The sequence below is a fragment of the Microcoleus sp. PH2017_05_CCC_O_A genome, assembly GCF_020738785.1.
GTDB lineage: Bacteria > Cyanobacteriota > Cyanobacteriia > Cyanobacteriales > Microcoleaceae > Microcoleus.
The window spans coordinates 1-41,873 of the sequence record NZ_JAEQCB010000021.1 but is presented as its reverse complement, the minus strand read 5'-3'; the positions used below and the strand labels follow the sequence as shown (position 1 = coordinate 41,873).

Here is a 41,873-nt window from a genome sequence, read left to right as displayed (position 1 = left end):
GCCACCGAGTTGGAACCAGCGGGTGAAGTCCCACTGTGCTTCGGGGCCCCACAGGAACAGCAGGGAGTGTCCGAGGCTGTTGGCTGGGGTGGAGACTGCTACGGTGAGGAAGTTGGCTCCTTCGAGGTAGGAACTTGCCAAACCGTGGGTGTACCAAGAGGTAACGAAGGTGGTGCCGGTTAACCAGCCACCGATTGCCATGTAAGCGCAGGGGAATAGCAGGATGCCAGACCAGCCTACGAAGACGAAACGATCGCGCTTGAGCCAGTCGTCGAGTACATCAAAGATGCCTCTTTCGTTCTCGGCGCGTCCGACTGCGATTGTCATTACGCTAATCTCCAAATAGATATAATTACGACGGATTTGTCTCTAGTCATTATTGCCCAAATGTTGATCTGCTTAACAGAAAATGGGTTGAATTATGAACAGAGTTTACTTTTCTTTACCGTATTTAAGATTATAGGGGTAATTCTTTACAATGGCAAGCATTTCTTCAAGAAGTTCGGGATCTTGACTGGTTCGGGAAGTCCTCTAAGTTCTCGAATAAACCCGGAATCCTTGCCGGCACGGGGACAGCGCCCTTACAGCAAGCGATGTTTTTTACCGCAATACTTTGTTACAGCCCGTCGGAAAAGTAAAAAACCGGGTTTTTTGAGTCTTGATGCGTAAGTCCTGTCCTAAGTCCTGTCCTATATATATACTGAGGGTAGAGTTCCAAACTTAGGTTTTTAAGACTATATGTTCAGCATTGACATGATTGTGAAGAACACGCCCGTCTCGCTGTCGGTGCAGCGGAAATCGGTGGAGGACGCTGAGGCTGTTTACCAGCAGGTTTTAGAGGCAATGCGTAACTCCCAACCGCAAATTTTGGAACTTACTTGTGAGAAAAATACTGAGAAAAAGGTAGCTGTTCTCAGCAGCGAGATTTCTGGGGTGGTGATTTCTCAGAAATCGGGAAGTGCTTCTACGGGAAGAGCACCGGGTTTTGTTTCGATGACTTTGGCAGAATGAGGGCTGGGGGTGTGGGCGCCGATATGAGCCAGTCAGCGGTTGCTGTGCGGGATTTGGGTTTTTGCTGGCCGTCGGGCGATCGAGTTTTGCAAGGTTGCTCTCTGGATGTACCCAAGGGTGAGTTTTGGATGCTTTTGGGTACTAACGGTAGCGGCAAATCTACGCTGCTGAGGCTGATGGCTGGGCTGCTGCACCCCCAATCGGGCGAAATTGATCTGGGCGGGCGCGTGGGTTTTGTGTTCCAAAATCCCGATCACCAGTTGGTAATGCCGACGGTGGGTGCGGATGTGGCTTTTGGTTTGGTTGAGGAAAGGCTTTCTAATCTTCAGGTGCGCCAGAGGGTGGCTGAGGCTCTGGAGGCGGTGAATTTGCTGGATTTACAACGGCGGCCGATTTATGCTTTGAGTGGGGGCCAGAAGCAGCGGATTGCTTTGGCTGGGGCGATCGCCCGTCATTGCGAAATTTTGCTGTTGGATGAACCTACGGCTTTGTTAGATCCTGATTCTCAGTTGGATTTGGTGGCGGCGGTGCAGCGGTTGGTGAAAAATCGCGGGATTACGGCTTTGTGGGTGACTCACCGTTTGGATGAGTTGAATTATTGTGATGGGGCTTTTTTGTTGGAAAAAGGCCAGGTTGTCGATCGGGGAGATCCGGCGCGTTTGAAGCAGCGGTTGATGCAAAGCCAAGATGTTTAGCGATCGAGCAATTTTAGAATATGGTGTCATTAGAATATGGTGTCATTGTTCTTGAAAATATGTTGTCATTGCGAGCGTCTTAGCGAAGCAATCTTTGGGCTCTGCGATTGCTTCGCTAAGAGCTCGCAATGACATTCAAGGACTCGCAATGATATTCAAGGACTCGCAATGACATTCATCGCAATCCTCGATCGCGCAACCAAGCGTCAGCCCAAATTGTATCAGCCTCTGACAGCGCTGGTATGACTTCCCAGTTACGATAATCTATCTTGAGATCGTAACTTGCTACGTCGTAAATTTCAGTGAATAACTCCTGTAAATTGATTACAGGTTCCGTATCACCCGATCGCAGTGGCAAAGGAAAAGCTGGCATCGGGTTCTGCACGTTAAAAGCGTACAAATCTGCTCTGGGGCGGCGATTTCCCCGACACACCAAAACGCTATAGTGACTTTCAATGTCATTACCAATAACTGGCATTTTTTCACCGCGCCGCAATAAATCTATTTCAATTAAATGAGTGCGGCTACCTAAAATCTCTTCTCGCTTTTTTTCGTACATTTGTCGTCCTTTTCCTGTGCGTTTATTGCTAGGCGAGAGAATTTCAATGAGGGTGATTAATTCTTGGTTTCCCCTTTCTCTAATTTCTAAATAGCCTTCCCGAACCTGGTATGGCATGGGAATATTCACTGTTAATGGTTGTGTTGGTGGATCTGCAACGGCTACGTTTGATGTTATTAATTCGGTTGTGGTTCTTGGCTGAATTACGTTTACATCAGGAATGCCAATTGATAAATTGTCGTCAGCGGTTTCATACATTCTCACTTCTACAGACACTAAATACTTAGGACGTAGTTGTGGAGATAACAATCTGGCAATTTCAATAATTAGCCAGTGGTGTAGGGCAGGCCAGAGTTCTGGATGCTCTAAATACGGATCCATACCGGGAAAGGGAGATGGCATTGATTTGACTCCTTGACTTAAGTCTATTTATAGTTTAGCAAGCTTTTTTGGAACAATTAGGGCGATCGCACATTTTGCATTTATTGCCACAGTCCGCCTGGGGTTTGAATCTGACAGAAGTCTCCAAAAGAACAGGTATTCCCTATACCACGATCGTCACCTATGCCAATTCTCCAGGTATGGCAATTGTAGACTATACAGCCTTGGATAAGATGGCTCGGGTGTTCGATATTGCGATCGAGGATTTGGTTGAGATATTAGAACAGTAAACTAATTTTTAGGTGGCAACCTGGAATTAATTCCGTTGCCAGTTATATAATTTGCTCAAGATAACTGTTCAATCTGCGATTCTTCAACTAAATTGATATTGTTTTATTCAGAATCAACACATTTTCCCTCTTCCCTCTGGGTGCATCTCAATGCAAGCGAATATATCCGTAGGGGCGAAGCATGACCGCAGTCAATATGGGATTATAACTAATAACTTATATGCGGTCATGCTTCTTCAGGCTTCAAAAACCAGATGCACCCTTCCCTCTCTTTAACCAAAACTTTTTCGGTTAACTATTTAATTTTTAATTTTTCTCTATCTCATTCAGCTTTTGGGCGACTAGCTTCCTGACTTATGTAAATATTTTCTGCAATTGGCATAGCATCTCTAGTCCATAGAGGTTGCATGATTTTTTATTGCAGACTAGGATAATGCAATAATGCGCGAATAGCTTCCAGTAGCACTTACGCACCATAGCCAGGTGTAAGTCAACGACAGCGGATTGCCCCTTATTTCACCCTATATGTAGGGGCTGTGCCTAAGTCCTGTTCAAGGAGATATTTAATGAATCGTAATAATTGGCGACTACCTGTAACTGGGCTGCGGTTTTTACTTTTTGTGCTGTTGGTGATGGGCATATTTTTTAGAGTTGTCAATATCGATCGCAAATTCTACTGGTTTGATGAAACTTACACTTCCTTGCGAGTGTCTGGCTACTCAGGGAAATCTGTTCAGGAGCAAGTATTCAATGGGCCAGCAGTCACTAGCCAAGATTTACTGAAATATCAGAGCATTAATAATAAAAATAACGAAATCGATACTATTAAGGGTTTAGCAGCAGAAGAAGGTCAACTGCCACCACTCTATTTTCTGATAGCGCGATTTTGGGCTAAATTGTTTGGAACTAGCGTTACAGCCATGAGAAGCTTGCCTGCTGCGATCAGTTTACTACAGTTTCCCTGCGCTTATTGGCTCTGCCTGGAATTGTTTGAGTCTCCGATGGTGGGATGGGTAGCAATGGCATTGATATCGGTTTCGCCCATCCACGTGCTGTACGCTCAGGAAGCACGACCCTATTCTTTGTTGACTGTGTTAACTTTACTATCCAGTGCGGTTTTGCTGCGGGCTATGCGACTTAAAACTAACCTGCAATGGGGAATTTATACAGCAATTACAGTAGTCAGCATTTACACTCATCTTTATGGTTTACTTGTTTTGATAGCACATGGAATCTATCTACTTATAATTGAAAAAGTGAGATTGAGTAAAACCACTTTTTCTTATGCTATCGCCTTTGCAGTCACGCTAATCGCAGGTTTAATCTGGTATTTGACAATCATTTATTGCCGACCTCTGCACGCTAATCCAAGCCTGCTGCAACCAGAACCTAAAATAGCGTTGACATCTTTAATGGCAAGGTGGATCGGGAATAGTAGCAGGATTTTTTTTGATATAAATATTGATGCGATGAGCTCATTCAAAAAGATGCTCCCTGCGATTCCTGTGATTTTATTTTTATTACTTTTAGTGGGATATTCGATTTATTTTGTCTGCCGCCACACTTCCCAACCGATTTACGCTTTCATCTTGGCTTTGATTATTTTTACATCCGTGCCTCTGATGATGGGAGATTTAATTTTAGGTGGACGGCGGCTCTCAGGCTACGCTCGATATCTAATTCCTACTTATCTGGGTTTGCAGTTGGCTGTGGCTTATTTGCTGACTGCGAAAATTACTTCTTCTACTGTTAATACCTGGCGGCAGAAGTTTTGGCAGTTGGTTGCAATAGGAGTGTTTTCGGCTGGAGTCCTGTCTTGCACCCTGAGTTCTCAAGCAGAAGTTTGGTGGAATAAAGGTCTGGATCAAGGCAAATTCACTATTCCTATAGCCCGCATCGTAAATCAAGCCAATTCTCCGCTGTTGATTACTGATACTCCGATCGGTGAACTCATTCCTTTGAGCCGTCGGCTGGATCCGAAAGTGAAAATTCTGTGGGGAGATCGACTTAAGCTTGCTCAGCGTCCTAAAAATTACAGCAATTTGTTTGCATTTCTTCCTAGTAAGGAACTCCAAGAGAGGCTTAAAAAAGAATACAAATACAAGTTAAAGCCTGTTTTTCTTAATTCTGAGGTGACTTACGATACGCGGCTTTGGGAACTTATTGATAAGTGAGTGGCTATGGCGCGTCTAAGTGCAGTAATTTCAAATGCTGACTTTTTTCCTGGGAATTCTCAGGGTATGGCAACTGTAGATTATACGGCTTTGGACAAGATGGCTCGTGGGTTTGAATTTGCGATCGACAATTTAGTCGAAATTCTGGAACAGTAAACTAATTTGTCGATCGCACATTTTGCACTTATTTCAACAGTCCGTCGGGGGTTTAAACCCCCACCGGAATCTGGCAACAAATGCAAGATATCAGTTCGATCGCATTAAACTTCGATCGGCAATTGCATCGGAATTGGCACGCTGTTTTCATCTAACACAGACACCGCATTCACGAAAACAATTGTATGCGGGACTGCGGGCATTAAGCGGCGCAGTGCGTTTAGGTAAGATTCGGCATCGCGGCGACGGGCGAAGCGGGCGACTGTTAACCGCTGACACTTGGGGAGGTGGCGAATTAGATGCCAAGGTTGAAGTCGATCGCGATATGTCGGTTGTTTTGGTATCATAGGAGTATCCTTCCCACTTTTGTGGGTGGTGAATGAAAGGCGATCGCTCTTGATTTATCAGGTCTGAGGGCGATCGCTATTGACTGTATATTCATACAATTACGACTACTCGTAATTGTCAAGGGCCAAATGGGACGAATTAGACTGCGAGTTCGAGAACTTGCTCAAGAAAGGGGTTGGACTCTCAGGGAAGTCTCCAACAGAACAGGCATTCCATATACTACGATCGCCACCTATGCCAGTTCTCCGGGTATGGCAACTGTAGACTACACGGCATTGGACAAATTAGTCCGTGTATTTGAGATTCCGATCGAGGATTTAGTAGAAATTTTGGAATATTAAACTGATTTGTTAGCGGGAAAATGGGGTTAATTCGGTTGCGGGTTCGAGAACTAGCCCAAGAGAAGGGTTGGACGCTTAAAGAGGTTTCTGAGCGATCGGGCATTCCTTACAGTACCGTTAGAAGTTATGCCCATTCTCCCAAGTTGGCAACTGTCGATTATACGGCTTTGAACAAATTGGCCCGTGCGTTCGATATTGCGATCGAAGATTTGGTTGAGATTTTGGAGGAATAAACTGATTTGTCAGCGGGAATATGGGACGAATTAGGCTGCGAGTTCGGGAATTTGCTCAAGAAAAGGGTTGGAATCTGACAGAAGTCTCCAAAAGAACAGGTATTCCCTATAAAAACTTGCTATGGGAAGACCGTAACTTGCAATATAATTCAATCAACAGACTGAACAGAATTTTCTTCCAACCACTTCGCTAACGTATCCTGGGTTTCCCCATCAGATGCTAAGCGTTCCATTATACCCACAACTTCCATCTCAGGAACCTCAAGAGAATATCCATTTACTTCCAGGAAAGTTGCCATCACAGCAAACGCTGTTCTTTTATTTCCGTCAATAAAGGGGTGATTCTTTGTCAAGCCATAGCCATAGGCTGCTGCTAAATCAAACAAAGTCGGTTCACCATAGCCAAATAGATGCCTCGGTCTGGCTAAACTAGCTGAGAGAAGATTGTCATCTCTAATTCCCGGACTACCCCCATGCTGAGCAATTTGATCTGCATGAATGATTGTTGCTATTTCTTCTCCCATCCAAAATGGTTCGCTCATTTAGCAAGTTCCCGCAGCGCATTTTTATACTTTTCGCTGACTTTCCTATAAGCTTTCATTGCTTTATCGATTTGAGGATTGCAGGTAGTGAGTTGAATTCCATCAGGAGTTTCTGTGAGGAAAAGATTATCTCCCTCACCGATTTTGAGTTGTTGCAATACTTCTTCAGGCAGAGTTATGACTAAAGACTCTCCAACTTTTTGAATTTTGACCGCGTACATAGCATTACCTAAAAAGATTACTTACCTAATATAAACCTATTCGATCGCCCTCATTCCCAGAAACCGGGTTTTTTCCAGCATATTCGCCGCAGTGCAAAGACTCAGAAAAAACCCGGTTTCTCTGCCGCAACGCGTAAGTGTCGATCGCACTTAATTCCGCAAATCCTCAAAATCTCCAAAATCCTCAATTCCGGCACGAATTGCCAAAAGTGCGTGAAGCGTAGCTATCCCGCAGGGAATCGACCCTGCCAATCTTGATGAAAACCCGCTAGTTGATGCTAAAAATTGGGCGATCGCACTTATCAGAGCCTCAATTTCTTTTTCTAAGTTTTCCTGCAACTTCTGTTCCACTTCTAATTCAATTTGCGATCGAAGTTTAGCCTCAATTTCCCGTTCTAATGTTTGGCGTAATCGATATTCCTGTGCTTTTTCCCGTTGTTGTTGTTTTTCGCGATCGATTTCAACTCTTTGCTTAATTGCTTCCTCAGCGATGCGAATATTTTCTTCAATGGGTAAACCTTCAGGAGTAGTCATCGGCCCGTACCATGTCGCTTTTGAATCTGGGGGATTGCGACGACCAAAAAATATCCGAATCGCTTCATCATCATCCCGATGCGATAGGACATAAGCTTTTAATTCGGATCTGCTCATTTCATCAAAGTTCGGTTTCATCCAAAAACCTCCAAAATCCATTACTAGATACGATTACTTGCAGCTCATCACTTACGAAAATATATACTTCTCTGGTTCGAGCATTAAAACGGAATAGTTGAATATCTCGGTAGTAGCTAGAGAACATCTGGCAGACGCGCAGACAGGCTTGGGCTTGTTCGTCAGTAGGATTAATCGATCGTTCCTCAATTGTGACACAAACTTTAGAATATAATATAACTTACGCATAGGAACCCAGAAACCGGGTTTTTACGAGACTAATTCGCGACAGTGCAAAGACTCGGTAAAAACCCGGTTTCTTTGTCGGAGTGCATAAGTCCATGTGAAATAGTAGGTTACGCAACCTCTTCTAACTCAGGAATATGTTCAGCTTCATAGTTTTCAATTAAGACACTAATAACGTCCATCATCGAAGCAAGGGGATGGCTTTCATCCTCGCCGATTCGATCGATTAGACTATCTAGAAGCTCGACTAAATGCTCGTATTCTTCTTCCGTGCAAGGGACAAAAACCGTTTTAGCAATAGATGACCAAGCAGCAATTGTTCGATCGATATCAAGATTTTGCATCATTCTTTCCACCTCTCTTCATCATATTCTGCATGAGTTAATACAGCCCGAATGTAGACTTTGTTCCGATTGTAATGAATAGCAGCAATGAGTCGAACTTTATTTCCTCCTAGGTTGAATACAGTTAATTTCCCTACTCGATCGGCAGACGGAAATAGTTCGCGGAGTTCAACGAAGGTCGCAAATTCATTTTGTTTGACAAGTTTGTACCACTGAACCAAGGCATTTTGTGTATCTGGATGAAGTTTAGCAAACTCATTAAGCCGTTTGCGGGTAATTACGTGCATATTAATTTGCTCATGCCTCCTCCTCTTTAATTCTTGGCGTTTTACTCAGCATGACATATACGCTTTGTGTAATTCCAGTTTATCAAATTCCAGAAAAAAAGGGAGAAATTCTCACTCTCCCCTTCTCCCCGCGCCGGATACGGCATTGCCGTTTCCCTACTTCATCTCATATCCAAACAAATTCGGATCGACTTCACCCAAATTCAAATCAGCCAAACCATACTCAGCCCAACGCCGCTGAACCATCGCCGCCATATCCGGATCGGATTCCAAAGGTTTACCCCATTCGTGCTCGGTTTCTGGCGGCATCTTCGTAGTAGCATCAATCCCCATTCTGCCTCCCAAACCAAGTTTTTCACTAGCAAAATCTAACGTGTCAAAAGGCGTATTCGGCAAGATAAATACATCTCGAACTGGATCGACTTTAGAACTAATTGCCCATACTACTTGACGCGGGTCGCGAATGTTGATACTTTTATCGACAACAATCACAAACTTGGTGTAAGTAAACTGCGGCAATGCACTCCAAAATGCTAAAGCAGCTCTTCGCGCTTGACCGGGATAAGCTTTATCGATCGAGATAATTGCAGCTTTATAACTCAGCGCTTCCATTGGTAGGAAGAAATCGACAATTTCCGATACTTGTTGCCGCAAAATAGGAGTGTAAATGCGATTCAGCGCGATCGCCATCATAGCCTCTTCTTTCGGTGGCCGCCCGCTAAATGTCGTTAAATAAATCGGATCTTTGCGGTGCGTCATGCAGTTAAAGCGAACCAGCGGCGAATCTTCCACACCGCCGTAATAACCCATGTGGTCGCCAAAAGGCCCGTCGGGTAACACTTCCCCCGGTGTAATCGTTCCTTCTAACACGATTTCCGAGTCTGCGGGTACTTCCAAATCTACGGTTTTGCACTTCGCTAAACTTACGCCGGAACCGCCGTAAAGTCCGGCAAATAACCATTCGGATAAATCTACAGGAATCGGTGTTGCTGCTGCGAGGATGATTAAAGGATCGACTCCCAGGGCGATCGCAACTTCCAACTTTTTACCAGCTTGTGCAGCTTTCCGCAAGTGCCGCGCCCCGCCACGGACAGATAACCAGTGTACAGTCATCGTGTTTTTTGACTGCAACTGCAACCGATAAACGCCCACATTCGGCGTACCGGTTTCGCAATCCTTGGTAATTACCAAACCGAGGGTGATAATTTTGCCCGCATCTCCCGGATAGGGGCGAATCATCGGGATTTTGTTCAAATCGACGCCTTCTCCCTCAAATACCACTTGCTGACAAGCTGGGAAGAAGTCGCGGCCTGGTTTGGCTTTCACTACGTCGAACAGCACTTTGCCAAATTCGATCGCCTGGGAAATCTTTTTCGGCGGTTTGGGCTGTTGTAGCATACCTAATTTTTTGCCGAGTTCTTCAAGTTCGATCGGCTTTTCCATGTTCATCGCCCAGCAAACCCGTTCTTCCGTGCCCAACAGGTTAATGGCGACGGGGAATTCTGCCCCTTTGACGTTCTCAAACAGCAATCCGGGGCCGCCTTTGACTAGCATTTGGTTGGAAATTTCGGCAATTTCGAGGTCGGAATCGACTAAAGCGCTGATCCGGCGCAGTTGTCCTCTGTCTTCTAGCAGTTTGAGGAAGCCTCGCAAGTCTCTAGCCATTTTTTTTAAGATTTGTTAACGTTATTTATTTATTATGATGGCCGTCGGGCTGTTTGGGATCGAGTCGCAAATGCGCGGAAAGTACGCACGGTGTCCCCAAACGGTAGCTATCCCGTCAGGAATTGTCCAAAGGTATGTAGTTGCGCTTCAGCGCTCTTTGATATAGAAAAGAGCGCCCAAGCGCAACAACGTACCTCAAAATTAACCCGTATCAGAATGCCAGTTGCGTCCAGGATGGTCGAAATTTCAAATTTTGTGACATTGAACTGCGATCGACACCTAAGGTTAAGAAAATAATAAGGGCGATCGAAGAGGGATCCTCTTCCATGGCTTCGCTAACGCTACTTCCTAATCTTTTTAATCTAATGTTAACCAGAGATTAAGGAAAGATTATTGTTATTGCTCTCATTTTTGAATCATAAAAAGCTTAACCTAACTTTAATCATAATTTAAAACAAGCTTATTATAGTAGCTGTTTTTACTGGGAAATTCAGTCTATCCTAGGTCATAGATTTGCAAAGTCTGCTATCTAATTATTTAAGGACGAGGAGTTATGGTTTTCTTCACTAAAGGCTGGCGACGTGGCTTTATCGTTACCCTAGCAGTAGCAACATTTTCCCTAAGTTTGATTACTTCCGCTGTAGCTGCGGTAACATTAAACGGTTCGGGAGCAACTTTCCCTAAACCTTTGTACGATCGCTACTTCTCTCAGATGAGAAGCGCAAATCAAATTACTGTAAACTACGAAGGTACAGGATCCGGCGCTGGTATCAAAGCATTAATTGCAGGTACTGTGGATTTCGCAGGCAGCGACGCGCTGATGACTTCTGCACAAATCTCTCAGGTAAGCCGTGGCGTCATGGCAATTCCGACAGCCGGCGGCGCGGTTGCAGTTGTCTATAACTTGCCCGGAGTTAACAATGTCAGGCTGAGTGCCGATGCCATGAAAGGCATCTTTGAAGGCAAAATTACCCGCTGGAATGATGCGAAAATCGCAGGGATTTCTGGACAAGCTAAAAATTTGCCAAATACTGCCATTCGAGTAGTTGTGCGGGCAGACAGCAGCGGTACTAGCTTTATTTTTAGCAACCACTTGCAGGCTATTGGCAGCAGCATCAAGGGTGCCGCTCAACCGAGTTGGCCCGGTGGCCCCCTCAGCGGCCAAGGAAACCCCGGCGTAGCAGGTTTGGTGAAACAAACACCCGGTGCAATTGGCTACGTTCAAGATACTTTTGCTCGACAAAACAAGCTGCAAACAGCGTTTATTCAAAATAAAGCTGGCAGATTTGTAGATGCTAACTTGGCAGAAGCCGAAAAAGCTTTAGCAGGGGAAACATACCCGGCAGACTTCCGCTTGGTTGAAGGAAATCCTAATGATGGATATCCGATTGTTGGCTTGACTTGGTTGTTAATCTACAAACAGTATCCTGCTGCGAAAGCAGATGCTATTAAAAAGATGGTTAATTGGGTGATGACTACAGGTCAAGGTTTGAACAAACAATTAGAGTTTACCTCGATTCCGCAAGCTACAGCTCAAAAGGTGATTCAAGCAGTGAATCAGAGTGTGGTTGCTAAAGGTTAATTAAAATATTTTCAGGGAGTTATGAGTTTTGAGTTAATTGTATGGCTCAAAACTCATACGTTGCATTTATTAAGGTGCAGGCACTATGCTATCTATTTCATCAATCAAAGATTTCGCTGTTTACGCCATAACTTGGGTATGACCAATTCTTCAAAGAAACCGAAAAAATCGACTCGGAAGTCTGCTGGAATCACCACCCATGTAGACTTGACTGATACGAAGGGTGAAGGTTTGTGGCTGGAATCGGGATTTACAGGATTTGTATGGGCTTTTGCTATAGCCACAGCGGGTACGCTCTTCTGGATGAGCGAGATAATTTTTAAGGATGCTTGGCCGGCGATTAGCAAGTTTGGACTGGAGTTTTTGTGGAATCCCAAATGGGATATCGGTGAGTTGCAGTTTGGGGCTCTGCCGTTTATTTACGGTACGGTAGTTAGTTCTGCGATCGCCATTATCATAGCAATTCCTCTAGGACTTGCAGTCGCGATCGTTACCAGCGAGAACTTTTTACCGGCTTGGGTGCGATCGCCCTTAGGATTCATGGTTGAATTAATCTCAGCCATTCCCAGCGTTATCGTTGGCCTGTGGGGCATCTTCGTCTTAATTCCCTTCCTGCTGCCTTTACAGCAGTCGCTGTTCAACAATTTTAGCTGGTTTCCCCTATTCAGCAGCGAACCTTTTGGGCCGGGAATGCTGCCCGCCGGCATACTTTTATCGATTATGATTTTGCCGACAGTCGCCGCCATCAGCCGCGATGTCTTGCTGTCGGTTCCCGTAGATTTGCGAAGTGCTTCAATGTCACTGGGCGCTACCCGCTGGGAAACCATATTTAAGCTGTTATTACCAGCAGCAAGTTCAGGAATTATCGGAGCTACTATCTTGGCATTGGGACGCGCATTAGGCGAAACAATGGCAGTCACAATGGTAATCGGCAACTCGATTCAAATCAACCAATCTATATTAGCTCCCGGCTACTCAATCCCCGCTGTTTTAGCAAGTCAATTTCGGGAAGCTCAAGAAGAACTGCACATCGGCTCTTTAATGTATTTAGCCCTAATTCTATTTGTGATTACCCTATTGGTGAACGCAGTCGCAGTATTGCTGGTGCAGCTAATCGGCGTTAAGGGAGCTAAGAATTAACCATGACTCAAACACAAAAGTCCCACAATATTCTAGATGTAGAAATCAACAATTCGCTGTCGCTGAGCCGAAATTTGTTCAGCCGGGGAATGACAGTTATAGCATTCTCTCTCACAGGTCTGGCTCTGCTGCCTTTGTTCGCTATTTTGTACAAAATCTTGGGCGAGGGACTGACACATTTGAGTTGGGAAGTGCTAGTGTCTCTACCCGCACCCGTCGGAGTTGAAGACCAGCCCAACGGCTTTGCCAATGCGATTCTCGGCACAGCATTAATGGTAGGAATTGCCACATTATTGAGCGTGCCAATCGGCGTAATGACCGGAATATTTCTGTCAGAGTTTGGCAGAGACAATAAAGCTATAGCAAATACTATCCGCTTTATCACCGTCATTCTAAGTAGCGTTCCGTCAATTGTTGTCGGCGTGTTTGCTTACGCTTTAATTGTTGTGACAACTAAGTCATTCTCAGGATTGGCCGGCGGTTTCGCGCTGGGGATTATCATGCTGCCGGTTGTAGCGCTGACAACAGAACAAGCATTAAAATTAGTGCCTGCTTCTTACCGCCTCGCTTCTGCTGGTTTGGGAGGCGGACGCTTTCAAACAATGTTTCGGATTATTATTCCCTCAGCACTTCCAACTATTACCACAGGCATTTTACTCGCAGCTTCCCGCGCCGCCGGCGAAACTGCACCGCTAATCGTAACTGCCTTGTCCAGCCAATTTTGGCCTCCTTTAGTTGAGAAATTGGGCGAGATAGTTCAGTCTCCCGTCGGCGCAGAAACCATGGCAAAAATCCAAGAAATTCCCCAAACATTGCTAACTCCGACTCCTTCTATGTCTGTATTAATATACAGTTACGCCAGCTCTCCTTACAAGGAGCAGAACGAATTGGCGTGGACTGCTGCTTCTGTCCTTTTGGGTATGGTTTTGCTCACCAGCTTAGCTTCTCGTGCCGTCACTCGCAAACGCTTGCAAAATCGGTAAATTGCTTGAGAAGGAAGTTCGGCAACCGTATGGGATGTAATGTATTTAACGGATTAATGTTAGACAAGATTGCATTCATTCTCTTTCCTCTCTTCAAAATATCTGCGTTTATCTCTGTTTATCTGCCTTAAATCTGCGGTTTATGTATCAATATATCCGTGATTTACGAAACAAGTGCATAGATAGAACACCTAACTAAATAAAGCCATCAGGCCATATTCTGCATCTACTAAAAATCTACTGCTCACACTAGAAAAACTCCAAATAATGAAATCCAAAAGTAACTTAAAAGCTGAAAAATATAGCGACCAATTCCTCGAAGATGCGACTCCTGAAATTGACCCCAATGCCATGCCAGCATTGCGGGTTCAGGACTTGAGTTTTTACTACGGGACTCATAAAGTTCTCGAAAATCTATCGATGAATATCCCTCACCCGCAAGTGACGGCGATTATCGGCCCTTCAGGTTGTGGAAAATCAACTTTTTTGAAGGCTCTCAACCGCATCGGCGAATTGGAGGGAAAAGTTCAAATCAAAGGCAGGGTTGAGTTTTTTGGACAGGATATTTACAGTCCGAAAGTCAATATTAATAGTTTGCGCCGCCAAATTGGGATGGTGTTTCAAAGACCGAATCCTTTTCCGCTGAGCATTTACGATAATATTGCTTACGGAGTCCGCATTTTTGGTCGAAAAAGTAAAGCAGAATTAGATGAAATTGTGGAATCTGCGCTGAAAAGTGCGGCGCTTTGGGATGAGGTGAAAGATAATTTGAAGAAGTCGGCTCAGGGAATTTCGGGCGGACAGCAACAGCGACTTTGTATTGCTCGCGCTTTGGCTGTTAAACCAAAAATTTTGCTGATGGATGAGCCTTGTTCTGCTCTCGATCCGATTTCTACTATGAAGATTGAGGAGTTGTTTCAAACTCTGCGGGAACAGTTAACTGTGGTGATTGTAACGCACAATATGCAGCAGGCGGCTCGGGTTTCTGATTATACGGCTTTCTTTAATACTGATGAAAGTCGCATCGGCCGCTTGGTGGAATTTGGGCCGACAAGCCGGATTTTCACTTCCGCCAGTAATTCTAGTACGAGGGATTACATTCAAGGTCGTTTCGGTTGATACTTAAATTGGAGCATCTCTGTTTTGGATGGGAGCATCTCATTTTTGTAAAAAGCATTTTTTATTATAGTGCTGTCCCCGCTCGCGTACTGTAAAATACGCGAGCGGGGACAGCACTATAATAAATGCAAAACTGAGATGCTTCCGTTTTGCATTTTATAGTGCGAGTTCGCAATTTTTCGCTTGCTTTTATTATCTGGCAAGCATTTGCGAACTCACACTAAAAGAAAAAATACTTTTTGCAAAAGTGAGATGCAGTATACCCCTATTCTGGAAGCACTCCCGAAAAACAACAGGTTTCTCGGTACTTGTGCGGATATTCAACTAGCTGTAAATAGCTACAATTGATGTTATTGAAGCTCTCACTTCTCCTCGCTACTCCAACACAACAGTAACCAATGGCCAGCTTGGTCGAGCAATTTAATTAGATTTTCAAACCTCCATTTACTTGTTGGACAACCAAACCTTAGCGCCACGGGCGGCATTTGCCACATCGCGGACTAAGGGTACGTAGTCATACCAGGCACTCGCATTGATGTCGCTGCGAGAACTGCGTTGCCAGCCTAAATTTGGTTCTGCAATCAGCGTCGTGATATCTGGGTTTTGAGCGCGGAAGGTGCAATAGGCGCCGTCTACGTGCATGGGCCCGCCATCGGGATGTCCGCTGGGACGCTGTTGCACTTGTTCTAGAAAAGCTATCAGCCGATCGAGAATTTGTCCGTTTACACCATAGAAATGGGTGGTTTGAATCGCCCGAGTGTATGGTTTTAACAGCACTGTTGCTTCGGACGATCGCCCATTCGGATCTACCTTGGGTAAATTACTATCCGTCAAATAATGCCCCAAGTAGACCATCCCCCAATCCTGCCCTTGCAGTTGTTCGATTAACGCCGATTGCTGAGCGATTAGGGTTGGAGAAATTGCTAAATCATCTTCCATGACCAAAACGTTGGACAAGTTTTGCTGTCTGGCGTGTTTCAAAATGCTCAAGTGGCTCAGGAAGCAGCCCCACGCTCCGATACTAGGGAATTCACCCGCCGTCTCTGGACGACTCGCTGGGAAAATCTCAACACTATTAGTTGCCAAGGAAATCCCCACATTGGCAAGTTCCTTGGTAATGTCACGGCGGCGATCCTGGCGCTCTGGCAAATTCACCACGTAAGTCCGTTCAAAAAAATCCGTCAGTTTCATAAATTATGATTCTGTTAACCGTTACTATGATGTCGGACATCTTTACATATCCTAAACGCTAAGTACAAAATATCTTGTTCACCACAAGCGATCAACGGTGATTTCCTACATGATTCCCAAGTAAAATCACCACGACAATGCTGGAATGATGAGCTATTTTATACCAAGAATTAGGACGTTTAAAAGTTTTGCAGCCACCCAAATTGTTCGCAAGGCTTACAGATAACTATTAAGTTTGGTAACGAGCTATCCAGAAAGAAACTCGGTTTCCGAACCCCGCAGGAAAGTCCTGAACAATAAGCATGATGGTGTCTCCAGGCACATATTTGTATTAAACTAACCCTAGTGTAATTATGTCTCCCTCTCTGTTAAAGCGAGAATTAGGTGTTTTCGGTGCAACTCTCATGGGCCTCGGCTCGATTGTGGGCACGGGAGTATTTGTAAGTATCGGGATAGCTACGGAAATTGCGGGGGCGGGAGTGATTTGGGCTGTGACTGTTGCTGCTTTAGTTGCTGTTTGCAATGGTCTTAACAGCGCTCAGTTGGCGGCGAATCATCCTGTTAGCGGCGGTACTTATGAATATGGTTACAAATATCTCAATCCTTGGCTGGGTTTTACTGCCGGCTGGATGTTTCTGGTAGCTAAAACTGCTTCTGCTGCTACTGCTGCTTTGGGTTTTGCGGGGTATTTTTTAAGTGCACTTGGTGTAGCCGATCGCACTTATCTCATCCTAACGGCATTAATTGCCCTGGCCGCCCTAACTTTAATTGTCTTGACCGGCATCAGGCGATCGAATATCGCGAATACTGCCATAGTCTCAGTTACACTTTTATCTCTGACTGTCTTTATTGCTGCGGGTTTGCCAGAGGTCAGGTGGGAAATGCCGACGCTACAGAACGATAGCGCGATCGGCTCCATCCTCCACGCCACGGCCCTGATGTTTGTCGCCTACACCGGTTACGGCCGCATCGCCACCATGGGCGAGGAAGTGCGGGAACCGAGCAAAACCATTCCCAAAGCCATAATTTTCAGTTTAGTGCTGACAATGGTGCTTTACGTGGCGGTAGCGGTAGTTGTTGCAGGTGCGGGCGGAGCCGATAAATTGTCCCTGCAAGCAGCAACCACTGCTGCACCCTTGGAAGTCATCGCCCGCAGTTTTCCAATTCCCGGAGTTTCCCAACTGCTAGCCGTCGGCGCCATTACTGCCATGCTAGGAGTCTTGTTGAACTTAATTTTAGGCTTGTCGCGCGTGTGGCTGGCGATGGGGCGACGGTTGGATATGCCGAGAGTCCTGGCGCGTCTCAATCCTGCGGGGACAACTCCCTATGTGGCTGTCGTGTTTGTCGAAATTACGATCGCACTTTTAATCCTCATCGGCGATGTCAAAACCACTTGGTCGTTCAGTGCCTTTAGCGTTTTGATCTACTACGCTATCACCAACGCAGCCGCGCTACAACTGTCCCCCGCCGAAAGGCTTTACCCGCAATGGTTGGCTTGGGTGGGCTTGGCTTCATGTCTGTTTCTAGCTTTCTGGGTGGAGAGGCAAATTTGGTTGACAGGCTTGGGTTTAATTATCGCCGGTTTAATTTGGCGGGCGATCGTCCGGCTCCTAGCGAGAAACTAACACTATGATAGATTGAGACACCATCCCGCATTGTAGAGGGCCATGCCCGATCGAACTCCCTTGCTGGCGACTCAAGAATCAGTCGCAGTCAGCGCCATCAGTCGTTATATCGCTCAAACACTAATATCCATCCAGGAAAAGCATCCCGAATGGATAGCTGAAAAATACAGGAAAACCCCCTGGGCCAAACCTGCTTTTCAGTCAGTTTTGATTGGAAAATTAACAAAAAATTTTAAAGTAGCCAGCGATACAGATTTGCTGCTGCTGACGGCAAAAAAATATCTCCAAATTCTGCTGGTTCCCGAATTCATCAATTCACCTCAATTCAGCAAATTATTTGCCAAAATTCAGCAGCTAGCCGTACCCCAAACACCACCAGCCCAATCACAAAACTCAGTTTCAGCAAAACCTCCAACTCCCACCGCCCACCAAACAAATTCGCTTCCTGTCGGCATTGCTATCTTGCTGCTAGATGTCGAAAACTTGCAACTCAACATCGAAACCGAAAAATTCCTCGAAGGAATTTCTCACTATCCCATCCAAATCAAAGTAGCCTTTGCCAACTGGCGCAGCATGGGCAAAAAAGATGCCGAATTTCACCAGCGCGGCTATCAACTGATTCACGTTCCCCCCGGCAAAGACAGCGCCGACTTGAAAATGGCAACAGTAGGCGCCTCAATTTTCGTACATTATCCCACAGCCAAGGAGATTTTTGTCTGTTCGTCCGATCGCGCCCTCACCCACCTCAGCAACACACTGCAAGCCCACGGACTAACCGTCTTTCAAGTCCGCAAGCAAATAGATAAAATCATAATTTTAAACAGCAAAACCGGACAAATGGAAACCTATTCCCTCGTAACAGTACCGGAAATTACACCTGTAGAACAATTAGTTATTCAGCTAAAAGAATTAATTAAAAAAGAGCAACAACGTACCTCATCTCAGTGGATAAAAATTTCTACACTTTCAGCTTTGTATCGGGAAAATTACGGCTTAGTCCTCAATCAAGTTGTTGCCAATCATTCCTTAGGTACTAAAACTAGGGATATATTTCTCAAATATCCCACAGATTTCGTTCTCCACAAACCCTCAGAAGCATCTCAAACTTATGTCACTCTTTTTGAAGTTAAATTATCGCCCCCACCCCCAATACTCAACAAAGAAAATCTCAATCACAACCAAGCAGCATCAGCAAGTTTGACAGATATCAATTCCTTAGAAGATTTGGAAAAAGCTCTGGTCAAAATAGTTGGCGACTTAACCGACAACTCTCCTCACAATTCTGTATTTCTCTCAAATGTTGGCAGCGAATTTCACAAACAATACGGCAAACAAATCACCCAAATAATTAAAGAGTTTAATCTCGGTAGAAAGTTTCCTAAATTTTTACAATCCTGCACTTCTCTCGAATTAAAAAAAACCGAAAAAGGTTGGCAAGTTTCCCTAAATTAATTATTGGTTATTGGTTATTGGTTATTGGTTATTGGTTATTTGTTTTCCATGCCCAATTGCCAATTGCCAATTGCCAATTGCCAATTCCCAATTGCCAATTCCCAATTCCCCATTCCCAATTCCCCATTCCCAATTCCCAATTCCCAATTCCCAATTCCCCATGCCCCATGCCCCATGCCCCATTCCCCATCCCTCCGCTTCGCTTCGCCCAATTCCCATAACTTGAGTTATCATACAATCTGGACGTAAAGAAATGTAAAGGGATATGCAGGACAAAGTTGTAGTTGTGGTGGGTGCGACTGGCGGCATCGGTTCAGCAGTAGCCCGAAAACTCGCCGACGCGGGTGCGACGCTAGTGCTCGCCGCCAGAGACAGCACCAAATTAGACGCTTTAGCCAGCGAAATTTCGACAACAGAGGTACTGTGTGTACCGACAGATATCACCGATTTGTCGCAAGTCGAGACGCTGATGCAGAAAGCTGCGGGGCATTTCGGGCAAATTGATGCCCTCGTAAACGCTGCCGGTGCGGGAATTCTCAAGCAGTGGAACAAGTTAGAACCCGCTGATTTAGATGCGATGCTTGACTTGAACTTGAAAGGCAGTTTTTACACATCTCAAGCAGCCGCAAATGTGATGAAAGACCGCAAATCCGGTCACATCTGCAATGTCATCGGGATTTTGGGCAAGCATTCGATGGCGATGGGAACGGCCTATTGTGCTTCAAAGTTTGGGGTAGTTGGTTTTAGCAAGTGCATGGCAGATGAGCTGCGACGCTACGGCATTAAGTTTACGCTATTCTATTTTGGTGGGGTGGATTCTCCGTTTTGGGATAATGTGAGTTTGAAGGTAGATAGGTCAAAAATGCTGAGTACCGAAACCGCTGCCAATGCAATTATGTTTGCTCTTGCTTCTGACCCGCAAGCTGTGCCACTAGAAATTAATATTCAGCCAGAAAGTCATTTGTTCTTTTAGTAATTTGTTTGGTGTTCCACACGCAAAAAATGAGTTTGTATGGTGCTTTCATAGCACTGATTTACCCAACTCGATACTTCCCAGATTTTAGAAAAAAGTTCAATCTTCGAGATTTATCTGTGGAGTAAATCTCATGGCTGATTCCTTCTAGTATCCCACAGACGATTTACCAGAAATAATTGGTTGAAAGCCTCTGGGTTTGGCGTAAAAATTAAAATTAGAGGATTCATTACTCCAATCTTCAGACTTTCATGTAGAGGTTGCCCTCTGGCTGTCCCAGGTCAACTGTCAACTGTCAACTGTCAACTGAATGAAGTAGTAGGGTGCGTCAGTCACTTCTGGTTCCCCACCTGAAAATTAGACTAATCGCTGACGCACCCTACAATATCGCAAGCGATCGCTCGTACTGTCAACTGTCAACTGTCAACTGTCAACTGTCAAAGTCATCCCAAACACCGCCTTTCTTTTAAGTGCCGATGTATTTCTGCCTTCAGAGGGAGCTAAGATATTCAATTTTTGGGTTATTATTAAGCGATTAGACAAAAAAACAATGAAAAATCTCCATTTCTCAGTCTCTCCCTTGCCATTTAACCGTGAAAATCAGCCGATTTTCAACTTTTCACGTTCCATTTTCAATTATTGATTATGGAGTTTGACCGCATTCAGTTTTACGTTGAAAATGCTCGAGTATCCCGCGACTGGTTTGTCAGCCACTTAGGCTTTCAATCAATAGCAGGTTATGCCAACAGCGACACTCGCACTGAGGTTGTCAGCAGCGGCAATATATGTTTTGTTTTATCTTCGCCTCTGACACCCGCTAGTCCCGCTGCTACTTGGTTGGAGTTTCATCCTCCGGGGATTGCCGATGTGGGCTTTCGGGTTAAAAATATCGAATTAGCGATCGCTAGAGCGCAGGTGGCAGGTGCTAAAATCCTGAAACCGATTCAAGAAGATCTAAAGGCAGGAGGCGGTTTTAAACTCGCACAAATCTCTGGCTGGGGAGATTTAAGCCACACGCTTGTTGAGCGAATTGGCGAGAATTCACTGCTGCGTGCTTCTTCTGGGCCGCCACTGTTGACTCTGATCGATCATGTAGTGTTAAATGTTGAATCTGGCGATTTGTCAAGTGCGGTTAGTTGGTATCAAAAAATATTAGGTTTTGAGCCGCAGCAAAATTTTGATATTCAGACTGAGAAGTCTGCTTTGCGAAGCCAAGTTATGGTACACGCTGAAGGTGGGGTGCAATTCCCGATTAATGAACCGGCATCATCTAATTCTCAAATTCAAGAGTTTTTGAGTGCAAATCGAGGGCCGGGAATTCAGCACATGGCTTTGCAAACGGATCGCATTGTGCAGGTTGTTGCCGATTTGCGATCGCGCGGTTTGCCTTTTTTGCCAGTTCCTCCAACATATTACTCGCAATTGCGGCGGCGGCAAAACTATTTGCCCGCAGATTGGCAAGCAATTGCAGCTTCCGAAGTTTTGGCAGATTGGCAAGAAGATACTCCCGCTGCGATGCTGCTGCAAATCTTTACCCAGCCAATTTTTGCCGAACCGACTTTCTTTTTCGAGATTATTGAGCGTCGAGTTACTTTAGTTAATGACAAACTGGTGCAAGCTGGAGGTTTTGGGGCGGGTAATTTTAGAGCTTTGTTTGAGGCAATTGAACGGGAACAAATGAAGCGGGGAAGCTTGATCGATGATTGATAAAACTTCCACTTTTGAGTTCATGCAGCCTTGTCGAGCAGCAGTGCAATATCCGTCCACCCGTAAGCAATTTCTTTGACTAAAACTCCAGCTCTACTTGTCTGTTGTTCCTCCACTTTTTTGCCTCCTAAAAATTCATAAAACCTGCAAGCAGAATTGTCTCCCAGTACCCAAGCCAGCATCGAGTTCAAACTTAATTCTGCCAATTTTGTGGCAACCGATCGCACGAGTTGTCGCCCAATTCCTTGACGCTGATATTCCTCCAAAATATAGATGGCAAATAATTCTCCTCGATAAACATATTTGCCCGTGCGCTCGCAACCGCCGGCAGCAAAACCTACAACTTGTCCCGAGTTATTTTCAGCAACGCAGACATAATCGCCAGTATTTTTGACGTTTGACAGGATTTCTTGCCAATTGTTTTCTCGTTTTTCATAGGACAGCTTGGCGAGGTAATCTGCCGGTATGATGTTTCGGTAAGCTGTCCGCCAAGTGTCGAGATTAACCTGTGCAATTGCAGGTGCATCAGCGATTTTAGCTTCTCTCACAATCATCAGAAAAAACTCCTTTCTCGCCCTGGCATCGTATTTGAGAATCTACGCAAACAATCCGATCGCGCCCTTCTAGTTTAGCTCGATACAGCGCGCGATCGGCCTCCCCAATCAACCACTCCAAAGATTGTTCAGCAGCGGGCACAGCACTAGCTGCGCCCATACTCGCCGTCACAGACTCACTTACCTTTGAAGCTTCGTGGGGAATTGCCATAGCATTCAAATCGCTGCGAATTGATTCAGCTACCCGCATTGCTCCCTTAGCATCAGTCCCGGACAAAATTACTGCAAATTCTTCCCCACCGTAGCGAGCCGCTAAATCACCTCCCCGGTGAGCGTTTCTGTCTAAAATTTCAGCAACTTTTTTGAGACATTCATCGCCTCCTTGATGCCCGTAGCGATCGTTGTAAAGCTTAAAAAAATCTAAATCGATCAAAATTAAAGACACTGGCTGTTTCTCTCTAGTCATCCGCTGCCATTCTGATTGCAATGTTTTGTCAAAACAGCGACGGTTAGCAATCTGAGTCAAGCCGTCCACAGATGCGAGTCTGTGCAATGCCTGATTAGCAGATTCTAATTCTAATTTAGCCTGTTCTAATGCTACATTTTGCTGAGCCAATTTTTCACTTTGCTGTTTTTCTTGCTCGTACAAAAACCGGATGGAAGCTTCGGCTTCTTGCAATTCTTGCTCCGCATATTTGCGCTTGACAAACTGTCCTAATTGGGAACCTATTGCCGCCATCATTTGCAGTAAGTCTTCATCCGACGGCTGTTTTTCCCGGCAGAAAAAAGTCATTACCCCTACAACTTGACCGCTAGCACGAATTGGGAAACCGAAGGCCGATCGCAATCCTGCTTTAGCAGCTAAGTGCGATCGCATAAAATTGCCATCCTTAAGAAGATCCGTAATCCATTGCGGATAACCGGTGTTCCACACTATTCCCGGTAAACCCGTACCAGGCTCTAGGGTAATCTGCTGGCAATTTTCCACAAACTCCCCAACTTCACTTCCCCGCCGCCAAACTCCCACTCGAAGCAAAAAAGGGAGAATATCTTCAACGTTACTATCTGGTGCAGCAAACAAAAATGGTATTCGATCGTGCGTATCTTCGGCATCAAACTTAGTATGTTTTTCATCCACAGGCGTCCAAAGTTCACCGATATCCCACCCCAAACTTTCACAAATAGCTTGCATAATTTTCGGAGTGGCGCTCTCTAAAGAACCAGATTCTGACATGATGCGAGCTACTGCATATTGTGCTGCTTGACGCTTTTTTGTCCGTTGTTGCTCGGTGATATCTCTGCCCACATAGACAAAATCTTGTATAGTTTTGTTGTCTGAGTGCTTGCTTTCTATACTTGTCTCAATAGTAGAGCAGGAAAATGCAACTGTCAGCTTTGAACCTTTTTTAGTTGTACAAGCTACTTTTACTTGATGCCAAGATTCATTTTTTAGTTCAAGAGGTAGCTGACTGACTTGACGCAATAATTCCTCGTCCGCCGTAATCATCGAGATTGGTTGACCGATTAATTGTGATTCGGTATATCCAAACAATAGTTGGGTGGATTGATTGACCTTTTTGATTTCTCCCGCTTGCGTTGTCACCAATAAAATATCATTTATGGAGTTAAGAATTTTATCAATATAGTCGCGAGCGTTAGCCAAGTAATCGACTTTAATACTGTTTTCGTTGGCTGCTTGAACCATACTTTGCTGAAGAGCAGCAGTGTCTGTTACATCTTCGCAGAAAATAATTAATCTCTCAGGATTGAGCTGCTCTTTCTGACCAAAAATATACAAATCTAGATAAAAATAAGAGCCATCATTTAAAACTCTGGTAACAGATTTTAATTGGAAACTTGGCTGTCGTTGTTCTAGAATATCGTCTAGCAGTTCTTCAATTCCGATCAGTTCGGGAAAACTATCGCGCACATCTTTGCCTTGTTCCAATTCATCAGGAATTTGGGCAAAATCTTGTACGTTCAAGGATGTTTCTTGAATCTTCAGTTCCCGATCGACTGCAAGGTATTCAATGCGACGCAAGGATAACAATTTGTCAAGCAGATTGTTAATGTTTTGGGAGCTAATCTGTAAACTTAATTTGGGAAGCATCTCGTTATTATAAACCATCAGACTCTAGGGTTAGCAGATAAAATTAGTTGTTGTTTTGGTGCTTGCTATTTCTCATAGAAATTTTGATTCTGCTGGATGCCAGCAACTATTCTCGCTGGCTAATTTATCGACACAATAAATTTGGGATTCTCCAAGCTTTTTTTTATTTAAAATTATTACTTAGACCAACTTTTTTGTGAGCAAGCGCAGTCAAAATCAGCCTCTATTGAGGTTTGGATTTATTAACAATACCTAGCGGTTGGCCGTATTTGTACAGCAAATTTTAAATTGTAGATTCCCTGATAATAGGGAGCATCTCATTTTGGCAAAAAGCTTTTTTTTGTTGTAGTGAGAGCTTAAGAGCTCGCTTTGTTTTAACAGCAAGCGAGCGGGGACAGCACTACAAAATCAAAACTGAGATGCTCCCTGATAATATTTGTTACAACCGCTACAGTTGATGATTGGCACAGTTGAATTAAACTATTGCCTTTAATTAGCACCATTCCTATAGACACTACCTCCCCTGGGTATTTGTGTCAAGTTTTGTAAAGGATCTGTGACATTAAAGTGATATAATCTCTAACAATTTGTATAAAATTTTCAAAATACTCTGCTCAATGCTGAGACTTATCACCGACTTTGACGGCCCGATTATGGACGTGTCCGATCGCTATTACGGAGTTTACCAGCAGTGTCTGGCCGAGACTCAGCGTGAGGGCCAAACAGTGCACGAACTCCCAAAAGCCGAGTTTTGGGACATGAAGCGGGCGCGGGTTCCCGAAACCGAAATCGGCATTCTCTCAGGATTAGACGCAGCCCAAGCCCTCGAATTTGCCCAGAAACGGCGTCAAACTGTCCACACGCTGCCGTTCCTGATTTACGATAAACCAGCCCCTGGAGCCGTGGAAACCCTGGAAAAGGTGCAGCGCGCTGGAATAGACTTGGCGGTGATGACTATGCGTCGCGTCAGGGAACTAGACGAGGCTTTCAACCGCTGCAATTTAGGGCATTTTTTCCCAGAAAACCGTCGCTATTGCCTCCCCAACGATTACGTCAAAACCGGGGATGTCAAAGATAAGCCCCTGCTGATGGCAAAAGCTCTCGCTGAACTGCCGCCTGCTTCTGAGCTTTGGATGGTGGGGGATACGGAGGCGGATATTATAGCAGCAAAAACTCACGGTGTCAAGGTAATTGGTGTTTTGTGCGGCATTCGCGATCGCACCCAACTAGAAATGCACCAACCGGATTTAATTGCTAACAATTTGAGCGAAGCTGTTGAGATTATTTTAGGATAGTTATTAGTCAGTTGTCAGTTGTCAACAGTTATCAATCATTAGTCAACAGTCAATAGTCATTAGTTATTGTTAATTAGTAATTGGTAATTGGTAATTGGTAATTGGTAATTGGTAATTGGTAATTGGTAATTGGTAATTGGTAACAATCAACTAACTACTAACACCTAAGAGCTACGAACCAACCAATAACAATTAACCAATAACAATAATTAACAACTGCCAACTGTCAACTGCCAATTGTCAACTGTCAACTGACAACCGACTATCGCAGAAAACTGCTGACCAGCCAAAGAATTAAAAACGTAAACAAAGCGATAAATTTCTCTGTTGTGATAAATGCCGTACTGAGCAAAGGGCCCATAAGACCTCCCAGCACCAAGCCTATAACCAAGCCAGCCACAGTCAGCAGCACAGCCCGACCAAATTTTTGTTCCTTGCGATTAAGAAAATAAAGACAAGAGCCGACCCCAAGAGCCAGAGTCAACTGTAGTAAAGAATCGTTAGCCGCTGGATAAATACTCAGTCCGCCCAATCCCACATAAACTCCAGCCGGCCACAAAATATCGGCTCGACTAGGAGTATCGATCAGGCGCTGCAACCAAGCTGGGCTGCCGGACGGAGCAGATGGAGTAAAGCTGGCGGGTGGGGGAGCCACTCGTTCGGGAAAGCGGATGCGTTCGGGTACTTTTATTTTCCCTTCCTGTCGCTGGCGGAGGCGATCCATGAGGATCGCGTCGTAAGCAACTTCGATCGATTCCAAACGTTTCTTGTCGCCGCTGTGCTGCTCGGCTAGACGGGTGCGGGCCTCTTGCACTTCATCAAAGGAAGCATCTTCATCGACTTCAAGCAGTTGATAGGGAGTTTGCTCACTCATAAAACTTTTTGGTATGCGGAAAACTCAGCGTCTTGAGACCTGAGAGGGCTGCAACGAAACGAGGCTAGAAGGTAGAAGGCATTCGGCATTCAGAAATAAAAATTTGTCAATCCAAAGATTGTTATTTAGATTGTGATTTTTTAAGCCGGCAATCTTAAATTTTACCTTGTGCCGAATGCTTTTAGCAGGAACTTGTGTTAGATGTGCTGACAATTCCCGACCACTGGATTTTTTTTAGTCGATCGCGGCGGTAGGAAAAAAAGCGAGCCGAGTCAGAATAAGTACAGAAAGGAGCGATCGCCACTTGAGAAGAATTAATTCCCAACTGCTGCAATTGCAGAGCATTGCAGAGGCGAACATCCAACCGTACCTTTCCCGGTTCTGGATCGGTCAACACAGGTGATTCGGGTAGTTGGTGTAAAAATTCCAGAATGCCGTCGGCTGTTGCACCAACTGCATTCTGAGGAGTAATCGTGGCTCCCAATTGGGCTGCCACTTCCACAGATACCTGGTAAACCTCTCCACCGATCGCCGGCCCGAGAGCAATCTTCAGATTTTCTAATTGACTGCCTTGTGCCACAAGTTGAGCGATCGCCTCTGGTAATATCTTAGCAGCAGTCCCGCGCCAACCAGCGTGAACGGCGGCCGCGAGTCCCGTGCCGCTATCAGCAATTAGCGCCGGTACGCAGTCAGCCGAGCAAACCCACAGCGCCTCAAAATCTCGCGATGCTACCAAGCCATCGGCCTGGGCATAGGTGGGGGTAGCTGTTTCCGGGTCTAGAGCCACAACTGGGGGCAATAGATCGGTTTTGAGTACGACATTGCCGTGTACCTGTTGGAGACGGTAAACGGGAGATCCTGGTGCTAAAACTTCCGTGAGATCGATCGGGCCGCGCGGCGAGAAATCGCGAGTAAAAAAGCCGTGAGACCATCGGTCGAGCAAGCTGCAAGTCAGATAGGGCAAGCCTTCGGCACTCTGCTGCCACTGCCAGCTAATACCGTCAGGTTGTCCGGTACGTTCAGAGTCAGGAAAATTTGTCAAGCGATCGCCAGCTAAAGCCATGAAACTTATCCTTCCCCAAGTGAGTCATTTCCTTTGTATTTTAGACAATTAACAATTTTGCTACTTAGTTTAAATGGGCGATCGGCAAAAATTGGGGGAGATGGGGAGATGGGGAGATGGGGAGATGGGGAGATGGGGAGATGGGGAGATGGGGAGATGGGGAGATGGGGAGATGGGGGAGATGGGGGAGCTTAATTCACAGACACGAACGCCAAAGCGCTATTATCAATGTGGCCGTCACAGGCTAGTTGGCAGTGCAATGATTGGGAGCGGAAAAACCAGGGTATCGATCGCGAATCGACGCAGCATTCGAGCTGTTCGACGGGAAAAAAAATTGCCTTAAGCCCGTTCAATAGTTGACAGTTGACAGTTGACAGTTGACAGTTTGAGAGCGACCTCTACCTAGAAGAAAGAGGATTGGAGTAATGAATAGTCTGATTTTCATTTCTCCCGAGCAGGGTTCCGGCTTTCAACCAATTACTTCTGGTAAAATCAGTTAAGTCTGTATAAAGATAAGGATTGCCATACACTTCGATCCAGACCATGCCAAAAAACAGATACTTGCTTTCCGACTCCTGTCGCCAGCAGCCCAAAACTTTAGACTAAGATTCCTCCTCCCAGAATTCAAAGCTGCGAGTAAATCTAAAATCTAAAATCTAAAATCTACAATCGACTAATCTTCTTGCGCCCCCCCTGTTGAGTTGGGAAAAAAAAATCGTGAAACCAGTTCCAGACAAGCAAATAACAGCCCATTTGAACACCAAACAGCAAAAAAATCACCCCACAGGCGCCCGGACTCGATCGCGCCTTTTGTCCGAACGCTCAATGCTGGTGGGACTAGGTTGCCTTGCCAGTCTGGGACTGCTGAGCAAAGGCATAGTTTGGGCCCAAACTGAAACTCCGCCAGCAGAACAAGCCGTCCCCGGCGCAGCAGAACTTCAGCCACTATTTGAAGCACCTCTGGCGCCCCCGGAACCCGAAGCCCAAGTGCAGCGAGAACCAGATCCCGAACCCCAGGCAGAAGTTCGGGCCCCATCGCCAGATTACGTCACCGAACAACCTCCGGCCCAATATTATCTACCGGAACCCGCACTGATTCCCTTGCCAGAAGCGACGGCCCAGGAACCTCCTTTTGAAGCACCAGTTAACCCAGAAGCCCGCGCTGCCACCGACCAAACAGACTACAGTGTTGGCGCTACCAGCCAATACGAAGCGCCTACAACGATCGAGTTTGCAGAAAGATCGACAGGCTGCGAAGGTTCCGTGTCAGCAGGACAAGGAGTTGGCGGTTTGTGCGGGCCTGCCGCTGTTCCCGAACCCGTGACAGCAGAAGCAGCCCCTCCCAGTTACAGCCCAGAAAGGCCGATCGCCGGAGGGCCCAACTACAACCCGCAAACTCCCAGCACAATTGGCCCTTATATTGCCACCCCTCCTTCTCGAAATCTGCCACAAAGCCCCGGGACTGTTCCGAACCTTCCGGGCAATGTTCGGGGAACTGTCGCCGGAAATAATAGCGGAAATCCTATCAGTAAAGTAGGTCAGGCCGCTCAACAAGTAGGCAACCAGCTTTGGGGACAGGGCAACCAGTCGGAATCTGCTTACACACCTCCGGGCTACTCAGCAGACAGCGGATACCCAGCTAACCCCGGATACTCAGCAGATGCTGGATACTCGATTAACACGGCAGCCTACGCCGCTGGCCCACCCGAACCCAGCATGGGACTAGGGCCAGTGCAAGTCGGCGCGATTAGTGTCAGCAGCGGCAGCAATACAGGTTTTGCTTACTACAATCTCACCCCGCGTCCCTTGGGCCGGCCTGGAAATGGCAACACCAGCCTGCTGTTTCCGCTATCGATTGCTGCGGAAATTACTTCACCCTTTGGGTGGCGGACTCATCCGGTTATGGGCTACGGTAGGTTTCACACCGGAACGGACTTGGGAGCCCCGATGGGAACGCCCGTACTGGCCGCTTATGCGGGTCAAGTGGCGATCGCCGATTGGTTGGGCGGCTACGGTTTGACGGTGGTTCTCAACCACAGCAAACAGTCTCAGGAAACTCTCTACGGACACCTTTCAGAACTGTTTGTCAAACCAGGAGAGTGGGTGAAACAGGGTGATACGATCGGGCGTGTCGGCAGTACAGGAATGTCTACAGGGCCTCACCTCCACTTCGAGGTTCGGCAAATGACTGCTCAGGGTTGGGTGGCGATCGACCCCGGTGCTCAGCTAGAATTCGCTGTAGCAAAAATGATCGGCACTTTGGAAACCGCCAAAATACCCCAAATGCCAAAATTTGTGGAAACACAAAGCGCTAGTGCACTCAAGGATTTGGAAAACGATCTGCCCCAGCTTCCACCTCTGCCGCTGGGAATGGACATCGAAGTTCACAACCTCCAGCCGCCATTCCCAGAATTGTTAAAAACTGACACTTCTGCATCCAAGGATAAAGAAGCCTCCAAACCCAAAATTCAGAAGCAAGCTAGCAGATAGGTTTTTTATCAGGCAATACGCTTGAGTTAACACTGTTTCTTGCCCGGAGATCCCCCTAAATCCCCCTTAAGAAGGGGGACTTTGATCGAGTTCTTGTCCCCCCCCTTTTTTAGGGGGGTTAGGGTGGATCAGCCTTAACCCAAGCGTATTGTTTTATAAGCACTCAAAGTACACACTACAAACAATCAAATAGGTTCGTAGTGAGGACTTTAGTCCGCATCCATAGAAGGACTAAAGTCCTCACTACAAACAATCAGCAAGAGCCTCCCATAAAAATTGGTAAATAGTAGCTTATGCTAATAGCGCAGTATTTGTGGGAATTAATTTTATTTCTGATTATTATAGTCGGGCCGATTCCCCTAAGCTTGTCTCTGGCCTTCGAGAATCACAAGGAAAACAGTAACTATTCATTTCCTCATTTTCTCCTCGTACTTTTGACGGGATGGAGTCTTGCACAAATTTGTATAGGTTTGATTTTAGGAAGTGCCGATCGCCTAAATCTTGCTGCGGTCATTATAGCAGAAATGCTGATTTGTGCGATCGGCTTAATTCTGATTTATGCCAAAAACCAGAAATCTTTTAGCTTCTCGCAGTGGCAGATTCCCCAACTCAAGCAACCTCTGATCCCATCCGAACTCCTAATCATTGGTGCCACCGCATTTGCAGGATTTGTGTTGTGGGAAACCCTAGCAACTAAACCCACAACAAATTATGACTCATTGTGGTTTCACCTACCTGTAATTGCCAGATGGTATCAAACCCACTCATTTACATTCTTAGATGCCGCCGGAAATTGGATTTTTGAACACGAGCAAGCCCGAGTATATCCCTACAATTGGCACGTCTTGTCTGCTTTGTGCGTACTCCCCTTCAAAGAAGATTTTCTCACAGCTTTTCCCATGCTAATTGCCTGGGTACTTGAAGGAATTGCAGTCTATCTATTGAGTATAAAATTTGGAGCAACGAGATTTTATGGCATGGCAGCAGCATCTTTAGTATTGACAGTACCGATGATGCTCAACCAAGTTAACACCATTCACCCAGACTTACCGCTAGCTGCGATATTTACAGTTGCTTTATATTTAGGTTTATCCTATCACAGCAGCCGATCGCAATCCGAGCTATCCCTATTTTTGGCATCTGTAGGAATGATAGCCGGAATTAAAATCACTGCCCTAGTCTATGCAGCCTCACTTTTAGGAGGATTAGCAATATTAGAAATTAAAAGATTCATCGTTAATAAAAATTCTACACGAACTAATTTTAGAATTCGCCACATCAAACCAGTCTTGGTGTGCGGCATACTTTGCTGCTTGTTTTTAGGAGGTTTTTGGTATGCGAGAAACTTGCTGCACATCAATTATCCTGTTGGTGATTCCCGCGAGATTAACATTCCCTTACAGCCTGTTGCCCCACCGTCTCCCGTACCTGGGCCAAAACCTCCCGTACCTGGGCCAAAACCTCCGGTAGCGTCTCCAAAACCTCCGGTAGCGTCACCAAAACCTCCCGTACCTGGGCCAAAACCTCCGGTAGCGTCACCAAAACCTCCCGTACAGCAGCCAACACCTACCATACCTGCGCCTTCAGCTTCGCCACTTTTGAAGATTTGGCAAAGCACTTTAGCCGCTCAATTTAATCCCAGTAATATTTCCCACTGGCAAATGTTCGGCTTGCAAGTCCTCATTAGATTGCAACTGCCATTTCTGGCGATCGCACTTCAGGTATTAGCAGCACCTCTGGCTGCGATCCAAGGTAAAACCAGAATAATCAATCAAAACAATATCATTTTAACCGTAGTTCTCGCCAGCACCGGAATTCTGTACGTCATTACACCTTACACCTCCGGGACTGCCGGAGAGGCGATCGGTCAACTCAGTCCTTTACTCGGTTTTAATCTCAGATACGGCTTTCCCTTTTTAAGCTTACTGGCGATCGCAGCAGCAGCAACCGCGACTGAGCTCAAAACTCGCAAGCAAGTAATTGTAGCAGTTGTTTTAATTAGCAGTATTTCCGGCATTATTAGCAACACAATTTTTGACCTAATTAAAAATGCTTCTTTTACCGGAAAGAGTATTGTTTGGGGAAGTTGGTTAATTGACAGGTTTAAATCTCATTTTGCCGAAGCCATCAATCTGGTGATAAAAATATTAGCGCCCCGTTGGCCAGATTTAGGAATATACCCATTGATTTATGTTGGATTACTGCTACTAGCTGGGATTCTATTTAAGCGCAATCCTAGTTTAATTGGCTTGAAAAATCTACTCGCTAGCTTGAAAAAATCAAGTTACATAATGATAATTTGTGTCTGCATAGCATTGATGGTAAGTGCTACTTGGGTGGCGAGGGAAAAGCGAGATGTTGCTCGCGCCGAACTGTATCGCGGCATTTACGAATATATTGACAAAAATACAGTACCCAATGAAAAAATCGGCTTCTTTTTAAGTTACCGCAGCTACCTGTTTTACGGGAAAAATTTGGACAGACAAGTTTTATATGTGCCGTTTAGAGCCGATCGACTTCCGGCATGGATGGACAACCTCCACAAAAATAACATTAAGATGGTAGGATTCGGGCCCCTGACTGAGATGGACGAATACACCAAACTAGCTTTATCTTGGCTGACAAGTCCCGAGGGCCCGCTGCAACCAGTTTTCGGCAAAGATTTTAATACTGAGTCGGTACTGTATCGCTTAAAATATTAAAATATATGAGTTAGAATGAACACAACTAAAACTCTATTTTCAATTATAGTTCCGACTTACAATCGCCCCGAGAAATTAGCGCAGTGTCTTCAGTCTTTTGTGGAACTAGAATATCCGCGCGATAAGTTTCAGGTGATTGTCGTCAACGACAGCACCGAAATATCTGTAGAAAATACAATATCCCCTTTTCAAAATGGGTTAAATCTCACACTTTTGACACAACCCAACTCAGGCCCCGCAACGGCGCGAAATACTGGGGCTTTTGCAGCCGAGGGTAAATTTTTAGTGTTTACAGACGATGACTGTACTGTGGCGGCAGATTGGCTGCAAAATCTAGAAAAGCGATTTGTGGAAACACCAGACTGTTTGATCGGAGGTCGAACTGTCAACGCGCTGCCGGATAATATCTATTCTACTGCCAGCCAGCAACTGATCGATTACCTTTACAGTTATTACAATGCTATTGGCGATCGCGCACAATTTTTCACTTCTAACAATTTTGCCCTTCCCGCTGAGGCTTTCGAGAAAATCGGCGGGTTTGACACGACTTTTTCGCTAGCGGCTGGAGAAGATAGGGAATTTTGCTTTCGCTGGCTCAATTTGGGAGGCCGCGCGGTCTATGCTCCCGAAGTTACAGTCTATCATTCCCACGCACTAACTCTGCGGAAATTTTGGCGGCAGCAATTCAATTACGGTAGAGGTGCTTTTTTGTTTGGGGAAATTATCTCGAAAAGTGGGGCTAAGGGGAAACGGCAACATCCGTCATTTTATCTGAATTTGCTAACTTATCCATTTTCCCAGGGATCGGGTATTCAAAAGCTATTAATTGCTGCTTTGTTTTTGGTTTCTCAGGCGGGAATTGCGGCGGGGTTGTTTTGGGAGAAAAATGTTTTTGTTGAGAAAGAGTTTGTCGATAGGGGGCGTCAGTTTTGAGCAGATGCAGACGGCGGTTGAAACCGCTTTTGACCTCTTACTCGTAGGCGAAGCCAGCGCGAAGCGCTTATGTGGCGAAGCGCCCGTCATCCGAGTAAGAGGTCAAACTACAAAAACGTAGGCGTTAGCCTTCCCGAAGGATAGTCTGCCTCCGCAGACTAAAGAGAATAACATAATGTTCGCCGCTCGTTCTTCAACCTGCGGAGGCAGGTTTTGTTTTTATAGACGCGGTTTCAACCGCCGGGTATTTTATGATTAAATACTCCGCGTACACCCCAAGATTACATAAATCCGTGTTCGGCTAAGAATTCAGGTGTAATTGTTCCCAAACTGTTCATGGCGGGGGTTTCTTCCCAGGGTTCGGGATGGGCTTCCCGGCCGCCGCTGCGGAGAAATTTTGCTACATATTTGCCGAGTATATCTGCTTCTAAATTAACTAAACTTCCCGGCTGCAAATAGCTGAGGTTTGTCTCGGAAAAACTGTGCGGAATTACGGCAACTTCAAACCAATTTCCGTCTGCATCGCAATCTGCTACGGTGAGGCTGATGCCGTTGACGGCGATGCTGCCCTTGGAAACGATGTATGGCGCAATTTGACGCTGCCATCCCGAATTGGCTGTTGGTGGGGCTGTAAACCTCATCTCCCAAGCGTTGGCGGTTTGGGTGGATGTCGCTAAGGTGCCGATCGCATCTACGTGTCCCGTCACAAAATGTCCGCCCAATTTGCTACCGGCGCGCAGCGAGGTTTCTAGGTTCACCCAAGCATCGGGGAATGCTCCCAAATTAGTGCGGCGCAAGGTTTCTGGGGAAGCGATGGCGACAAAACCTTGGGGCAGAACTTCCACCACTGTCAAACAAACTCCATCCACTGCTACGCTGTCGCCAATGGCTAAATCTTGTAAAATCTGATAGGAGTTGCTTGAGGTGCAGGAAATTTGGAAGTAATCGTTGCCTAGCGATTTCAGCTTTCCGAGAGATTGAATTAGTCCTGTAAACATAGTTATTTTTTGGTAGTCGATCGCTTATTTAAATCAAACCACAGTCACAAACCAGACGGAGGAGCTTTTGCCATCCCCTCTATCCCTATTGTCAATGGAAAATCTAAAATCTAAAATCGACAGTCCCAGATCGGTTGCAGATTCAGGCGAAGATCGAGTCATACTGGATTTAGGTGATCTTTATGTCCAAATTCTCCACCGCCTTGCAGTTTCTTAATTCTATGAGGCCGATCGAATGATTGAAATGAAAGTCGCTGGAATTGCCTTAGATGCAGCCACGCGCAGCCCTATTGTCCTATTGAGAGACGCTACTGAGCGTCGCGCTTTGCCTATTTATATCGGTCAGGAGCAAGCAAAGGCTATTATTAGTGCTCTGGAAGGCCACAAGCCTCCTCGACCTTTAACTCACGATTTGATGGTCAATTTCCTAGAGGCCTGGAGTCTTACCTTGGAGCGGATAGTGATTCACTCGCTGCAAGATAACACGTTCTATGCCGTGCTGATTGTCCGTCAGGGTGAAGTGAAAAAAGAGATCGATGCCCGTCCCAGCGACGCGATCGCCATAGCTCTGCGGACGAATAGCCCCATCTGGGTGATGGAAGAAGTCGTCGCCGATGCTTCTATACCGGTCGATCGAGATGCTGATGAGGCCGAACGCCGGGCCTTTCGCGAATTTATCTCAAACCTCCGCCCGGAGGATTTGATCAAGAGAAGCGGCTTGGGCCAAAGCGAAACTTCCTCCTAACAGATATGCGCTATCGACGGTTTGGCAAAACTAACTTGCACCTGTCCGTATTTTCCTTGGGAACCATGCGTTATTTGGCTTCTGAGGAAATTGCCTTTCAGACTGTACAACAAGCTGTATCTCAGGGAATCAATCACCTGGAAACGGCGGCGGGTTACGGTTGCAGCGAGGAATATCTAGGCGCGGCCCTCGCATCTGGTTTGTCTGTCGATCGATCGCGCTTCCACGTCACCACGAAAATCCCTCCTGGGGACGATGCTGCTGCCACGGAACGCTGCATCGACTCGTCTCTCAAACGTCTAAATCTAGACTATATCGATTGTCTGGCAATTCATGGTTTGAATGCTTGGGAACATTTGGCTTGGGTGCGATCGCCCACAGGCTGCATGGAAGCTGTACGCAAAGCCTTGGCTGATGGCCGAATTCGGCACGTCGGTTTCTCGACTCACGGGCCTCTGGATCTGATTTTGGCTGCTATAAATACAGATTTATTTGAATTTGTCAACCTGCATTATTACTATTTTTTTCAGCGCAACACCCCGGCAGTTGAACTCGCCAAGCACAAAGATATGGGCGTTTTCATCATTTCTCCGGCAGACAAAGGAGGGCAACTCTACACGCCCCCAGAAACTCTCGCACAATTGTGCTCGCCTTTCTCGCCTTTGGAGTTGAACTATCGGTTTTTACTGAGCGATACTAGAATTGGAACTCTGAGTGTGGGGCCTGCAAATCCGACAGAATTAGAGCAACCTCTAAAATATGCCGATCGCGACTTTCCCCTCACCCAGGCCGAAATTGCTGCGTTTGTGAGGATTGAATCGGTGATTGCCGATCGTTTGAAAACTGACAAATGCAGCCAGTGCTACGCCTGTTTGCCTTGCCCGGAAAACATCAACATTCCCGAAGTATTGCGGCTGCGGAATCTCGCTGTCGGGTGCGACATGACTGAGTTTGGCAAATACCGTTATGCTATGTTTGAAAATGCCGGACATTGGTTTCCTGGAAGCAAAGGCAACCGCTGCACCGATTGCGGCGAATGTTTGCCCAGGTGTCCCGAAGAGTTGGACATCCCAACTTTGCTCAAAGACACTCACCAGCGACTGAATGGCAAAGCGGGCAGGCGGTTGTGGGATTGAAACACAAGGTGACAGTTGACAGTTGACAGTTGACAGTTGACAGTTGACAGCAAAGTCTACCTGGAAGGAAGAGGATTGGAGTAATGAATCGTCTTCTTTTAATTTCTCCGCGGGTTCCAGCTTTAAACCAATTCTTTCTGGTAAAAAAAACTAAATTACAAAATTTGGTTGAAGAGCCAGAAAATTTATTTCTATGACAATACCCCAGTTATTTTATGACTTTCTTCGACCCAGCGAGAGCCAACATTTTTCTGATGGGTGATTAACGGAACTCTCTCTAAAATCTCAACTTCCAAATCTCAACTTGATACTTCCAGATTAATATCCCGTGTCATCTACAAACGATTTAGCATCTACTACTATGGCTCAAACTCAGTTAAACGACAGCCAGCAAAACTGTTCGCAGCCTACTAATTTTGCGACTTCCGAAAGAAGATTGAAAGCAGTTTTCAGACCTGCCACCTACAACTTGTCTGTCACCAGAAAACAATTAATTGGATTGCTGGCTTTACAAACCATCTTGCCAGTCGGATTAACGGGAGCAGCACTTTGGCTAACATCAACTGTTGGAAGCAGCGAACTGCAAAATCAAGCTAAATCTGAACTGAGCCTTAGTGAAAGTAACTACAATCTTAAACTCGATCGCGCTGCATTCAGTTTGCAAAACTCCTCTGACAGCAAAACGATCGCCCAAATAGCCTCAGCTTATAACAGCGGCAAGAACATATCAAATTTGCGACAATCTGTCAAGGATATTTTGGAAACCCAAGTTAAAACAGGGGAAATAGACAGTGCTGTCTTAGTGGGAAAAAACGGGCAGATTGTAGTTAGCGTCAACCCCAACATCAAGGAAAAAAGTGTTAACCTGCAAAAAATAGTCGATCGAGTATTCGCTGCCAAAAAGCCAATAACCGCCAGCAAAATTATTGCCAAATCGGAACTTCAGAAACAATTGGTATCTTTGCCGCGCCCTGCGGGAGACGGTAGCGTCCTCGTCCGCTACACAGCAACTCCTGTAAACGATCCCAAAACTAAGACGGTGATTGGTGTCTTAGTGTTAGAAAAAATTTTGAGCCAAACGACGGCAGTTGCTAGCAGCGAAACCATCAATTTACAAAGTGGCGGATATCGCGCTATCTACTCCGTCCCAACTGACGGCAAATTTGTGTTGGCAAGTTCGCAAATATTTACCAAAAATCAAAAGTTGCCAGATTTGCTGGCAGACAAATCGCTGCTGAAATCGGCACTCGCAGCCGCCGGCAAGCCTGTCGCTCAGGAAATGCGAACAGGCAGTAAAACTTATACAGTAGCTGCTCAATCCCTGGACAATTTAGCCGGAAAACCCGCAGCAATTTTAGTGCGGGGAATGCCACAAACTGATCTCGCATCCTGGTGGGGCAATAATTGGCTGCTAGCACTGTCTGTGGCTGCCGCCGCACCCCTGGCCTTGGCAGTAGGAGTCACCCGCCGAATGGCCAAACCAGCTAACTCAGATTTATTAACAGCAGACGGGAATTTACGCTCTAACTCCACCGCCGAAGCGCAGCCGCAATCGGGGAAGTGTGTTAGCGAAGCCAACGAAAAGGATCGCACTTCTGACAATTTATCGGAAAATTTATCTGACAATTTATCTGACAATTTAAATTTGGGCGAACTCCCCGGTTTATTCCCGAAACAACCTAATTTAGACAGTCAATTAGCGATGGATTTTGAGTATGGAAATTGTGGGGGCGATCGCGCGCAAATCACAAATCCCGAAATCTCGCTAACTGTCCCAACCCTAGAATTGGCCGCCAACTGGGGTTCAAACCACCCACAGCCGACAAATACAGAACCAGCAAAAAGCTCGATCGCCTTAAATCAAGTCCAGGAAGCTTGGCAAGACTTAAATCGCCTCAACTTGGAATTGCAGCGAGAAATACTCGAACGTCAAAAGGTTCAAACAGCCCTGCGGAAGAGCGAAGAACTGCTGCAAGCGATTTTAGACAACTCCACAGCAATGATTCACATCAAAGATGCTGACGGAAAATACCTGCTTACAAACAGCCATTTTGACAATTTGTGCCATATGGCAAAAGAACAAATAACTGGTAAAACCGACGGCGATATTTTTCCTCAAGACAAAGCATCAGTCTTGCGAGAAAACGACCTAAAAGTGATTGAAACCTGTTCGCCCCTAAGCATTGAAGAAGTCATCCCTCAAGACGACGGGCCGCACACTTATCTGTCTCTCAAATTTCCCCTCTGCAACTCCGAAGGCACAGCTTATGCAGTCGGTACAATTTCTACAGATGTGAGCGATCGCAAAAAAGCCGAACTCACCCTAGAAAAAGCCAAAGTAGAACTAGAAATAGAAGTCGAACAGCGCACGGCATTCCTCAAACAAGCCAACCAACTCTTGCAGTTTGAACTCGCCGCCCGAGTCCGCGGCGCCATTACCGTCAGACAAATGACGGCTCAAGTAGCCCGACACGCCAGAACAGTTGACGGCATTCTCGGCGCTTCCCTCGACCTAATTTTTCTAGTGGATCAGTCGGGAAGGTACACTTACGTCAGTCGCACCGCCGCCCAAGCTGCCGGCATGAACCCCAGAGAAATGATTCGCAAAACCTGGCAGGAATTAGGCTGGCCTCCAAACATTATGGAGCGGGTTCACCAACAGTGCGATCGCATATTTGTCACAGCCGAACCCGCCAAAGGCGAAGTAATCGTCCCCACCGCAGCCTGGGGAACCCGCGACTACGAGTACATTCTCAGCCCGGTGTGTGCGACAGACGGTAGCGTGGAAGCGGTGGTAGCCACGCTGCGGGATATCACAGAGCGCAAAGACGCCGAGGAAGCGTGGCAGTTGGCAAAAGAAGCCGCCGAACTCGCCAACCGCGCCAAGAGTGCTTTTCTGGCAAACATGAGCCACGAGTTGCGGACTCCCCTAAACGCAATTATCGGCTACAGCGATCTGCTGGTGGAAGATGCCGAGGAGGTGGGCAACTTAGAGGTAGTTTCGGATTTAGACAAAATTCGGACTGCTGGGAAACACTTGCTGCAACTGATTGACGACATTCTCGACATTTCCAAAATTGAAGCTGACAAGATGGAGATTTATCTCGAAAGCTTCGATGTTGGCGGCCTGATCGAGGAGGTGGCGACAACCATCAAACCGTTAATTGAGAAAAACGGCAATACCTTGCAAGTATTGAGTGCCGAGAATATCGGCGCCATGCACAGCGATTTGATGAAAGTGCGGCAGATAATCCTGAATTTGCTGAGCAATGCTGCTAAGTTTTCTGAGAATGGGGCGATCGTACTTACTGTCGAAAGAATTACCAGTGAAGAATTAAAAAATAAATATCAACCGCGAGTTGTTCAAATGTTAATTTTGGATGCTGAATATTTAGTTTTCCGAGTGACAGATACGGGGATCGGCATGACACAAGAACAGCAAGAGCGACTGTTCCAACCTTTCACCCAAGCGGACAATTCAACTACTCGCAAGTACGGCGGTACAGGTTTGGGATTGACTATCAGCCAGCGTTTTTGTCAGATGATGGGCGGTGATATTGAAGTTACCAGCGAGTTAGATTGTGGTTCTACTTTTACGGCTTTTCTGCCTGCTTCGTTGTTTAGGCGATCGGAATTTCAATAATTTTGTCGCAATAAATTATGATGAATCACCACAAATTCAGCCACCAAAATCAAGTTTTCCGGCGCAGACCTAGCATTTTGACAAAAAGTTTATGTTTGTTCCTAATTGCGAGTTCTACGTGCATCACAGCCTTGCTGTGGGGACAATATGCGGCGTTTTCCCAGCAACCAGTCTGCCCGAGTGGAGACGCTGCCAATTTCCCGTCGCCGCCGCTTTCGCAAGCCGAAAAGAGCACGCCGAGTCTGTGGTTGGCTCAAAAACAGTTTGGCGGCAAATTGCTCGATCGCTGGTTTGTCGATCGCAGCAACACATGGGTTATCATCATCGTCAACCGCCAACTGTGGAGTTTGCTCGATTATATGGAACGCTATCAGTTTGTCAACCGCTTCGGCGCTGCTTCTAGCGAGTACGGTTACAACCTGCGAGTTTGCAACCGTCAGGGGACTGCTTTGGCGGTTTATGCGTGCAAGGGCGATCGATCGAGCTGTAAAATAGATTTAGAATCTCTGTCAAATCCGGGTCTTCGAGGCAAAATCAAAGCTTTTTAGTAGGGTGCGCCAGCTATAGAGATTTTTGAGATAATCGATAAATTAAGAGGTGACGCACCGTGCATTTGAGCTAATAAATGCGGTTTCCAAAAACGGAATTAAAAAAAATTAATATCGAAATAGACAACAAATTGTGAGAAAAATTACGGGTGCATCTGGGTTTGGCAATTATATCTGTAGGGGCGAAGCATGACCGCAGTCAATATGGGATTATAACTAATAACTTATATACGGTCATGCTTCGCCCTCTTCAAAAACCAGATAGACCTAAAATTAAAAATTACTAGCAAAACAACAGGCAAAAAATGGCACTTCCTCAAAAAAAATCACGCAGTATCATCATAAACGATGAAAAATATCGTTGGCTTATTTCACGTGACGATTACGGCGGCATTGGTTTGTTTATAGAGTTATACGAGAATCCTGCTCAGAAATTGACGACAGCTTTTTCTTTTGGTTATCCAGCTATTACTCCTGTGTTCGTGTGTGAGGTAATTCTCCATGCCTTAGCACAAGGATACACGCCTCACAAAAAAGGTCAGAATTTTGGGCTACCTGAAAATTCACCCTTAGTAGTAGTTAAGAATTTAACAATTAACGCAGCTTATAAGTACAACTGGTGACTGACACACTCTATGGTTAAAGATGCGTCAGTTTTGATGATTTTCAAGGTACGTAGTTGCGCTTCAGCGCTCTTTAGATCTATGAAAAAGCGCTGAAGCGCAACTACTTACCTCAAAACGTACTTAACTTTTCACTACTTGCTCTTTAGATTTATGAAAGAGCGCTGAAGCGCAACTACGTACCTCAACACGTACTTAACTTTTTACTGCTTGTTTTTTAGATCTATGAAAGAGCGCTGAAGC

Annotated in this window: 40 protein-coding genes and 2 pseudogenes; 26 read left to right on the top strand and 16 right to left on the bottom strand. The window is 45.8% G+C overall.

Translation table 11 applies throughout. The annotated features are described in order from the left end of the window. Positions 1-327, bottom strand: a pseudogene (locus JGK20_RS07125) (photosystem II D2 protein (photosystem q(a) protein)); the annotation flags it as partial. 411 nt (positions 328-738) lie between these two features. Between JGK20_RS07125 and JGK20_RS07120 the strand changes: the two are divergent. Together JGK20_RS07120 and JGK20_RS07115 are read left to right on the top strand one after the other, a co-directional pair. Continuing rightward, positions 739-1,011: a hypothetical protein gene (locus JGK20_RS07120; protein WP_293157255.1), complete on the top strand. Its 273-nt coding sequence runs from the start codon at positions 739-741 to the stop codon at positions 1,009-1,011. Between the two features lie 23 nt (positions 1,012-1,034). Continuing rightward, on the top strand, positions 1,035-1,706 hold the full coding sequence (locus JGK20_RS07115; protein WP_293198005.1) for an ABC transporter ATP-binding protein: 672 nt from the start codon (positions 1,035-1,037) through the stop codon (positions 1,704-1,706). A 175-nt stretch (positions 1,707-1,881) separates the two neighbouring features. On the opposite strand, the gene JGK20_RS07110 is transcribed toward JGK20_RS07115, so the two are convergent. Next, positions 1,882-2,667 (bottom strand): DUF4058 family protein, encoded by a 786-nt coding sequence (locus JGK20_RS07110; RefSeq protein ID WP_293186091.1) that lies wholly within the window; start codon positions 2,665-2,667, stop codon positions 1,882-1,884. A gap of 71 nt (positions 2,668-2,738) precedes the next feature. Between JGK20_RS07110 and JGK20_RS07105 the strand changes: the two genes are divergently transcribed. From JGK20_RS07105 to JGK20_RS07095, 3 genes are all read left to right on the top strand, one after another. Continuing rightward, the gene (locus tag JGK20_RS07105) at positions 2,739-2,936 is read left to right on the top strand and encodes a helix-turn-helix transcriptional regulator (protein WP_293192738.1); all 198 of its coding nucleotides are present in this window, start codon (positions 2,739-2,741) and stop codon (positions 2,934-2,936) included. Positions 2,937-3,502: 566 nt separating this feature from the next. After that, the gene (locus JGK20_RS07100; RefSeq protein ID WP_293229911.1) at positions 3,503-5,110 is read left to right on the top strand and encodes a glycosyltransferase family 39 protein; all 1,608 of its coding nucleotides are present in this window, start codon (positions 3,503-3,505) and stop codon (positions 5,108-5,110) included. A gap of 6 nt (positions 5,111-5,116) precedes the next feature. Then, positions 5,117-5,266 carry a hypothetical protein gene (locus JGK20_RS07095; RefSeq protein WP_293229909.1) on the top strand — a complete coding sequence of 50 codons (150 nt, stop codon included), beginning with the start codon at positions 5,117-5,119 and terminating at the stop codon, positions 5,264-5,266. Positions 5,267-5,370: 104 nt separating this feature from the next. Here JGK20_RS07095 and JGK20_RS07090 read toward each other — a convergent pair whose 3' ends face one another. Next, positions 5,371-5,613: a hypothetical protein gene (locus JGK20_RS07090; RefSeq protein WP_293186082.1), complete on the bottom strand. Its 243-nt coding sequence runs from the start codon at positions 5,611-5,613 to the stop codon at positions 5,371-5,373. A 129-nt stretch (positions 5,614-5,742) separates the two neighbouring features. On the opposite strand from JGK20_RS07090, the gene JGK20_RS07085 reads away from it, so the two are divergent. From JGK20_RS07085 to JGK20_RS07075, 3 genes and pseudogenes are all read left to right on the top strand, one after another. After that, complete coding sequence (locus JGK20_RS07085) at positions 5,743-5,955, top strand: helix-turn-helix transcriptional regulator (RefSeq protein ID WP_293186081.1); 213 nt, start codon at positions 5,743-5,745, stop codon at positions 5,953-5,955. Positions 5,956-5,975: 20 nt separating this feature from the next. Continuing rightward, positions 5,976-6,188 (top strand): helix-turn-helix transcriptional regulator, encoded by a 213-nt coding sequence (locus JGK20_RS07080; protein WP_293186079.1) that lies wholly within the window; start codon positions 5,976-5,978, stop codon positions 6,186-6,188. Positions 6,189-6,208: 20 nt separating this feature from the next. Next, positions 6,209-6,298, top strand: a pseudogene (locus tag JGK20_RS07075) (XRE family transcriptional regulator); the annotation flags it as partial. Positions 6,299-6,337: 39 nt separating this feature from the next. On the opposite strand, the gene JGK20_RS07070 reads toward JGK20_RS07075, so the two are convergent. The 6 genes from JGK20_RS07070 to JGK20_RS07045 form a co-directional block, all read right to left on the bottom strand. Further along, positions 6,338-6,730 carry a type II toxin-antitoxin system death-on-curing family toxin gene (locus JGK20_RS07070; RefSeq protein WP_293220155.1) on the bottom strand — a complete coding sequence of 131 codons (393 nt, stop codon included), beginning with the start codon at positions 6,728-6,730 and terminating at the stop codon, positions 6,338-6,340. Next, the gene (locus JGK20_RS07065; RefSeq protein WP_293186075.1) at positions 6,727-6,951 is read right to left on the bottom strand and encodes an AbrB/MazE/SpoVT family DNA-binding domain-containing protein; all 225 of its coding nucleotides are present in this window, start codon (positions 6,949-6,951) and stop codon (positions 6,727-6,729) included. Before JGK20_RS07065 ends, JGK20_RS07070 begins: the two co-directional genes overlap by 4 nt. 150 nt (positions 6,952-7,101) lie before the next feature. After that, complete coding sequence (locus tag JGK20_RS07060) at positions 7,102-7,623, bottom strand: hypothetical protein (RefSeq protein ID WP_293186073.1); 522 nt, start codon at positions 7,621-7,623, stop codon at positions 7,102-7,104. 335 nt (positions 7,624-7,958) lie between these two features. Then, on the bottom strand, positions 7,959-8,195 hold the full coding sequence (locus JGK20_RS07055) for a hypothetical protein (protein ID WP_293186071.1): 237 nt from the start codon (positions 8,193-8,195) through the stop codon (positions 7,959-7,961). Then, positions 8,192-8,479 (bottom strand): type II toxin-antitoxin system HigB family toxin, encoded by a 288-nt coding sequence (locus tag JGK20_RS07050; protein ID WP_293186069.1) that lies wholly within the window; start codon positions 8,477-8,479, stop codon positions 8,192-8,194. The genes JGK20_RS07055 and JGK20_RS07050 overlap by 4 nt, the downstream gene beginning before the upstream one ends. A gap of 156 nt (positions 8,480-8,635) precedes the next feature. Further along, positions 8,636-10,144 carry a UbiD family decarboxylase gene (locus JGK20_RS07045; protein ID WP_293186068.1) on the bottom strand — a complete coding sequence of 503 codons (1,509 nt, stop codon included), beginning with the start codon at positions 10,142-10,144 and terminating at the stop codon, positions 8,636-8,638. A gap of 553 nt (positions 10,145-10,697) precedes the next feature. Between JGK20_RS07045 and pstS the strand changes: the two genes are divergently transcribed. The 4 genes from pstS to pstB all read left to right on the top strand — a co-directional run bounded on the left by pstS (position 10,698) and on the right by pstB (position 14,968). Then, positions 10,698-11,726, top strand: coding sequence for a phosphate ABC transporter substrate-binding protein PstS (gene pstS / locus JGK20_RS07040; protein ID WP_293192735.1), 1,029 nt, complete (start codon positions 10,698-10,700; stop codon positions 11,724-11,726). 138 nt (positions 11,727-11,864) lie between these two features. Further along, positions 11,865-12,866, top strand: coding sequence for a phosphate ABC transporter permease subunit PstC (pstC, locus tag JGK20_RS07035; RefSeq protein ID WP_293229906.1), 1,002 nt, complete (start codon positions 11,865-11,867; stop codon positions 12,864-12,866). A 2-nt stretch (positions 12,867-12,868) separates the two neighbouring features. Further along, positions 12,869-13,849 (top strand): phosphate ABC transporter permease PstA, encoded by a 981-nt coding sequence (gene pstA / locus JGK20_RS07030; RefSeq protein WP_293229904.1) that lies wholly within the window; start codon positions 12,869-12,871, stop codon positions 13,847-13,849. Between the two features lie 267 nt (positions 13,850-14,116). Next, positions 14,117-14,968 (top strand): phosphate ABC transporter ATP-binding protein PstB, encoded by an 852-nt coding sequence (pstB, locus tag JGK20_RS07025; protein WP_293229901.1) that lies wholly within the window; start codon positions 14,117-14,119, stop codon positions 14,966-14,968. A 444-nt stretch (positions 14,969-15,412) separates the two neighbouring features. Here the strand turns inward: pstB and JGK20_RS07020 are convergent, their stop codons facing one another. Further along, a complete protein-coding gene (locus JGK20_RS07020) occupies positions 15,413-16,159 on the bottom strand; it encodes a glycosyltransferase family 25 protein (protein WP_293229898.1) in 747 nt (248 codons plus the stop codon). Between the two features lie 353 nt (positions 16,160-16,512). Here JGK20_RS07020 and JGK20_RS07015 point away from each other — a divergent pair, with 353 nt between their 5' ends. Continuing rightward, entirely contained in the window at positions 16,513-17,784 is a 1,272-nt protein-coding gene (locus JGK20_RS07015) for an APC family permease (RefSeq protein WP_293229895.1), read from the top strand. Between the two features lie 42 nt (positions 17,785-17,826). Further along, positions 17,827-19,236 (top strand): NYN domain-containing protein, encoded by a 1,410-nt coding sequence (locus JGK20_RS07010; protein WP_293184847.1) that lies wholly within the window; start codon positions 17,827-17,829, stop codon positions 19,234-19,236. A 21-nt stretch (positions 19,237-19,257) separates the two neighbouring features. Here the strand turns inward: JGK20_RS07010 and JGK20_RS07005 are convergent, their stop codons facing one another. After that, positions 19,258-19,470, bottom strand: a complete 213-nt coding sequence (locus JGK20_RS07005; RefSeq protein WP_293192728.1) for a hypothetical protein — start codon at positions 19,468-19,470, stop codon at positions 19,258-19,260. Positions 19,471-19,501: 31 nt separating this feature from the next. On the opposite strand from JGK20_RS07005, the gene JGK20_RS07000 reads away from it, so the two are divergent. Both JGK20_RS07000 and hppD read left to right on the top strand, forming a co-directional pair. Next, the gene (locus tag JGK20_RS07000; RefSeq protein ID WP_293184845.1) at positions 19,502-20,209 is read left to right on the top strand and encodes an SDR family oxidoreductase; all 708 of its coding nucleotides are present in this window, start codon (positions 19,502-19,504) and stop codon (positions 20,207-20,209) included. Between the two features lie 645 nt (positions 20,210-20,854). Beyond that, entirely contained in the window at positions 20,855-21,916 is a 1,062-nt protein-coding gene (gene hppD / locus JGK20_RS06995) for a 4-hydroxyphenylpyruvate dioxygenase (RefSeq protein WP_293192726.1), read from the top strand. Positions 21,917-21,936: 20 nt separating this feature from the next. Here the strand turns inward: hppD and JGK20_RS06990 are convergent, their stop codons facing one another. Beyond that, positions 21,937-22,470, bottom strand: coding sequence for a GNAT family N-acetyltransferase (locus JGK20_RS06990; protein ID WP_293192724.1), 534 nt, complete (start codon positions 22,468-22,470; stop codon positions 21,937-21,939). After that, entirely contained in the window at positions 22,451-24,511 is a 2,061-nt protein-coding gene (locus tag JGK20_RS06985) for a diguanylate cyclase (RefSeq protein WP_293229892.1), read from the bottom strand. The genes JGK20_RS06990 and JGK20_RS06985 overlap by 20 nt, the downstream gene beginning before the upstream one ends. 686 nt (positions 24,512-25,197) lie before the next feature. Here JGK20_RS06985 and JGK20_RS06980 point away from each other — a divergent pair. Then, a complete protein-coding gene (locus tag JGK20_RS06980; RefSeq protein ID WP_293184838.1) occupies positions 25,198-25,875 on the top strand; it encodes an HAD family hydrolase in 678 nt (225 codons plus the stop codon). 262 nt (positions 25,876-26,137) lie between these two features. Here the strand turns inward: JGK20_RS06980 and JGK20_RS06975 are convergent, their stop codons facing one another. Beyond that, positions 26,138-26,749 carry a CPP1-like family protein gene (locus JGK20_RS06975; RefSeq protein ID WP_293184837.1) on the bottom strand — a complete coding sequence of 204 codons (612 nt, stop codon included), beginning with the start codon at positions 26,747-26,749 and terminating at the stop codon, positions 26,138-26,140. A gap of 181 nt (positions 26,750-26,930) precedes the next feature. Continuing rightward, positions 26,931-27,812: a peptidoglycan editing factor PgeF gene (gene pgeF, locus JGK20_RS06970; RefSeq protein WP_293184835.1), complete on the bottom strand. Its 882-nt coding sequence runs from the start codon at positions 27,810-27,812 to the stop codon at positions 26,931-26,933. A 57-nt stretch (positions 27,813-27,869) separates the two neighbouring features. Here pgeF and JGK20_RS06965 point away from each other — a divergent pair, with 57 nt between their 5' ends. The 4 genes from JGK20_RS06965 (at position 27,870) to JGK20_RS06950 (ending at position 33,937) form a co-directional block, all read left to right on the top strand. After that, positions 27,870-28,007, top strand: coding sequence for a hypothetical protein (locus tag JGK20_RS06965; protein ID WP_293207595.1), 138 nt, complete (start codon positions 27,870-27,872; stop codon positions 28,005-28,007). A 522-nt stretch (positions 28,008-28,529) separates the two neighbouring features. Next, complete coding sequence (locus JGK20_RS06960) at positions 28,530-30,302, top strand: M23 family metallopeptidase (protein ID WP_293184834.1); 1,773 nt, start codon at positions 28,530-28,532, stop codon at positions 30,300-30,302. 293 nt (positions 30,303-30,595) lie between these two features. After that, positions 30,596-33,004, top strand: a complete 2,409-nt coding sequence (locus JGK20_RS06955) for a hypothetical protein (RefSeq protein ID WP_293229889.1) — start codon at positions 30,596-30,598, stop codon at positions 33,002-33,004. Positions 33,005-33,019: 15 nt separating this feature from the next. After that, on the top strand, positions 33,020-33,937 hold the full coding sequence (locus JGK20_RS06950) for a glycosyltransferase (protein WP_293225785.1): 918 nt from the start codon (positions 33,020-33,022) through the stop codon (positions 33,935-33,937). Between the two features lie 281 nt (positions 33,938-34,218). On the opposite strand, the gene ribE is transcribed toward JGK20_RS06950, so the two are convergent. Continuing rightward, positions 34,219-34,935: a riboflavin synthase gene (gene ribE, locus JGK20_RS06945; RefSeq protein ID WP_293184828.1), complete on the bottom strand. Its 717-nt coding sequence runs from the start codon at positions 34,933-34,935 to the stop codon at positions 34,219-34,221. Between the two features lie 235 nt (positions 34,936-35,170). On the opposite strand from ribE, the gene JGK20_RS06940 reads away from it, so the two are divergent. The 5 genes from JGK20_RS06940 (at position 35,171) to JGK20_RS06920 (ending at position 41,630) form a co-directional block, all read left to right on the top strand. Beyond that, complete coding sequence (locus JGK20_RS06940; protein WP_293184826.1) at positions 35,171-35,680, top strand: bifunctional nuclease family protein; 510 nt, start codon at positions 35,171-35,173, stop codon at positions 35,678-35,680. A 5-nt stretch (positions 35,681-35,685) separates the two neighbouring features. Continuing rightward, positions 35,686-36,816, top strand: a complete 1,131-nt coding sequence (locus JGK20_RS06935; RefSeq protein WP_293207587.1) for an aldo/keto reductase — start codon at positions 35,686-35,688, stop codon at positions 36,814-36,816. A 328-nt stretch (positions 36,817-37,144) separates the two neighbouring features. Beyond that, entirely contained in the window at positions 37,145-40,459 is a 3,315-nt protein-coding gene (locus JGK20_RS06930; RefSeq protein WP_293229886.1) for a PAS domain-containing protein, read from the top strand. Between the two features lie 17 nt (positions 40,460-40,476). After that, positions 40,477-41,007, top strand: a complete 531-nt coding sequence (locus JGK20_RS06925; protein WP_293192716.1) for a hypothetical protein — start codon at positions 40,477-40,479, stop codon at positions 41,005-41,007. Between the two features lie 305 nt (positions 41,008-41,312). Further along, positions 41,313-41,630, top strand: coding sequence for a hypothetical protein (locus JGK20_RS06920; RefSeq protein ID WP_293192714.1), 318 nt, complete (start codon positions 41,313-41,315; stop codon positions 41,628-41,630). Positions 41,631-41,873 lie beyond the last annotated feature (243 nt).

What these genes read in the sequence shown, in the direction of transcription:
- JGK20_RS07120 (WP_293157255.1), top strand. Translation starts at nt 739, where the DNA reads ATGTTCAGCATTGACATGATTGTGAAGAACACGCCCGTCTCGCTGTCG.
- JGK20_RS07115 (WP_293198005.1), top strand. Translation starts at nt 1,035, where the DNA reads ATGAGCCAGTCAGCGGTTGCTGTGCGGGATTTGGGTTTTTGCTGGCCG.
- JGK20_RS07110 (WP_293186091.1), bottom strand. Translation starts at nt 2,667, where the DNA reads ATGCCATCTCCCTTTCCCGGTATGGATCCGTATTTAGAGCATCCAGAA.
- JGK20_RS07100 (WP_293229911.1), top strand. Translation starts at nt 3,503, where the DNA reads ATGAATCGTAATAATTGGCGACTACCTGTAACTGGGCTGCGGTTTTTA.
- JGK20_RS07095 (WP_293229909.1), top strand. Translation starts at nt 5,117, where the DNA reads ATGGCGCGTCTAAGTGCAGTAATTTCAAATGCTGACTTTTTTCCTGGG.
- JGK20_RS07090 (WP_293186082.1), bottom strand. Translation starts at nt 5,613, where the DNA reads ATGATACCAAAACAACCGACATATCGCGATCGACTTCAACCTTGGCAT.
- JGK20_RS07085 (WP_293186081.1), top strand. Translation starts at nt 5,743, where the DNA reads ATGGGACGAATTAGACTGCGAGTTCGAGAACTTGCTCAAGAAAGGGGT.
- JGK20_RS07080 (WP_293186079.1), top strand. Translation starts at nt 5,976, where the DNA reads ATGGGGTTAATTCGGTTGCGGGTTCGAGAACTAGCCCAAGAGAAGGGT.
- JGK20_RS07070 (WP_293220155.1), bottom strand. Translation starts at nt 6,730, where the DNA reads ATGAGCGAACCATTTTGGATGGGAGAAGAAATAGCAACAATCATTCAT.
- JGK20_RS07065 (WP_293186075.1), bottom strand. Translation starts at nt 6,951, where the DNA reads ATGTACGCGGTCAAAATTCAAAAAGTTGGAGAGTCTTTAGTCATAACT.
- JGK20_RS07060 (WP_293186073.1), bottom strand. Translation starts at nt 7,623, where the DNA reads ATGAAACCGAACTTTGATGAAATGAGCAGATCCGAATTAAAAGCTTAT.
- JGK20_RS07055 (WP_293186071.1), bottom strand. Translation starts at nt 8,195, where the DNA reads ATGATGCAAAATCTTGATATCGATCGAACAATTGCTGCTTGGTCATCT.
- JGK20_RS07050 (WP_293186069.1), bottom strand. Translation starts at nt 8,479, where the DNA reads ATGCACGTAATTACCCGCAAACGGCTTAATGAGTTTGCTAAACTTCAT.
- JGK20_RS07045 (WP_293186068.1), bottom strand. Translation starts at nt 10,144, where the DNA reads ATGGCTAGAGACTTGCGAGGCTTCCTCAAACTGCTAGAAGACAGAGGA.
- pstS (WP_293192735.1), top strand. Translation starts at nt 10,698, where the DNA reads ATGGTTTTCTTCACTAAAGGCTGGCGACGTGGCTTTATCGTTACCCTA.
- pstC (WP_293229906.1), top strand. Translation starts at nt 11,865, where the DNA reads ATGACCAATTCTTCAAAGAAACCGAAAAAATCGACTCGGAAGTCTGCT.
- pstA (WP_293229904.1), top strand. Translation starts at nt 12,869, where the DNA reads ATGACTCAAACACAAAAGTCCCACAATATTCTAGATGTAGAAATCAAC.
- pstB (WP_293229901.1), top strand. Translation starts at nt 14,117, where the DNA reads ATGAAATCCAAAAGTAACTTAAAAGCTGAAAAATATAGCGACCAATTC.
- JGK20_RS07020 (WP_293229898.1), bottom strand. Translation starts at nt 16,159, where the DNA reads ATGAAACTGACGGATTTTTTTGAACGGACTTACGTGGTGAATTTGCCA.
- JGK20_RS07015 (WP_293229895.1), top strand. Translation starts at nt 16,513, where the DNA reads ATGTCTCCCTCTCTGTTAAAGCGAGAATTAGGTGTTTTCGGTGCAACT.
- JGK20_RS07010 (WP_293184847.1), top strand. Translation starts at nt 17,827, where the DNA reads ATGCCCGATCGAACTCCCTTGCTGGCGACTCAAGAATCAGTCGCAGTC.
- JGK20_RS07005 (WP_293192728.1), bottom strand. Translation starts at nt 19,470, where the DNA reads ATGATAACTCAAGTTATGGGAATTGGGCGAAGCGAAGCGGAGGGATGG.
- JGK20_RS07000 (WP_293184845.1), top strand. Translation starts at nt 19,502, where the DNA reads ATGCAGGACAAAGTTGTAGTTGTGGTGGGTGCGACTGGCGGCATCGGT.
- hppD (WP_293192726.1), top strand. Translation starts at nt 20,855, where the DNA reads ATGGAGTTTGACCGCATTCAGTTTTACGTTGAAAATGCTCGAGTATCC.
- JGK20_RS06990 (WP_293192724.1), bottom strand. Translation starts at nt 22,470, where the DNA reads ATGATTGTGAGAGAAGCTAAAATCGCTGATGCACCTGCAATTGCACAG.
- JGK20_RS06980 (WP_293184838.1), top strand. Translation starts at nt 25,198, where the DNA reads ATGCTGAGACTTATCACCGACTTTGACGGCCCGATTATGGACGTGTCC.
- JGK20_RS06975 (WP_293184837.1), bottom strand. Translation starts at nt 26,749, where the DNA reads ATGAGTGAGCAAACTCCCTATCAACTGCTTGAAGTCGATGAAGATGCT.
- pgeF (WP_293184835.1), bottom strand. Translation starts at nt 27,812, where the DNA reads ATGGCTTTAGCTGGCGATCGCTTGACAAATTTTCCTGACTCTGAACGT.
- JGK20_RS06955 (WP_293229889.1), top strand. Translation starts at nt 30,596, where the DNA reads ATGCTAATAGCGCAGTATTTGTGGGAATTAATTTTATTTCTGATTATT.
- JGK20_RS06950 (WP_293225785.1), top strand. Translation starts at nt 33,020, where the DNA reads ATGAACACAACTAAAACTCTATTTTCAATTATAGTTCCGACTTACAAT.
- ribE (WP_293184828.1), bottom strand. Translation starts at nt 34,935, where the DNA reads ATGTTTACAGGACTAATTCAATCTCTCGGAAAGCTGAAATCGCTAGGC.
- JGK20_RS06940 (WP_293184826.1), top strand. Translation starts at nt 35,171, where the DNA reads ATGATTGAAATGAAAGTCGCTGGAATTGCCTTAGATGCAGCCACGCGC.
- JGK20_RS06935 (WP_293207587.1), top strand. Translation starts at nt 35,686, where the DNA reads ATGCGCTATCGACGGTTTGGCAAAACTAACTTGCACCTGTCCGTATTT.
- JGK20_RS06925 (WP_293192716.1), top strand. Translation starts at nt 40,477, where the DNA reads ATGATGAATCACCACAAATTCAGCCACCAAAATCAAGTTTTCCGGCGC.
- JGK20_RS06920 (WP_293192714.1), top strand. Translation starts at nt 41,313, where the DNA reads ATGGCACTTCCTCAAAAAAAATCACGCAGTATCATCATAAACGATGAA.